The organism is Herbaspirillum sp. WKF16, assembly GCF_028993615.1.
In the GTDB taxonomy this organism is placed as follows: domain Bacteria; phylum Pseudomonadota; class Gammaproteobacteria; order Burkholderiales; family Burkholderiaceae_D; genus Herbaspirillum.
In genome coordinates this window covers 1,133,909-1,191,579 of the sequence record NZ_CP118632.1, presented here as the reverse complement: position 1 = coordinate 1,191,579, position 57,671 = coordinate 1,133,909, and the positions used below count along the sequence as shown (strand labels likewise).

39 protein-coding genes are annotated in these 57,671 nt (G+C 66.0%); 12 read left to right on the top strand and 27 right to left on the bottom strand.

Features of this window, described 5'->3' with window-relative positions; translation table 11 throughout:
* Positions 1–285: 285 nt before the first annotated feature.
* The 3 genes from Herbaro_RS05325 (at position 286) to Herbaro_RS05315 (ending at position 3,512) form a co-directional block, all read left to right on the top strand.
* Entirely contained in the window at positions 286–1,131 is an 846-nt protein-coding gene (locus tag Herbaro_RS05325) for an ureidoglycolate lyase (protein WP_275012793.1), read from the top strand.
* A gap of 93 nt (positions 1,132–1,224) precedes the next feature.
* Positions 1,225–1,977 (top strand): SDR family NAD(P)-dependent oxidoreductase, encoded by a 753-nt coding sequence (locus Herbaro_RS05320; RefSeq protein WP_275012792.1) that lies wholly within the window; start codon positions 1,225–1,227, stop codon positions 1,975–1,977.
* A gap of 215 nt (positions 1,978–2,192) precedes the next feature.
* A complete protein-coding gene (locus tag Herbaro_RS05315) occupies positions 2,193–3,512 on the top strand; it encodes an MFS transporter (RefSeq protein ID WP_275012791.1) in 1,320 nt (439 codons plus the stop codon).
* Positions 3,513–4,505: 993 nt separating this feature from the next.
* Here the strand turns inward: Herbaro_RS05315 and bcsZ are convergent.
* The 12 genes from bcsZ to pstS all read right to left on the bottom strand — a co-directional run bounded on the left by bcsZ (position 4,506) and on the right by pstS (position 22,465).
* The gene (gene bcsZ / locus Herbaro_RS05310) at positions 4,506–5,639 is read right to left on the bottom strand and encodes a cellulose synthase complex periplasmic endoglucanase BcsZ (protein WP_275012790.1); all 1,134 of its coding nucleotides are present in this window, start codon (positions 5,637–5,639) and stop codon (positions 4,506–4,508) included.
* A 56-nt stretch (positions 5,640–5,695) separates the two neighbouring features.
* Positions 5,696–8,455, bottom strand: coding sequence for a cellulose synthase subunit BcsC-related outer membrane protein (locus Herbaro_RS05305; RefSeq protein ID WP_275012789.1), 2,760 nt, complete (start codon positions 8,453–8,455; stop codon positions 5,696–5,698).
* Positions 8,456–8,466: 11 nt separating this feature from the next.
* The gene (locus tag Herbaro_RS05300) at positions 8,467–10,752 is read right to left on the bottom strand and encodes a cellulose biosynthesis cyclic di-GMP-binding regulatory protein BcsB (protein WP_275012788.1); all 2,286 of its coding nucleotides are present in this window, start codon (positions 10,750–10,752) and stop codon (positions 8,467–8,469) included.
* Positions 10,753–10,766: 14 nt separating this feature from the next.
* Complete coding sequence (gene bcsA, locus Herbaro_RS05295; protein WP_275012787.1) at positions 10,767–13,199, bottom strand: UDP-forming cellulose synthase catalytic subunit; 2,433 nt, start codon at positions 13,197–13,199, stop codon at positions 10,767–10,769.
* A 276-nt stretch (positions 13,200–13,475) separates the two neighbouring features.
* Complete coding sequence (locus tag Herbaro_RS05290; protein ID WP_275012786.1) at positions 13,476–15,131, bottom strand: methyl-accepting chemotaxis protein; 1,656 nt, start codon at positions 15,129–15,131, stop codon at positions 13,476–13,478.
* Positions 15,132–15,408: 277 nt separating this feature from the next.
* Positions 15,409–16,719 (bottom strand): phosphate regulon sensor histidine kinase PhoR, encoded by a 1,311-nt coding sequence (gene phoR / locus Herbaro_RS05285; RefSeq protein ID WP_275012785.1) that lies wholly within the window; start codon positions 16,717–16,719, stop codon positions 15,409–15,411.
* A 76-nt stretch (positions 16,720–16,795) separates the two neighbouring features.
* Positions 16,796–17,473, bottom strand: coding sequence for a response regulator (locus Herbaro_RS05280; RefSeq protein ID WP_275012784.1), 678 nt, complete (start codon positions 17,471–17,473; stop codon positions 16,796–16,798).
* 120 nt (positions 17,474–17,593) lie between these two features.
* Complete coding sequence (gene phoU, locus Herbaro_RS05275) at positions 17,594–18,304, bottom strand: phosphate signaling complex protein PhoU (RefSeq protein WP_275012783.1); 711 nt, start codon at positions 18,302–18,304, stop codon at positions 17,594–17,596.
* 185 nt (positions 18,305–18,489) lie between these two features.
* On the bottom strand, positions 18,490–19,290 hold the full coding sequence (pstB, locus tag Herbaro_RS05270) for a phosphate ABC transporter ATP-binding protein PstB (protein ID WP_275013964.1): 801 nt from the start codon (positions 19,288–19,290) through the stop codon (positions 18,490–18,492).
* A 33-nt stretch (positions 19,291–19,323) separates the two neighbouring features.
* The gene (gene pstA / locus Herbaro_RS05265; protein WP_275012782.1) at positions 19,324–20,217 is read right to left on the bottom strand and encodes a phosphate ABC transporter permease PstA; all 894 of its coding nucleotides are present in this window, start codon (positions 20,215–20,217) and stop codon (positions 19,324–19,326) included.
* Positions 20,217–21,227 carry a phosphate ABC transporter permease subunit PstC gene (gene pstC, locus Herbaro_RS05260; RefSeq protein ID WP_275013963.1) on the bottom strand — a complete coding sequence of 337 codons (1,011 nt, stop codon included), beginning with the start codon at positions 21,225–21,227 and terminating at the stop codon, positions 20,217–20,219. Before pstC ends, pstA begins: the two co-directional genes overlap by 1 nt.
* A gap of 188 nt (positions 21,228–21,415) precedes the next feature.
* Entirely contained in the window at positions 21,416–22,465 is a 1,050-nt protein-coding gene (gene pstS / locus Herbaro_RS05255) for a phosphate ABC transporter substrate-binding protein PstS (protein WP_275012781.1), read from the bottom strand.
* A gap of 410 nt (positions 22,466–22,875) precedes the next feature.
* Between pstS and ppk1 the strand changes: the two genes are divergently transcribed.
* Both ppk1 and Herbaro_RS05245 read left to right on the top strand, forming a co-directional pair.
* On the top strand, positions 22,876–24,984 hold the full coding sequence (gene ppk1 / locus Herbaro_RS05250; protein ID WP_275012780.1) for a polyphosphate kinase 1: 2,109 nt from the start codon (positions 22,876–22,878) through the stop codon (positions 24,982–24,984).
* Positions 24,985–25,029: 45 nt separating this feature from the next.
* On the top strand, positions 25,030–25,509 hold the full coding sequence (locus Herbaro_RS05245; RefSeq protein ID WP_275012779.1) for a SixA phosphatase family protein: 480 nt from the start codon (positions 25,030–25,032) through the stop codon (positions 25,507–25,509).
* A gap of 69 nt (positions 25,510–25,578) precedes the next feature.
* On the opposite strand, the gene Herbaro_RS05240 is transcribed toward Herbaro_RS05245, so the two are convergent.
* The 6 genes from Herbaro_RS05240 to Herbaro_RS05215 form a co-directional block, all read right to left on the bottom strand.
* Positions 25,579–27,330, bottom strand: a complete 1,752-nt coding sequence (locus tag Herbaro_RS05240) for a methyl-accepting chemotaxis protein (RefSeq protein WP_275012778.1) — start codon at positions 27,328–27,330, stop codon at positions 25,579–25,581.
* Positions 27,331–27,663: 333 nt separating this feature from the next.
* Positions 27,664–29,388, bottom strand: coding sequence for a methyl-accepting chemotaxis protein (locus Herbaro_RS05235; protein WP_275012777.1), 1,725 nt, complete (start codon positions 29,386–29,388; stop codon positions 27,664–27,666).
* Between the two features lie 327 nt (positions 29,389–29,715).
* Positions 29,716–31,680, bottom strand: a complete 1,965-nt coding sequence (locus Herbaro_RS05230; RefSeq protein ID WP_275012776.1) for a methyl-accepting chemotaxis protein — start codon at positions 31,678–31,680, stop codon at positions 29,716–29,718.
* Positions 31,681–32,046: 366 nt separating this feature from the next.
* Complete coding sequence (locus Herbaro_RS05225) at positions 32,047–33,096, bottom strand: glycosyltransferase family 4 protein (protein ID WP_275012775.1); 1,050 nt, start codon at positions 33,094–33,096, stop codon at positions 32,047–32,049.
* A 25-nt stretch (positions 33,097–33,121) separates the two neighbouring features.
* Positions 33,122–34,012 carry a UDP-2,3-diacylglucosamine diphosphatase gene (locus Herbaro_RS05220; protein ID WP_275012774.1) on the bottom strand — a complete coding sequence of 297 codons (891 nt, stop codon included), beginning with the start codon at positions 34,010–34,012 and terminating at the stop codon, positions 33,122–33,124.
* Positions 34,009–34,776, bottom strand: a complete 768-nt coding sequence (locus Herbaro_RS05215; protein WP_275012773.1) for a GNAT family N-acetyltransferase — start codon at positions 34,774–34,776, stop codon at positions 34,009–34,011. The genes Herbaro_RS05220 and Herbaro_RS05215 overlap by 4 nt, the downstream gene beginning before the upstream one ends.
* Positions 34,777–35,236: 460 nt before the next feature.
* Here Herbaro_RS05215 and Herbaro_RS05210 point away from each other — a divergent pair, with 460 nt between their 5' ends.
* Together Herbaro_RS05210 and Herbaro_RS05205 are read left to right on the top strand one after the other, a co-directional pair.
* Positions 35,237–36,019, top strand: a complete 783-nt coding sequence (locus Herbaro_RS05210; RefSeq protein ID WP_275012772.1) for a 3-hydroxybutyrate dehydrogenase — start codon at positions 35,237–35,239, stop codon at positions 36,017–36,019.
* Positions 36,020–36,144: 125 nt separating this feature from the next.
* Entirely contained in the window at positions 36,145–36,915 is a 771-nt protein-coding gene (locus Herbaro_RS05205; RefSeq protein WP_275012771.1) for a helix-turn-helix transcriptional regulator, read from the top strand.
* Positions 36,916–36,925: 10 nt separating this feature from the next.
* Here the strand turns inward: Herbaro_RS05205 and Herbaro_RS05200 are convergent, their stop codons facing one another.
* A complete protein-coding gene (locus Herbaro_RS05200) occupies positions 36,926–37,483 on the bottom strand; it encodes a phosphonate degradation HD-domain oxygenase (protein ID WP_275012770.1) in 558 nt (185 codons plus the stop codon).
* Between the two features lie 186 nt (positions 37,484–37,669).
* Positions 37,670–39,916, bottom strand: a complete 2,247-nt coding sequence (gene katG, locus Herbaro_RS05195; protein ID WP_275012769.1) for a catalase/peroxidase HPI — start codon at positions 39,914–39,916, stop codon at positions 37,670–37,672.
* A gap of 578 nt (positions 39,917–40,494) precedes the next feature.
* On the opposite strand from katG, the gene Herbaro_RS05190 reads away from it, so the two are divergent.
* Together Herbaro_RS05190 and Herbaro_RS05185 are read left to right on the top strand one after the other, a co-directional pair.
* Complete coding sequence (locus tag Herbaro_RS05190; RefSeq protein ID WP_275012768.1) at positions 40,495–41,052, top strand: DUF4337 domain-containing protein; 558 nt, start codon at positions 40,495–40,497, stop codon at positions 41,050–41,052.
* A 165-nt stretch (positions 41,053–41,217) separates the two neighbouring features.
* Positions 41,218–42,162, top strand: coding sequence for a DMT family transporter (locus Herbaro_RS05185; RefSeq protein ID WP_275012767.1), 945 nt, complete (start codon positions 41,218–41,220; stop codon positions 42,160–42,162).
* A gap of 2,279 nt (positions 42,163–44,441) precedes the next feature.
* Here Herbaro_RS05185 and Herbaro_RS05180 read toward each other — a convergent pair.
* The 4 genes from Herbaro_RS05180 to yajC form a co-directional block, all read right to left on the bottom strand.
* Positions 44,442–45,341, bottom strand: coding sequence for a tRNA threonylcarbamoyladenosine dehydratase (locus tag Herbaro_RS05180; RefSeq protein ID WP_275012766.1), 900 nt, complete (start codon positions 45,339–45,341; stop codon positions 44,442–44,444).
* Between the two features lie 164 nt (positions 45,342–45,505).
* Entirely contained in the window at positions 45,506–46,450 is a 945-nt protein-coding gene (gene secF / locus Herbaro_RS05175; RefSeq protein ID WP_275012765.1) for a protein translocase subunit SecF, read from the bottom strand.
* Between the two features lie 88 nt (positions 46,451–46,538).
* On the bottom strand, positions 46,539–48,443 hold the full coding sequence (secD, locus tag Herbaro_RS05170) for a protein translocase subunit SecD (protein ID WP_275012764.1): 1,905 nt from the start codon (positions 48,441–48,443) through the stop codon (positions 46,539–46,541).
* Positions 48,444–48,553: 110 nt separating this feature from the next.
* Positions 48,554–48,835, bottom strand: a complete 282-nt coding sequence (yajC, locus tag Herbaro_RS05165; protein ID WP_275013962.1) for a preprotein translocase subunit YajC — start codon at positions 48,833–48,835, stop codon at positions 48,554–48,556.
* Between the two features lie 310 nt (positions 48,836–49,145).
* Between yajC and Herbaro_RS05160 the strand changes: the two genes are divergently transcribed.
* Entirely contained in the window at positions 49,146–50,789 is a 1,644-nt protein-coding gene (locus Herbaro_RS05160; protein WP_275012763.1) for an acyl-CoA synthetase, read from the top strand.
* Positions 50,790–51,046: 257 nt separating this feature from the next.
* Here the strand turns inward: Herbaro_RS05160 and tgt are convergent, their stop codons facing one another.
* Positions 51,047–52,174 (bottom strand): tRNA guanosine(34) transglycosylase Tgt, encoded by a 1,128-nt coding sequence (gene tgt / locus Herbaro_RS05155; RefSeq protein WP_275012762.1) that lies wholly within the window; start codon positions 52,172–52,174, stop codon positions 51,047–51,049.
* 12 nt (positions 52,175–52,186) lie between these two features.
* Positions 52,187–53,209 (bottom strand): tRNA preQ1(34) S-adenosylmethionine ribosyltransferase-isomerase QueA, encoded by a 1,023-nt coding sequence (gene queA, locus Herbaro_RS05150; protein WP_275012761.1) that lies wholly within the window; start codon positions 53,207–53,209, stop codon positions 52,187–52,189.
* A gap of 140 nt (positions 53,210–53,349) precedes the next feature.
* Here queA and Herbaro_RS05145 point away from each other — a divergent pair, with 140 nt between their 5' ends.
* Positions 53,350–55,182: a DUF4153 domain-containing protein gene (locus Herbaro_RS05145; RefSeq protein ID WP_275012760.1), complete on the top strand. Its 1,833-nt coding sequence runs from the start codon at positions 53,350–53,352 to the stop codon at positions 55,180–55,182.
* A 109-nt stretch (positions 55,183–55,291) separates the two neighbouring features.
* Positions 55,292–57,412 carry an ATP-dependent DNA helicase RecG gene (gene recG / locus Herbaro_RS05140; RefSeq protein WP_275012759.1) on the top strand — a complete coding sequence of 707 codons (2,121 nt, stop codon included), beginning with the start codon at positions 55,292–55,294 and terminating at the stop codon, positions 57,410–57,412.
* Positions 57,413–57,431: 19 nt separating this feature from the next.
* Here the strand turns inward: recG and Herbaro_RS05135 are convergent, their stop codons facing one another.
* Positions 57,432–57,644: an oxidoreductase-like domain-containing protein gene (locus Herbaro_RS05135; RefSeq protein ID WP_275012758.1), complete on the bottom strand. Its 213-nt coding sequence runs from the start codon at positions 57,642–57,644 to the stop codon at positions 57,432–57,434.
* Positions 57,645–57,671 lie beyond the last annotated feature (27 nt).

Here is a 57,671-nt window from a genome sequence, read left to right as displayed (position 1 = left end):
CCTGGCCCAGGTCACGCAGCACTCCGCAAAAAATGCCCGCGCGATTGCGGGCATTTTTCTTGGCGGAACAGGAAGGCGCTGCGCACACTGCCTGCGCCGACGGCGGGCGCAATGCCGGCGGTCGGGAATCAGCAGATAACCAAAACTTATCCCCCTCGATCTATTGGTCTTACCAATAAACTGGTATTATCCAATCCGCAAAACGATAAGGTCCACAGTGCGCCCGGATAGCCGCGGCGCGCCGCCGGCGCCGATTTGAGACAACCTATCTATTGAGGAATCACGATGAAATTACTCCGCTACGGCCCGGTTGGGCAAGAAAAGCCCGGCATCCTGGACCAGGCCGGCAAGATCCGCGATCTGTCCGCCCATATCAAGGACGTCAACGGCGCCGCACTGGACGATGCGACCCTGGCCAAGATCCGCGCGCTGGACATCAACAGCCTGCCCGTGGTGGACGGCAATCCGCGCATCGGCGCCTGCGTCGGCAACATCGGCAAATTCATCTGCATCGGCCTGAACTACGCCGATCACGCCGCCGAATCGAACCTGCCCATCCCGGCCGAGCCAGTGGTGTTCAACAAGTGGACCTCCGCCGTGGTCGGCCCCAATGACGACGTAAAGATCCCGCGCGGCTCCAAGAAGACCGACTGGGAAGTCGAGCTGGGCGTGGTGATCGGCAAGGGCGGCGCCTACATCGACGAGAAGGATGCCCTCTCGCACGTGGCCGGCTATTGCGTGGTCAACGACGTTTCCGAGCGCGAATACCAGATCGAGCGCGGCGGCACCTGGGACAAGGGCAAGGGCTGCGACACCTTCGGCCCGATCGGCCCGTGGCTGGTCACCCGCGACGAAGTCGCCGACCCGCAGAAGCTGGGCATGTGGCTGGAAGTGGACGGCAAGCGCTACCAGAACGGCAACACCAGCACCATGATCTTCGGCGTGGCGCACGTGATCGCCTACCTCTCCAAGTTCATGAGCCTGCAGCCGGGCGACGTCATCTCCACCGGCACGCCGCCGGGCGTGGGCATGGGCGTCAAGCCGGAAGCCGTGTACCTGTGCGCCGGCCAGGTCATGCGCCTGGGCATCGACGGCCTGGGCGAGCAGCAGCAGAAGACCGTCAACGCCTAAGCGCGGCGCGTCTGCCACTCCAAGAATAAGAACAATGCGCGGGCCCCTGCGGCCCGCGCCGACCAACCTCAGAATCACGAGAAGGAGCACACAATGAATCAATACGATTTCCAGGGCCGCAGCGCCATCATCACCGGCGGCGCGCAAGGCTTCGGCTACGCGGTTGCAGAGCGCCTGCTGCAGGGCCGCGCCAAGGTCGTGCTGTGGGACATGGACGAGAAGGCCCTGGCCGAAGCGCGCTCCAAGCTGGAAGCGCTGGGCAACGTCGAGACCATCAAGGTCGACATTTCCAGTGAAGCCGACGTCAAGAAGGCCATTGAAGCCACCGAGAAGGTGACCCAGTCGATCGACATCCTGGTGCACAGCGCCGGCATCGCCGGCCAGAACAATCCGGTGGCCGATTACTCGCCGGAAGAATGGCGCCGCGTGATCGACATCGACCTGAACGGCACCTTCTACGTGAACCAGGTGGTGGTCCAGCGCATGATCGCGCAGAACTACGGCCGCATCGTCAACGTCGCCTCGATCGCCGGCAAGGAAGGCAATCCGACCGCCTCGGCCTACAGCGCCGCCAAGGCCGGCCTGATCGCCCTGACCAAGAGCCTGGGCAAGGAAACCGCGACCAAGAACATCGCCGTCAATGCGATCACCCCGGCCGCCGCGCAAACCCGCATCCTGGAGCAGTGCACCCAGGCGCACATCGACTACATGCTGTCGAAGATCCCGCGCGCGCGTTTCCTGAAGGTGGAAGAGCTGGCCGCGATGGTGGCCTGGCTGGTGTCGGAAGAAAACTCCTTCACCACCGCCTCGGTGTTCGACCTCTCGGGCGGCCGCGCGACCTACTGATCACGCGATCCGGCAACGCCGGCCGGCCGCACGGGGACACGCCGCGGCCAGGCAAGCAGCGCAATAACAAGTATTAGAAAGCAGCATCCGGCGGACGGAGTCCTTCCGTCCGCCACCCCCTAAAAACATAACAACATCGGTTCCTCCGCGAACATCGCGGCGGTGGACTTTTGCGCCTTCCGGTTTTAACAAGACCTTTCAAGGAGAGACATACCATGGCAGCAGTACCCTACCCGGCCACCGCGTCGGAACTACAAGAATCCAGCCTGTACCGCAGGATCACATTGCGCTTCGTGCCGCTGCTGATGATCTGCTTCGTGTTCGCTTACCTCGACCGCGTCAACATCAGCTTCGCCAAACTGCAGATGCAGACCGACCTCGGCTTCTCCGACGCGGTCTACGGCCTGGGCGCCAGCATCTTCTTCGTCGGCTACTTCCTGTTCGAGGTGCCGAGCAACATGATCCTGCACCGCGTCGGCCCCAAGCGCTGGATCGCGCGCATCATGGTCACCTGGGGCATCGCCTCGGCGGCGATGATGTTCGTCAGCAATGAGGCCAGCTTCTATGTGCTGCGCTTCCTGATCGGTCTCTTGGAAGCCGGCTTCGTGCCGGGCGCGCTGTACTTCTTCACCAACTGGTTCCCTTCGGTGCGCCGCGGCCGCATCAACTCGCTGTTCATGGCGGCCATCGCCGTGTGCGGCATCATCGGCGGCCCGCTCTCCGGCGGCATCATGAAGTGGACCCACGGCATGGCCGGCATGCATGGCTGGCAGTGGCTGTTCGTGCTGGAAGGCATCCCCTCGATCCTGCTGGGCGTGGTGTGCTTCCTGGTGATCGACGACAAGATCGAAGATGCCCGCTGGCTCAAGCCTGAAGAAAAGAAGCTGCTGATCGACCGCCTCGCTGCCGAGCCCAAGAGCGAAGCCGTGCATTCCTTCGGCGCCGCGCTGAAGCAGCCGACCACCATCGTCATGTCCTTGATCTACCTGGTGCTGGCTTCCGGCATCTATGGCCTGGTGTTCTGGATGCCGCAGCTGATCAAGAGCGCCGGCACCGACGACACCTTCATCATCGGCCTGATCTCGATGCTGCCCTACATCTGCGCCGGCCTGGGCATGATCTTCATCGGCCGCAGTTCCGACCGCACCGGCGAACGCCGCTGGCACCTGGCCTGCTGCGCGCTGCTGGGCGGCGTCGGCTACGCCGCCGCGGCCTACTTCGGCAGCAACACGCTGATCCTGGTGATCGCGCTGTCGGCGGCCGCCACCGGCATCATCGCCGGCATCGGCCTGTTCTGGATCCTGCCCCCGCGCGTGCTCTCGGGCGCGGCAGCGGCGGCCGGCATCGCGCTGATCAACTCGGTGGGACAGCTGGGCGGCATCATCACGCCCTACATGGTCGGCAAGATCCGCGACATCACCGGCAGCCCCGCCATCGGCCTGTACGTGGTCGCGCTGGAGTGCGCGGTGGGCGCCGCCCTGCTGCTGTGGGCACTGCCGCGCCGGATCTACTTCCGCGAGCCGGCGCAGAAATGAGGCTTTGCTTCCTGTAGCGCTGCAATGACGAAACCCGCCTGATGGCGGGTTTTGTCTTTGGGACGACGGGAAAGCAGGGAACGTATATCGCCAGCGGGTTGAATCACCTCACCCCCTGTCGTTCCTGCGAAAGCAGGAACCCAGTGCCGTTCGGTGCGCTTCCTCCATCCTCCGTTCGGGCTGAGTAGCCGTGATACGGCGTATCGAAGCCAATGTATTTGCGGTTGAAATTCGACAGGATCAGGACAGGCTTCGATACGCCGCTGCGCGGCTACTCAGCCCGAACGGATTTCTTTGGTGTGCGACGAACGTCGCTGGATCCCCGCTTTCGCGGGGACGACAGGCAGGAGAGCGCTTATATCGCCGGCGGGTGGAATCACCTCACACCCTGTCGTTCCTGCGAAAGGAGGGACCCAGTGCCGTTCGGTGCGCGTCATCCATCTTCCGTTCGGGCTGCGTAGCCGTGAAACGGCGTATCGAAGTCGATGTATTGGCGGTTGAAATTCGACGGGATCAGGACAGGCTTCGATACGCCGCTGCGCGGCTACTCAGCCCGAACGGGGTTCTTTGGTGTGCGACGAACGTCAATGGGTCTCCGCTTTCGCGGGGGACGACAGGCAGGAGAGCGCTTATATCGCCAGCGGGTGGAATCACCTCACACCCTGTCGTTCCTGCGAAAGCAGGAACCCAGTGTCGTTCGGTGCGCGTCATCCATCTTCCGTTCGGGCTGAGTAGCCGTGAAACGGCGTATCGAAGCCGATGTATTTGCGGTTGAAATTCGACGGGATCAGAACAGGCTTCGATACGCCGCTGCGCGGCTACTCAGCCCGAACGGGGTTCTTTAGTGTGCGACGAACGTCAATGGGTCTCCGCTTTCGCGGGGGACGACAGGCAGGAGAGCGCTTATATCGCCAGCGGGTGGAATCACCTCACACCCTGTCGTTCCTGCGAAAGCAGGAACCCGGTGCCGTTCTGGTGTGCGCCAACCGGCACTCAGGCCGCGCAAGCCCAAGCCGGCGTCACCTGCCCCGCCGCGTCGAAACGATACTGCCCCTGCAGCCAACCCCAGCCGAACAAGCTCAGCACGCTGTTGTAGTAGTTGAACTCGCCGTCGCCCGCAGCGCCCGCGGGATGCGCCGCGCGCGACCAGGTCTGCCATTTTTCACGCACCAGCGCCTCTTGCGCGGCCAGCGCGTCCGCCGCGCCGGTGGCCTTCAGCCAGGGCAGCAAGGCGGCGGAAAAACCGATCGGGCCACGCCCTTCCGGCGCGCCGGTGACGGTGTTGATCTTTTCCGGCGGGGCCGCGTAGCTGACCACGGCGCGCGTCATCGGCGCCAGCGCGTTGCGCACGGCAGCCACCAGCGGATCGCCGTCGTTGGTCACGCCGGCCCAGAGATACACGCGGATGGCGTCGTAGCTGCCGAGCACGGAACGCTCGCTGTCGGGCTGGAAGCCCTTGCCTGCGTCATAGATCACCCAGTCCGGCGCGAAGCCCTGCGGCGCCGATTGCGTCGCCAGCCTGGCCGCGCCCTGGACCATCGCCGTCCACGGGCCGGACGGATCGACCGCGGCGAAACGGCGCAGCAGCGGCAAGGGCAGATAGCTGGGATTGAGGCGCCAGCGTTCGCGGCCAGCCTCGAAGCCGACCGGCCCCGGCAACAGCATCGGCCCCAGATCGCCCATCACCCGCACCTCCTGCGCCTTGACCTGGCCCAGCAGCGCCATGCCGGCCTTCAGGTAGTCGGGCATCTGCCACAGGCGGGCCGCCTCCAGCAGCGCATAGGCGAACCAGAGGTCGGCGTCGGACGCGGCGTTGGGATCGATCACGCCGAAGCTGCCGCCCTCGCGCCGGCCCCATTGCCAGGCCGGCAGCTTGTCGGAACCGGCACCGAGGTTGTCGCGGCTCCAGCGCCAGATCGCGGCGAAGCGCGCGCGGTCGTTGGCGGCCAGCGCGAAGAACATGCCGTAGGACTGGCTCTCGGAGGTGCTCTGCTGCTCGGGGACCGAGAAGTCGACAACGCGGCCGTCGGCCTGCACGTGGCGTCGCGCGAACGCATCCCACTGCGGCCAGCCGGCCGGGCAGGCCTGCGCGGCCGCGTCAGCGGCCAGGCCGGGCCAGAGGGTCACGAGCGCCGCAGCGGCGCCCGCTTGCAGCAGGAGCCGCCGTTTGAATGAATAAGGTGTCATCGTCCATCGTCCAGCTGTCCGGCGAAATCGCGCGTGGTCTTCGGCAGGTCGCGGCTGAAGACGGCGGCGCGATCCTCGAAGAAGTAACGGACAAACAGCATGGCCGCGTATTGCCGGTCGCGTCCGGGCGTGAGGTTGAGGTCGCCCAGCACGCCCAGTTGCCAGCGCGGCGCCAGTTGCCTGACCGCGGCCAGCTGCACATGCGCGTAGATGCCGCTGTCGCTGCTGCCAGCATAACCGCAATTGACCGCGGACGCCGCCACCGAACGGAACGGCACGGGCAGGCAGGAAGCGGCGGACTCCGCGGCGCTGTTCCAGCCCAGCTCCAGGTTGCCCGAGAGCTGCGACTGCCGACCCTCCGGCGTCATGAACTGCGAGGCGATGCCGGCGCTGACCGAACGCTGCGGGCTGTAGTAGCCGCCCAGGCCCCAGCCGTACTGGTTCTGGTTATTGTCGTAGCGCAGGTAATGCAGCGCCGGGCCGAGGTTGAAGTAATCGAAGCCGGCCAGCCTGAGGTCGTAACCCAGACCGAGGTCCAATGCCAGCGCGCTGTTGCCTTGCACGTTGTGGCCGCCGAAGGCGGCCAGCTCGGCATTGGCCGCGGCGCTCCAGCGCGGCGCCAGTTGCGCCAGCGTCCTGGCGCCCAGCGCGTTGCGCCGCACGTCGCCCCACCATTGCCCGGTGCCGGGCAAGGCCATGCCGCGCCAGGAGAGCAGCGAGTCGCGCACCGGATTGCTGCCGGCATACACCGACCAGTTGCCCCACTGCGCCTGCTGTCCGATCGCGGCCTGCCCGTGCAGCTCGGTTCCGCCGGCGCCGCCATCGGTGACGCCGGCGGCCGCCTGCCAGGCCAGGCGACCGGCATCGGTCAGCCAGACGCTGTCTTGCGCGCCGAACCACAGCTCGCGCACGTTGACGAAACCGGACTGCGTCGCCGCGGCCGGCACGCCCAGCGCGCGCGCCACGCCGTCGGGCGAGGCCTGCCCGGCATCCAGGCGCAGGCCGCGCAAGCGCAGGTCGTATTGGCGGGCGCCATCGGCGCCGCCGAACCATTGTGCGCGCAGCGCGGGCGCGGTGGTTTCCAGATGGCCCTGGCCGTCCGCGCCGGCGTGGTTGGAGTAGCTCACGCCGGCCGTGACCGAGGCCGCGCGCACGCCTTGCAGATTGTCCGGCAAGTAGGCCTGTACGCCCTCGCGCAGCTGCATCGCATCCGCCTCGGGCTGGGCCGCGATGTCGTCCTCGGTGCGTTGGCGCAGGCTGTCGGCTTCGACGAATTGCTTGCGGTAATAGAGCTGCTGGCTCTGCAGCGCAGAGACATAAACCGACAACGGCGCCTGCCGCGCCTCCGGCGTGGCGGCCAGCAGCGCCAGGCGGCCGCGCGCGTTCTCGGCCAGCGCCCAACCCTCGGCCATGCGCGGATCGCGCGCGGCGCGGTATTCGGAAGAAAAGATCTGCGCCGCCGCCTCATAGCGTTCGCCGCCATACAGGTTCCAGCCACGCAGGGAGGCAGTCTGGCGCTTGCTCGCCCCCAGCCGCTCGGCCTCGTCCAATGCGGCCAGGCTGGCGGCGTAATCCTTGTTCTGGTTGTAACGGTCGGCGCGCAGCAATTGCAGGCGCGCGCGTTGCGCCTTGGCGCGCGGGTCGGCCGCCAGCGCCGGCTCGGCCAGCAGCCTGTCGGCGCCGGCGATGTCGCCGGCCTGCAGGCGGATCTGCAGCAAGCCGAGCTGCGCATCCACGTTGCCCGGCTGCCATTGGCGCGCGCGGTTGAACCACACCGCGCCCTCGGCCAGGTCGTTGTGGGCCAGCATGATCCAGCCGGCCAGCGTGGCCGCCGGCGCATCCAGGTAGCCGCGGATGGCGTCCGACAAGACCGGCACCAGCATCAGGGCGTCGGCGCCGGCCGGGTCGAGCGCTGCCACGCGGGTGAGCTGGCGGTCGTAGAGCAGGCGCTGGAATTTGGCCTCGCTCTCGTCGTCGCGCCGGCCGCCCGCTTCGGCCGCCAGCAGTTGCGCCAGCATCTCGCTGTCGGCGCCCAGCGCCTGCTGCGCCATGTAGAGCGTGGCGATGCGGTTGGCCGCCGGGCTGCAATCGGGGAAGACGGAACGGTAAAGCGCGAAGGCGGCGTCCTTGCGGCCAGCGCGCGCGAAGATCTCGGCGGCGCCCCACAGGCGGTCGATGCGCGCGCAGGAGAAATCCTGCGGATGCGCCGCGACCAGCGCCTGCAGCTGCGATGCGCTCAGCGGGCCGACCGGGCCGGTCCTGGCATAGGCGAACAGGCGCTCGATCTCGCCCTCTTTCTGCAGCCGCGCACGTTCCGCCGGCAAGCTCGCCGGCGCCGTCCAGGCGGGATGGGCCGCGCGCGCGCGTGCCAGCTGGCGGTCGAAGCCGGCCAGATCGCGGCGCTTCAACAAGTCCCACAAGGGGCGTTCATCGACGCTGCTCTCGGATGACGATGGGGACGCTCCGCCGATTGGGGGCGGCGGCAGCAGGGCCTGCTGCTCGCGCCGGCGCGTCTCGGCCAGGTCGCGCCGGGTCTGCTCGGCGCGCAGCTTCAACTCCTGCTGCACGCTGCGGGCGGCGCGCGTGCCCTCGCCTTGCGTGACCTTGGCCTCGCCCTGCCCGCGCGTGGCGTCGAGCTGCTGCGCCTGGCGCTGCACATTGCTCACGTTGCTCTGCTGCTGCGCCAGCGCGTGCTGCCACGGCAGGCCGGCGGCGGCCATGCCGAGCAGCCAGACGGGATGCTTGATCAGCTTCATGCGCCGCCCGTTCAGATGTCGACGTTGCGCTTGCCCTGGCGGCGGCGCAGGTGCGCGCGCAGCTGGCGCCAGCACAGCCATGCCAGCACCAGCAGCGCCAGCATCACCACGCCGTACCAGGTCCAGGGGTACTTGGAGGCAATGTAGCCCAGGTACTCGGCCTTGCCGATCGATCCCTCGTCATAGGTGGCGCCGATGCGCTGGGTGGCCACCTCGGGCTTGCCCAGCGACAGCAGCGAGACGTCGCCGGCCAGGTTGTTCCACCAGGCCGGCGCTACCAGCTGCGCCATGCCCTGTTGCAGCTGTTCCGGCGTGGCCGCGGCGAACACGGTGGCGGTCTTGTCGTCCAGCGCCCTGGAACGGAACTGCATCACCAGCAGCTGCTGGTTCAACTTGGCGTCGCCCGAGACGCTGGTATTGAGATAGCTGGAATCCGCGCTGCTGCGGTTGGCGCCGGCGATGGTCTGGAACTGCTGGCGGAACCAGTTGGACTCGGTGCTCGGCACGGCAATCGGGATCGAGGCGCCGGCGAAGCTCAGGTTCTGCTCCAGCGTCCATGGCGCGTCCTTGAGCAGCTCGGGCGGCAGGCTGCCGACCGCGCCCACCACCAGCGCGTGGCGGTTCACCGTCGGCTTGCCGAAGGTGACCTGGGCCGCGCCCAGCGGCACCGTCTGCTTTTGCGCGACCTTGGCCAGCAAGGTCCAGGCGGCGCCGATGGTGGCGCTGTCGCGGCCGGCCACGACCATCGCCAGGCGGCTGCCGTCGCTCTGCGTCACGTAGGGGAAGGCGCTACTGGAGAAGCGCGAGAGGTCCGGCAACTGGGCGAAGCGGTAGATATAAGGCACCTTCACCGTCGAGTCGTCGAACAGGCTCATGTTGAGCGGGCCGGTCTGGTCGCACTGGCGGTTGGGCATGATGATCGGACGGAACGACAGCACGTTGTTGCCCGGCTTGAAATTGCGCAGCGGCAGCACCAGCCGGTAGTTGTCGTAGAAGCCGCCCTGGCGGTCCTCCACCGAGATGGTGCGCTGGAACACGTCGTTGAGGTACAGGTTGAGGACGATGCTGGAGTTCACCATCGCGCCTTGCGAGAAGTTCAGGCGGAACTCCGCCTGGCTGTCTTCCTGCGCGTAGACGTCAGGCGGCAGGTTCAGGTTGATCTCGGCCGGCGCCACCGAGGTGATCGGCGAGGTGCTGAAACCGAGCTGCTTGAAACTGTAGATGCCCTGGGTCGAGACGTTCGATTGCGGCAGGTAATTGGGCAGCTCCGGCGGCGTGAAATCGGCGATGTTCCATTGCGCCTGCTGCGGGAACTCCAGGTGCTGCCAGGCAAACACCTCGGCCGCGCGGCGCACCTCGCGCTGGTCCTTGCCGGAGACGATCAGCAGCACGTGCTGGCCGTCCGGCATCGGGTAGACGCCCAGGAAGCTGCCCTTGATCTGCGCCGCCACCTTGGGATCGAGGAAGGGCTTCAATTCATCCAGCGTCCCCACCAGGACGTTGTCGGCATTGGCCAGGCCGGCCAGCTGCAGGCCGGGCACCGGACCCGCGCCGCTGCCCGCCTGCGCATCCACCTGGGCGATGGCCGGCAGCGTGTAGCGCAGCTTGAGACCGATGCCCTGGGCCACCATGCCGCCGGCCGACAGCGCGTCGTCCGAGCCAGGGTGCGCGGCGGTGACGATGTTGAACTTCTGCGGCGCGTGCTGCTTGGGATCGAACAGGTCGTTCAGGTCCGCCAGCAGCGGCGCGACCGTCCGCAGTTCGGACTGCAGGCGCAGCGTCGACTGGGTGGTGTCGATCTCGGTCCACAGCTCGGGCGCGTTGGGATCTTCGCACTGGGTGTCCTGGCTGTGCTGCGCCACGCGGAAGATCAGCTGGTTGTAGCCCGGCTTGAGCAGCTCCACCGGGAGGCGGATGTCGGCCGTGATTTCCGGCTGGCGCGCGGACAGCTGCAGTTGGGCGATGCTGTGCCCGTTCAGGCGCACCACCAGTTGCGAACGGCTGTTCAGGGCGATCGAGTTGGTCGAGACCAGGTGCAGCGCCGCCGACTTGATGTTCTCCCGGCGCGCAATGGGAATGCTCAGCTGCGCCGCGCCATCCAGGCGGGTCAGGCGCAGCGGCCCCGGACGGCCGCCCAGGTCGGCCAGGCGAATTTCGCGGGACTGGCCGACGGCCGGGGCTGCCGCCGCGCTACTCGGGGCCGCGGCCTGCTGCGCCTGCGCCGGCAGTTGCAGGCCGGCGATCAGCAGCGCGACAAGGAAGGAAAAGCGCCGGGTCAGGCTCTTGGACGAAGTCATGGTTGGCTCCGGGTTCACTGGATGAGATAACGATAGAAACGCTTCAGCCGGTAAGGCAGCAAAGCGACGAAACGGGTGGCCAGCACCGGCGCGATCGCGCGCCGGTACAGGTAGGCCGCCAGGCCCTTGCAGAACAGGTAGTACTGGTGACTGGCGTGCACCGTGCCCAGGCGGACCAGCAGCGCGATGCCGCCGAGGATGCCCAGGCGCTGGTTGCGGCTGGCGCGGTAGGCGGTCCAGCGTTCGCTGTCGCCCGAGGACAGCGAAACCGTCTCGGACAAACCGGCCACGCTGGTGTCGGTGAAGCGCACGCCGACGGTCAGCCGGGTCTTGTCGGGCGAGGTGTGGCTGCTGCGCACTTCGATGGGCAGCAGGCTCTCGTGGCCCATCGCCCTGTTGTAGATGCGCAGGTGGTTCATCCTCGGCGGGTCCGACTGCACTGCCGCGATGTCGAACTGCAATTGCGCGCCGCCGGCCGAGATGTCGATCACGCGGCACGGCAGCGGCTCATGCCAGACCGCCTCGGCGGCGACCTTGACCGCGCCGTCCAGCTGCATGGTCGCGCCCTCCCCGATGGCCTGCGCCAGCGCCTTCGGCGTGGCCGGGGAGACGGTGATTTCCATGGCCTCGGCGAACAGGTTCACCGGCACCCGCGGCGAGGCACGCCGCTGCTTGCGCTCGTACAGCACGCCAATGCAGGCGTTGAGGATGATCAGGTTCAACAGGTCCCAGCCCAGCGCCGAGATGATCACATCCTGGTGCTCATGGGCGTGGAACAGCTTCCACAAGCCGACCAGCATGGTCAGCACCACCGCCGCGTAGACGAAGTAGAACGGGCCGGCCAGTTGGGACACCGTGTCGTGCTCCAGGTGCTCGCCCTTGGGCGTGACGTTGAAGCTGGGCGCACGCGGGTTGCGGATCACCATGAAGATGGCCTGCAGCGAGAACAGCGACTGCAGCATTTCATAGAGCTCGGAAATCAGGGTCCAGCGATAGCGGCCGAACAGGTAGTCCGAGGTCAGGATGGCGCCGACCATGGCCGGCAGCCCGTAGGCGAAGAACTCGGCGATGCTGGCGTTGTAGAAACGCAGGCCCAGCACCAGGTAGGCCATCGGCGCCAGCAGCAGCATCACGCGCGCGTAGCTGAAGAACCAGTAGAAGGTGTTGGAGAAGTAGCACAGCTTCTGCGGGATGCTGAGTCCCTTCATGGCGAACACATTGCGCAGCAGGAACAGCTGCACCATGCCCTGCGCCCAGCGCAGGCGCTGCACGATGAAGCTGGAGAAGGTCTCGGGCTGCAGGCCCGAGATCAGCGGCTCGTTGAGGTAGGCGCTGCGGTAGCCCTTGGCGTGCAGCTTCATGGCGGTCTCGGCGTCCTCGGTGATGGAGACCCCGCCGATGCCGCCGACCTCGTCCAGGTGCGAGCGCCGGATCACCGCGGCCGAGCCGCAGAAGTAGGCGCCGTCCCAGAAGTCCAGCCCGCGCTGGATCACGGCGTAGAACATCTCGTTCTCGGGCGGCATGCGGCCGAACATGTCGAGGTTCTTTTCCACCGGATCCGGGTTGATGAAGAAGTGCGGCGTCTGCACCAGGTAAAGCTTGTCGTCCTGCTGGAAGAAGCCCACGGTCTTCTCCAGGAAATCGACGGTGGGTACGTGGTCGGCGTCGAGGATCAGCACCAGGTCGCCGGAGCAATGCGCCAGCGCCTCGTTGACGTTGCCGGCCTTGGCGTTCTGGTTCTTTTCGCGCGTGATGTAATGGCCGCCGTGGCGCGCCGCCAGCGCCTGCAATTCGACGTGCCGCTGCTGCGCCTCGGCCGCCTTGGCCGGCGAGGCCTGGGTACGCTTTTGCACGGTGCCGCCGTCGTCGAGCAGGTAGACGCGCAGGTGGCTGGCCGGGTAGCGCATGTCCAGCGCGGCGCGCAGCGTGACCTCCAGCAGTTCGGTGGGTTCGTTGTAGGTGGGGATCAGCACATCCACCGTGGGCAGCTTGCCGGGCGTGAAGTCGAGCGGCACGGAGTCGCGCTTGAGCGGGTGGATATTGACGAAGAAGCTCAGCAGCGCGATCGATACGCCATACACCTCGGCGATGTACAGCGCCAGCATGAAGAGGAAATCGAAGAAGTTGTCGTAGGCCAGGGTATTGAAGGTGCGCCACCACAGGTAGCGCAGCAACAGGAAACTGGAGACCAGCAGGAAGAACACGCGGAAGCGCCGCACGTAGCCCAGCGAGCGCATCAGCAGCATCAGGCCGACGGCGCCGCCGGCCATGACGTATTGCGCGGCCAGGTCGACCCGCGCCGAGATCGCCGCCAGCAGCACCAGCATGACCGCGCCCCACAGCGCCAGCATGCCGGCCCGGGATGCCAGGCGCCCGCCGCGCGCTGCTGCGCCGGCGGGTGGCGACGATGTCGAAGGCTGGGATGGTGCGCGCTCCGGTGTGGCCATGGTTGCCTGTTCTTGTTTCTTGTCAGGAGTTTTTTCCCGATGCATTGCGCCAGGATAACTTTTCAGCGATTCCTAAAGCTATCCAATAAATGACAGGAATTCAAGTCTCATCGGTTGGAATAGCACCTGCGGGAGATTGGCAAAAATACAAAATCCCGCACAGCCCGATTTTGCCGGCCGGCATGCCGTCCTTCCATCGGGGATTTCCTGAAGGGGATAAAAAAATGCCGGGCGCGTTGCGGCGCCCGGCATCCATGGATGAGCTTGCCCGCGGGCTCAGCGCTGCAGCGCCGGCCGCGCCGGAGTGATGTCCACCACGGCGGCTGTCGCCAGGGCCGCCGCCGGGGCCTGGTCGCTCCACGCGGCCTGGTCGCGCCCGGCCAGGCGGAACTGGCTGACCACCTCGGACAGGCGCGCGGCCTGCTCCTGCATCGCCTCGGCCGCAGCCGCGGCCTGTTCGACCAGGGCGGCGTTCTGTTGCGTGGTCTGGTCCATCTCGGTGATGGCCAGGTTGACCTGGCTGATACCGTCGCTCTGCTCGCCGCTGGCGGCGGTGATCTCACCCACGATATCGGCCACGTGGCGCACGCTGGCCACCACTTCCTGCATGGTGGCGCCGGCGCGGCCCACCAGCTCGCTGCCGGTGCCGACCTTGGCCACCGAGTCGTCGATCAGGCCCTTGATCTCCTTGGCGGCAGAGGCCGAGCGCTGGGCCAGGGAGCGCACTTCGGACGCCACCACGGCAAAGCCGCGGCCCTGCTCACCGGCGCGCGCGGCTTCCACCGCCGCGTTCAAGGCCAGGATGTTGGTCTGGAAGGCGATGCCGTCGATCACGCTGATGATGTCGACGATCTTGCGCGAGGACTCGTTGATCGATCCCATGGTGGTCACCACCTGCGACACCACCTCGCCCCCCTGCTGCGCCACCGACGAGGCCGACGCGGCCAGCTGGTTGGCCTGGCGCGCGTTGTCGGCGTTCTGGTGCACGGTGGAGGTCAGCTCCTCCATGGCCGATGCGGTCTCCTCCAGCGAGCCGGCCTGCCGTTCGGTGCGGGCCGAGAGGTCGAGGTTGCCGCCGGCGATTTCACGCGAAGCGGTGGCGATGGCGTCGGTGCCGCTGCGCACCTGCCCCACGATGCCGGCCAGGTTGGCGGTCATGGCTTGCAGCGCGTGCAGCAGCTTGCCGGTTTCGTCGCGGCGCGCGGCCTGCGCGGCGTCGATGCGCACGGTCAGGTCGCCGTCGGCCACCGATTCGGCCACGCTCACCGCGCGTTCCAGCGGACGCGTGATGCTCACCGCCAGGCGCCAGGCGAACAAGCAGCCCAGCGCCACCAGCAAGGCCGCCAGCGCCAGCATCAGGTTGCGGCTTTGCTCATAGATTCCCTGGATCTCGCCGGCGATGCCGTCGATGCCGGCGCGCTGCACGTTGAGCAGCTGCTGCAGCAGGTCGAGGTAGCCCTTGGCGGCGACGTCATAGGGGCCGGCCAGGATCTTCGCCGCCTCCCCGGTCTGGCCTTCGGCCTTGGCCTTGGAGATGGCGTCGCGGTATTTGATGTAGTCCTTGCGCACCGCGGAGAGCTTGGTGAAGACCTCTTTCTCGCTGTCCGAGCTCAGCAGCGCCTCGATGGCCTTCTGCTGCTCGGTGGACTGGCGCGTGGCGGTCGCCGCGTCGTCGGCGAAGAACGCCGCCAGGCTGGGATCCGAGCTCTTGGCGATGGCCGTGGTGCGGCGCACGCTGGTGTGGATGGTGCGGTACCAGTCCGACACCAGGCGCTCCTTCAGCAGCGGTTTTTCCATCATCGATTCGGTAGCCATGGCGATGCCGTGCAGGCGCCAGATGGACAGTGCAACCACTACGCTGGCGGCGATGAGGATGAAGGCGAAGCCCAGCGCCAGGCGCCGGCCAATCTTCATGTTGGCGAAGTAATTCATTTTTTCCCTCTGCGGAAAATTGTTGGTTGGTTCTGGGAGCCAGGAAACTTGCGGGCGGGCGGATCTTGTGGTCGCGCCCCCGTCGTGGACCGGGGGCATTCTGGTTTCCGCCGCGCGGACCGGCGGCCGCGGCCATTCCCGCGCGGTGGTATTGTGGCCAAAAAGGCCGTGGTGCAGATATTCGTATTTCTACCTAGGAATTCTGGCAACATTCCCGGCGGCGCCCGGCCTGGACGCGGCCAATAAAAAAGGATGCCGCGGCATCCTTTTTCCCTTGTCACTTGAACCCCACGAAATCCCCGATGGTCTGGGTCGCCGGGAAATATACCGTGAAGGTGCTGCCATGATCCGGCACCGACTGGATGTCCAGCGTGGCGTGATGGCGCAGCAGCACGTGACGCACGATCGCCAGGCCCAGGCCGGTGCCCTGGGTCTCGCGCGAGCGGCTCTTGTCGACCCGGTAGAAGCGCTCGGTCAGGCGCGAGATGTGCTCAGGGCTGATGCCGATGCCGGTGTCCTGCACCGAGAAATGCGCGCCGCGCTCGTCGCTCTCCCAACGCAGCATGATGCGTCCATCCGCCGGGGTATAGCGCACCGCGTTGGTGACCAGGTTGGTGAAGGCGCTGCGCAGCTCGTCGACGTTGCCCTTGAGGTCCGGCCCGCTCACGGCCAGCGTGATCTCGTGCTTGCCGGCCGAGAGCGCGCGCGCCTCTCCGGCGATGCCTTCCAGCAGCGCCTGCACCCGCACCACCTCGGAACGCAGCGGGTAATCGATCGATTCCAGGCGGGTCAGCGTGAGCATGTCGTCGATCAGGTTCTGCATGCGCTGGCCCTGCTCGGTCATCAGGGTCAGGTGCGCGGTGCGGGTCTGCTCGTCCAGCCTGGGCTGGGCCAGGGCGATCTCCAGGAAACCGTTGATCACCGTCAGCGGCGTGCGCAGCTCGTGCGAGGCATTGGCCACGAAGTCGCGGCGCATCATGTCGATGCGTTCGGATTCGGTGACGTCGTGCGTGACCAGGATCTGGCGGCGGTTCTCGAAGGGGATGATCTGCACGATCAGCTTGCGCTCATGCAGCGCCAGCGTCAGCGGCTGCTCGTAGCGGCCCAGGATGATGTAGTCGATGAAGGCCGGGTTGCGGATCAGGTTGGTCACCCGCATGCCCTTGTCGCGGTCCAGCTTCAAGCCCAGGTGCTGCTGCGCGGCCGGATTGCACCACTCCAGGAACAGCACGTCGTCCATGATCACCACGCCGTCCGGCAGCAGGCTCATGGCCTGGCGGAAGCGCGCCAGCCACTCGGCAAGCTCGGTCTGGTTCTTTTCGTCGTCGCGGCGCATGCGGTACAGGCGGGCATAGACGTCGGTCCATGCGCCCCAGCCGTCGGGCAGGCGCGACTGGCCTGAATCGTCCAGCCAGCTGGAGAGCCGGAACAGGTAATGCAGGTGGGTCACCATCATCGCGCCCACGCCCAGCACGGCGGCCGCCAGGCCCGGCACCAGGCCGAAGAAGAACGCTATGACTCCCGCTCCCGCCAGGCACAGCACCAGGCGCAGGACGGCGGGAATCCAGAACAGCAGTTGTGGACTCATTGAGATCGCAAGAAAAATCGTGGGGAGCGCGCGGCGGGTTGCCGGGCGCAACAGGCCCTATTGTCGCCCAAGAGGCTTATTTGGTCGACAGCATGTAACCGACGCTGCGCACGGTCTTGATGAGGAACTCGGCATCGCGCAGGGCCTTGCGCAGGCGCAGCACGTGCACGTCCACCGTGCGTTCCTCGATCACCACATGGTCGCCCCAGACCCGGTCCAGCAGCTGGCTGCGCGAAAACACGCGATCCGGATGCGCCAGGAAGAACTTCAGCAGCTTGTACTCGGCGTGGCCGATGTCGATCTTGTCGCCCGACAGGGTGACCGAGCAGCTCGCCGGATCGAGCGTGATGGGGCCGGCCGACATGATCTCCTGCGCGTGCTCGGGACTCTTGCGGCGCAGCAGCGCCTTGATGCGCGCGGTCAGCTCGCGCGGGGAAAACGGCTTGGTGATGTAGTCGTCGGCGCCGTTGTCGAGGCCGGCGATCTTGTCCTCTTCCATGCTCTTGGCGGTGAGCATGATGACCGACAGCTGCTGCAGCTGGCGATCGGCGCGGATGCGCGAGAGCAGGTGCAGGCCGCTGCGGTCGGGCAGCATCCAGTCCAGCAGGACCAGCTGCGGCGCGCGATGCTGGACGAAGTCCCAGGCGGCGGCGGCATTGTTGACGACAAAGCTGGACCAGCCGGCTTCCTTGAGCGTGAACGCAATCAGTTCGGCAATCGACGGCTCGTCTTCGACGATCAGGATAGTGGTCATTTATTCAACTTCTTATGAAATTCGCGGGTCTCCCTCCGCCATGCCGGATACCGCGCGTGTCGGCAGCTCGTAGAAGCCGGCCGCCGTCTTGTTTTCCGCGCGGATCCCGTTGCAGCCGGTTCAGTCCTCGTCTTCCTCGACCACCTTGGCCGAGCCGAAGTCGGTATGGCGGATGTCCTTGCCGCCCACCACGTACACCACGTACTCCGCGATGTTCTTGGCATGGTCGCCGATGCGCTCGATCGCCTTGGCAACCCACAGGGTGTCGATGGAGCCGGAGATGGTGCGCGGGTCTTCCATCATGAAAGTGATCAGGCTGCGGGTGATCGAACGGAAGCCGTGGTCGATGCTGGCGTCGGCCTTGATCAGTTCCAGCGCCTGCTTGTCGTCCAGGCGGGCGAAGGCATCCAGCGCGCTGCGCAGCAGGTCGCCGGCTTGCTCGGCGATCAGGCTGACGGTCTCGTAGTGCGACACCAGGCCGATGCCGCGCTTGTGCAGGTGAACCGAGATACGCGCGATCTTGGTGGCCTCGTCGCCCACGCGTTCCAGGTCGGTGATGATCTTGATGGTGGCCATCACGGTGCGCAGGTCGTTGGCGGTCGGCTGGCGGCGCACGATCAGGTGGCTGCAGGCGTCGTCGAGTTCGACTTCAAGGCGGTTCACCGCCTCGTCATCCTTCATCACGCGCTTGGCCACATCCAGGTTGCCGGTGCGGAAAGCCGCAATCGCGTCCTGAAACTGATGTTCCACCATGCCGCCCATGGCGAGCACCTTGGAACGGATTTCTTCCAGATCTTGGTCGTACTGCTTGGAGGAGTGATCGCCGGTCATGTGACGTCCCTAATTAATTGAATTCTGTAAAAATGAATGTCTGAAAACATTGCCCAGACTACGCATCGAGGTGCGGCATGGGCGTCGCGAGCAACCCCGCGGCCTGCAGGAGAAGCGCAGCCGTACTGGAGTACGGCGAGCATCGCAGTGCTGGCCCCGGGGTGCGCAGTAGCCTAGGCCGCGCCTTATCCAAAACGGCCTGTGATGTAGTCTTGGGTTTCCTTGCGCACCGGATTCATGAAGATCTGGTCGGTCTCGCCGAACTCCACCAGCTCGCCCAGGTACATGTAGGCGGTGTAGTCCGAGCAACGGGCCGCCTGCTGCATGTTGTGGGTCACGATGGCGATGGTGTAGTCGTTCTTGAGTTCGCCGATCAGCTCTTCCACCTTGGCCGTCGAGATCGGGTCCAGCGCCGAGGTCGGCTCGTCCAGCAGCAGCACCTCAGGCTTGACCGCCACGCCGCGCGCGATGCACAGGCGCTGTTGCTGGCCGCCGGAGAGCGACAGGCCGCTCTTGTGCAGCTTGTCCTTGACTTCGCCCCACAACGCCGCCTTGTTCAGCGCCCATTCGACGCGCTCGTCCATTTCGCCCTTGGGCAGGTTTTCGTACAGGCGGATGCCGAAGGCGATGTTGTCGTAGACCGACATCGGGAACGGGGTCGGCTTCTGGAACACCATGCCGACCTTGGCGCGCAGCATGTTCAGATCCTGGCCCGGCTCCAGGATGTTGTTGCCGGCGTAGATGATCTTGCCCTCGGCGCGCTGGCCGGGGTACAGGTCGTACATGCGGTTGAAGGTGCGCAGCAGGGTCGACTTGCCGCAACCCGACGGACCGATGAAGGCGGTGACCTTGCCTTCATAGATGTTGAGGTTGATGTTCTTCAGGCCCTGGAAACCGCCGTAGTAGAAATTGAGGTTCGCGATTTCGATCGTGGACTTCTTGGGCGCGGCCGCGTTGGCCGGTGCATTCGGTGCCTGGTTTGCCATTTGAGCAGTAGTCATGTCGGTCACTTGGATAAATTAGCCGGGGATCTGTTGCTTGAACAGGGTACGGGACAGCACGTTGAGCAGCAGCACGCTGAAGGTGATCAGCAGCGCCCCGCCCCATGCCAGCGAGACCCAGTTGTCATACGGGCTCATGGCGAACTGGTTGATCACCACCGGCAGGTTGGCGATCGGACGGTTCATGTTGGTGCTGAAGAACTGGTTGTTCAGCGCGGTGAACAGCAGCGGCGCGGTTTCGCCCGAGATGCGGGCCACCGCCAGCAGCACGCCGGTCACGACGCCGGCCTTGACCGCGCGCAGGCGCACGATCATGGCTACCTTCCAGCGCGGCGCGCCGAGCGCGAAGGCTGCTTCGCGCAGGCCGTTGGGCACCAGCTTCAACATGTTGTCGGTGGTGCGCACCACCACCGGAATGGCGATCAGCGAGATCGCGAAGGTGCCGGCCCAACCGGAGAAGTGGCCGACGTTGGCGACGTAGATCGCGTAGATGAACAGGCCGATCACGATCGAGGGCGCCGACAGCATGATGTCGGTGACGAAGCGGGTCACCTGCGCCAGCTTGCTCTCCTCGCCGTATTCGGCCAGGTAGACGCCGGCCAGGATGCCGATCGGAGTGCTGATCAGGGTGCTCAGGCCAACCATCATCAGGCTGCCGACGATGGGGTTGAGCAGGCCGCCGCCCTCGCCGCCGGGACCCGGGGTGTTTTCGGTCAGCAGGCCCATGTTCAGCGCGGCCACACCCTTGAACACCAGGGTCAGCAGGATCCAGGCCAGCACGAACAGGCCCAGGCCCATCGCCACGAACGAGAACAGCATGCCGAGGCGGTGCTGCAGCAGGCGCTTGCGGTAGACCGGGTTCATGCCTTGCGGCTGTTCGGCCGCGACTGCGTTTTGGGTGGTTTGGCTCATTATTTGGCTCCTTCCTTGCGCGCCATGCCCATGAGCATGATCTTGGCGACAGACAGGACGATGAAGGTGATGACGAACAGGATCAGGCCCAGCGCGAACAGCGAGGAGACGTGCAGCTTGCTGGACGCTTCGGCGATTTCATTGGCCAGCGTGGAGGCGATCGAATTGCCCGCCGCGAACAGCGACCAGGACAGGCGGTGCGAGTTGCCGATCACGAAGGTGACCGCCATGGTTTCGCCCAGCGCGCGGCCGAGGCCCAGCATGACGCCGCCGACCACACCGGTCTTGGTGTACGGCAGCACCACCTTGCGCACCACTTCCCAGCGGGTGCAGCCCAGGCCGTAGGCCGATTCCTTGAGCACCGCGGGCACCACCTCGAAGACATCGCGCATCACCGAGGAGATGAAGGGGATGATCATCACGGCCAGGATCAGGCCGGCCGTCAGGATGCCGATGCCCATGGTCGGGCCGGAGAACAGCACGCCGATGCCGGGGATCTGGCCCAGGGTCGCCTTGAGGAAGGGCTGGCCGTATTCGGAGAACAGCGGCGCGAACACGAACAGGCCCCACATGCCGTAGATGATGGAGGGCACGCCGGCCAGCAGCTCGACACAGGTGCCCAACGGGCGGCGCAGCTTGGCCGGGCAGATCTCGGTGAGGAACAGCGCGATGCCGAAGCTGACCGGGAACGCGATCAGCAGCGCGATGATCGAGGTCGACAGCGTGCCGACGATGGCGATCATGGCGCCGAACTGTTCATTGGTGGGATCCCATTCGACGCGCGTGATGAAGCCCGGGCCGAAGGCCTGGAAGGCCGGCGCCGCGTTGATGAACAGGGAAACGATGATGCCGCCCAGCATCAACAGCACGGACAGTGCGAAGGTGAGCGTCAACTTGTGGAAAAAGAAATCTTGCAGTCGCTGCCTGCGCATGACGGCCATCAACTGCTGGTGCGCGGCTTGCGCACTTTCAGTGTCTGTCGCGGATTTTTTTACTTCGGGATTCGACATAGCCGTGGTGGAGTAATTTGCGCTCATTTGAGTTCACCATTAAAACGGGCCATCGCCGCGAATGCTCTGTCTCTCAGAGTTGCTCGTTTTCGCTTCGATGGCCCGCGTGCTTCGTTGGAGGAAGCCTGCTTCAGCCTTGCTGGGAAAGGCGCCTCAGGACGCCCTCCCAGGATTGCATGGCTTGACGATTACCAGATCGCCTTGCCGCTGCCGTCCTTGACGTTCGCCTTCCAGGAGTCTTCCACCAGCTTGGTGACGGTAGCCGGCAGCGGGACGTAGTCCAGTTCGGCAGCGGACTTGCCGCCGTTCTTGTAGGCCCAGTCGAAGAACTTCAGGACTTCCTTGCCCTTGGCGCCGTCGCCAGCCTGCTCCTTGTGCAGCAGGATGAAGGTGGCGCTGGAGATCGGCCACGAAGCCTTGCCTGCCGCGTCGGTGAAGTCGACGGCGAAGCCCGGGGTCTTGGCCCAGTCGCCGGCGGCGGTAGCGGCCTTGAAGGACTCGTCGTCAGGCGACACGAAAGCGCCGTCCTTGTTCTTCAGTTGGGTGAAGTTCAGCTTGTTCTTCTTCACGTAGGCGTACTCGACGTAGCCGATCGCGCCCTTGACCTTCTGCACGTTGGCGGCGACGCCTTCGTTACCCTTGCCGCCCACGCCGGTCGGCCACTTGACCGCGGTGCCGGCGCCGATCTTGCTCTTGAAGTCGGCGTTGGCCTTGGCCAGGTAGGAGGTGAACACGTAGGAGGTGCCCGAAGCATCCGAACGGTAGACGACGGTGATGTCGTCGGCCGGCAGCTTCACGCCCGGGTTCAGGGCGACGATTTCAGCAGCGTTCCACTTGGTGATCTTGCCGGCGTAGATGTCGCCCAGCACTTGGCCGGACAGCTTCACCTGGCCCGGGGTCACGCCGTCCAGGTTCACGACCGGAACCACGCCGCCGACCACTGCCGGGAATTGGGTCAGGCCGGCTTCGGTCAGTTCTTGCTGGGTCAGGGGAGCGTCGGAAGCGCCGAAGTCGACGGTCTTGGCCTTGATCTGCTTGATGCCGCCGCCCGAGCCGATCGATTGGTAGTTCAGGCTGTTGCCGGTGGCGGTCTTGTACAGCTCGGCCCACTTGGCGTAGACCGGATACGGGAAGGAAGCGCCGGCGCCGGTGATTTCTGCTGCATGAGCCGCGCCGCCGAAGGCGAAAGCGCCGGCCACTGCGACTGCAACAGACTTAATCAGTTGGTTGAAACCCATTTCTGATACTCCTATGTTTTTGAACGGATTGAGCGTCACTGAGACATCACGGTTGGTGGGATGCACTTCTTGGACAGGGCGAACTTTAACGAGCTAATGTGACGAGTTTATGACGGGGCCTTGTCGGTTTGCTTCCGACGGACAATTGCTCGCGCCCACCCGGAGCGTTGTCGAAGCGACAATCCGGGCGCGCACCGGCTGCTGCGGCCGACCGGGAACAAACCCGCCAGCCGCGCGCGATTGCAGCCGATCGGCCGCGTCGGATTTCCACCGGGGAAATATTGTTAAATAATTAAACGATGGAAACGTTTCCATGAAAGAAATATGACAAAGGCTTATTTGTTCTGTCATAAACTTGTCATACCTCCTTAATACACTCCCGGCAAAACAGGATGGACAGGGACCATTGAATGACCAGAAAAGCAAAACCGGAAAACGATCTCCAACCGGAGCTGCCCGCCAATACGATCTACCTCAACCGCGAACTCTCGCAGCTGGCGTTCAACCGGCGAGTGCTGGCCCAGGCCGAAGACCGCAGCGTTCCCTTGCTGGAACGCCTGCGCTATCTGTGCATCTGCAGCAGCAACCTGGATGAATTCTTCGAGGTGCGCATCGCCAGCCTGCTGGCCAACCGCATCGAAGGCGAGAACGTCGATCCGCCCGAGCTGCGCGCCGCGCTGGAGCGCACCAGCGCCGAATGCCACCGCATCGTGTCGCGCCAGTACCAGCTGCTCAACGACGAGATCCTGCCGCAGCTGGCCACCAACGGCATCCACCTGCTGCGCCACGAAGACCGCAACGAAGCGCAGCGCGCCTGGGTCAAGGGCTACTTCGAGCAGCACGTGCGCCCGCTGTTGACGCCGATCGGCCTGGACCCGGCCCACCCCTTCCCGCAGGTGGTCAACAAGAGCCTGAACTTCATCATCGAGCTCTCCGGCAAGGACGCCTTCGGTCGCGGCACCGGCATCGTCATCGTCAAGGCGCCGCGCGTGCTGCCGCGCGTGATCAAGCTGCCCGACCATCTCTCGGCCAAGGGCTCGTCGTCGTTCTGCCTGCTGTCCTCGGTGATCCATGCGCATATCGCCGAACTGTTCCCGGGCCGCGAAATCACCGCCTATTCGCAGTTCCGCGTCACCCGCAACAGCGACCTGTGGGTCGATGAAGAGGAAGTGAAGAACCTGCGCCAGGCGCTGGAAACCGAATTGCAAAGCCGCCAGTTCGGCGTGGCGGTGCGGCTGGAAGTGGCCAGCAACTGTCCCGAGCACCTGGCGCAGTTCCTGCTGAACCAGTTCAACATCGACCGCAACCGCCTGTATGCGGTGGAAGGGCCGGTGAACATGGTGCGCCTGTCCGAGATCGTCAACCTGGTGGCGCAGCCGGAGCTGCGCTTCCCGCCGTTCTCCCCCACCCTGCCGCACCAGCTCATCAGCGAGAACATCTTCAGCGTGCTGGACAAGAAGGACGTGCTGCTGCACCACCCCTTCCAGTCGTTCCAGCCGGTGGTCGATTTCATCCGCAGCGCGGCGCACGATCCGCACGTGGTGGCGTTGAAGCAGACCATCTACCGCACCGGCATGAACTCCGACCTGATGGAGGCGCTGATCTACGCCGCCCAGCACGGCAAGGAAGTGACCGTGATCGTGGAGCTGATGGCGCGCTTCGACGAGGAAGCCAACATCAACTGGGCGGTCAAGCTGGAACAGGCCGGCGCCCAGGTGGTGTACGGCGTGGTCGGCCTCAAGACGCACGCCAAGCTGGCGCTGGTGATCCGCCGCGAAGACGAGCGCCTGCGCTTCTACGCCCACCTCGGCACCGGCAACTATCACCCCAACACCACCAAGTTCTATACCGATTTCGGCCTGCTGACGTCCAACCAGGAACTCACCGCCGAAGTCAACGAGGTGTTCATCCACCTGACCAGCCTGAGCAAGCCGCGCAACCTGAACCACCTGTGGCTGGCGCCGTTCACGCTGCAGAAGGAGACCATCCGCGCCATCCGCAACGAGGCGCAGATCGCGCGCGAAGGACGGCCGGCGCGCATCATCGCCAAGATGAACGCGCTGCTGGACGAGTCGGTGATACGCGCGCTGTACGCGGCCTCGGCCGACGGCGTGAAGATCGACCTGATCGTGCGCGGCGCCTGCGCGCTGCGCCCGGGCGTGCCGGGGCTGTCCGAGAACATCCGGGTGCGCTCCATCATCGGCCGCTACCTGGAGCACTCGCGCATCTATTACTTCCGCAACGACCTGGCGCACGACGTCTACCTGGCCAGCGCCGACTGGATGAACCGGAACCTCTTCCGCCGTATCGAGGTCGGATTCCCGGTGCTGGACAAGGCCTTGAAGAAACGCGTCATCACCGAAGGCCTGAACCCTTACCTGAAGGACAACACGAACTCCTGGCATCTCGATGCCAACGGCGTCTACACCCTGAAGAAGGCGCGCAGCAAGCAGCAGACTTTCAGCGCCCAGCAGCACCTGATGACGACACTAGGCATTCCGGCGTTGCCGGAAGAATGAGGATGCCGCCAGCCCTATATCCGGAAATCATTACAGGAGCGTGAGATGGATCTGATTTTGTGGCGGCACGCGGAAGCGGAGCTGGGCGAACCCGACGAGGGACGCGCCCTGACCCCGAAAGGACACAAGCAGGCCGCCAAGATGGCCGAATGGCTGGATCGCAACCTGCCGGAAAGCTGCCGCATCCTGGTCAGCCCGGCGACCCGCACGCTGCAGACGGTGGAGGCGCTGGGCCGCAAGTACAAGGTGCACCCGGAGCTGGCGCCGGACAAGAGCGCGGAGGACCTGCTGCGCGCGGCCAACTGGCCCGACAACCGCGAACCGGTGCTGATCGTGGGCCACCAGCCGACGCTGGGCCTGGTGGCGGCGCAACTGATCGCGGGCCTGCCGCAGGAATGGTCGCTGCGCAAGGCCAACGTGTGGTGGATCGCCCAGCGTGAACGCGGCGACGTCACCACCAACTACCTGAAAGCGGTGATCGCGCCGGAGCTGCTGGCCACCTCCGGCAAGCACCATTCGCGCTGACAGCTGGCGCGCAGGCGAAAGAAAAACGCCGCCCGATGGGCGGCGTTTTCATTGGCGGCGTCGCCTGGATCAGAAGGTTTCCCAGTCGCCGTCATCGCCGGACGGCGGCGTATTGCGCGCCGCTGCCTTGCCCGGCGCGGCAGGCTTGGCCAGCGCGGGGGCGGGGGACGGCGCGGCTGCCGGACGCGGCGCAGGGCGCACCGGCTTGGCCGCGGCCCTGTTGTGCGCGACGATCGGAGCCGCCGCCGGGGCCGCCTGGAAACGCGCGCCGCCGGCGCCTTCGACCAGGCGGAACGCCGAGACTTCCTGCATCAGGCTTTGCGCCTGCTGCTCCAGTGCCTTGGCGGCGGCGCTGGCCTGCTCCACCAGCGCGGCGTTCTGCTGGGTGGCTTCATCCATCTGCGACACCGCGCGCGACACCTGGTCGATGCCGGCGCTCTGTTCGCTGGAAGCCGACGAGATTTCGCCCATGATGTCGGTCACGCGCTGCACGGCGTTGATGACGTCGCTCATGGTGGCGCCGGCCTGGCCCACCAGTTCGGAACCGGCCTGCACGCGATCCACCGACAGCATGATCAGGTCCTTGATTTCCTTGGCGGCGCTGGAGGAGCGCTGCGCCAGCGCGCGCACTTCCGACGCGACCACCGCGAAGCCGCGGCCCTGCTCGCCGGCGCGCGCCGCTTCCACCGCGGCGTTCAAGGCCAGGATGTTGGTCTGGAAGGCGATACCGTCGATGATGCTGACGATATCGGTGATCTTGGCCGAACTGGCGCGGATTTCTTCCATGGTCTGCACCACGCGGCCGACCACGGCGTTGCCGTCGGCGGCGATGGTGGAAGCGTTGACCGCCAGCGTGGTGGCCTGGCGCGCGTTGTCGGCGTTGTGCTTCACGGTGGAAGTCAGTTCTTCCATGCTGGAGGCAGTCTCCTCGAGCGACGCGGCCTGCTGCTCGGTGCGCGAGGACAGGTCGAGGTTGCCCGAGGAAATCTCGCGGGTGGCGGTGGCGATGGCGTCGCTGCCGGTGCGCACCGCGCGCACGGTGCGCGTGAGGCTCTCCTGCATGTGCGCCAGGCCGGCCAGCAGCTGGCCCATTTCATTCTTGGAGTGCACATGCACGTGCTGGGTCAGGTCGCCCGCCGAGATCGCCTCGAAGTGGTTCAGGGCGCGGCCCATCGGCTCGCCGATCGCGCGGCGCAGCGACAGCCAGCTGTACAGCGCCAGCAGCAGGCCGACCACGATGGCCACGCTGGAGAACATGCGAGAGGCCTCATAACGACGGGTGGAGGCGGCCAGGCTGTGCTCGGCCTGCTCGCTCTCATACTTGCTCAGCGCCTGGCCGTCGGCCTGCATCGCGGTGTAGATGGTGCCCACCACGCGCGCCTGGTCGCCGATGGCCTTGCGGTCGCCGGTCTTGATGGCTTCGGCAAACTTGACCAGCGCCTGTTCGGTCTTCTCGAGGCCCTCCGACACCTTCTTCACCAGCACCTTGCCCTCTTCGGTCTGCGGCAGTTCGGTGTACTTGGCCCACCATTGCAGCGCTTCCTTGCGGGCGTTGGCATCCATGCCGGCCATGCGCTCGGCCCAGGCCGGGTCGTCGGTCAGCGCGGCCTGGTCCAGCGAGGTGCGCTGGCGGCCGATCCAGATCAGCACGTTGTCGGCGGCGACGGTCTTGGGAATGCGCTCTTCGGTCAGCTCGCGGTTGATGCTGACGGCGGCCGACATGCCCAGCAGGCCGGAGGCGCCGATGGCGACCAGCAGGCAGGAAAGGATGAGGATGGCGATGGCGAGCTGCGCCTTGATGGAGATGTTCTTGAAAGACATGGATGATGTGTTCCGGTGGATGAAGGGGAAACGCGGCAGACCGCGCCACAGCCTCCAAGGCCGCGTGTACTTCCGCGGCGGCGTCCTTCGGTTCCCTGCGGAACATGGCGCTCTCTCACTTGGCTGGCGCGGCCCGGCGTCGCGCCCCCGCGCGACATGCCAGACCAAGCCTCGGCTGTTCTAGCTTATCGGCAATATTCTGAAAATCTTCAGTCCTCATCGCTGTATCCGTCACGATAGCGGCACAGCAAAAGAAAAAGCGCCGCAGCTTGAGGCTGCGGCGCTTCCACCGAAACTTGACGCTTAGTCAATATGGCGCAAGCCACCCCCGACTCAGAACTCCTCGAACTCGTCGTCGCGCGCCGAGGGCGCCGGCTTCCTGGCCGGCGCGGCGGCCGGCAAGCGGCCGGCCGGGTTCACCGTGCGCGCCTGCACCTCGATGGTAGCGGATGGGTTGATGGCGCGCGCCGGCGCGGCGGCGACCGGGGCCACGGCAAGCGCCGCAGCCGGCGCGGCCATCTTCAGGCGGAAGATCGAGACCGCGTGGGCCAGCACGTCGGACTGCTCCTGCAGGCTCTCGGCGGCGGCCGCGGCCTGCTCCACCAGCGCGGCGTTCTGCTGGGTGATCTCGTCGATCTGCGCAATCGCGTTGTTGACCTCGGCGATGCCGGCGCTCTGCTCCTGGCTGGCGGCGGTGATCTCACCCATGATGTCGGCCACGTGCTTGACCGAGGTGACGATCTCGCTCATGGTGGCGCCGGCTTCATCGACCAGCTTGCCGCCGGCGTCGACCTTGTCCACCGAGTCGCTGATGAGCTGCTTGATTTCCTTGGCCGCGGTGGCGCTGCGCTGGGCCAGCGAACGCACTTCCGAGGCCACCACCGCGAAGCCGCGTCCCTGCTCGCCGGCGCGCGCCGCTTCCACCGCCGCATTCAACGCCAGGATGTTGGTCTGGAAGGCGATGCCGTCGATCACGCCGATGATGTCGACGATCTTGCGCGAGCTTTCCTTGATCGAGCCCATGGTGTCCACCACGTCGCCCACCACGCGGCCGCCCTTGGTGGCGTAGTCGGAGGCCGAGACCACCAACTGGTTGGCCTGGCGCGCATTCTCGGCGTTCTGCTGCACGGTGGAGGTGAGCTGCTCCATCGAGCTGGCGGTTTCTTCCAGGCTCGACGCCTGCGATTCGGTGCGGTTGGAAAGGTCCAGGTTGCCGCGCGCGATCTCGTGCGAGGCGATGGCGATGACGGCCGCGCTTTCCTTGACCTCATTCAAGGTCGCGGCGAGGTTGGCTTGCATGGAGCCCAGCGCGTTGACCAGGGTGGCGGCCTCGTCGCGGCCGCGATCCTCGAAGTCCTGCGTCAGGTCGCCGCTGGAAATGGCAGCGGCGATGCCGCCGGCGCGCTTCAACGGGTTGACGATGGAACGGGTGATCACGAAGGTGAAGAACAGCCCCAGGCCCAGCGTCAGCACGCCGATCACCAGCATGCCGACCTGCGCCTTGCGGTAGCTGTCCTTGGCGTCGGCGTGGGCCGCCTTCATGTCGTCCTGCTGGAACACCGCCAGCGCGCCCACGCTGGCCATCCATTTTTCATGGGCCGGCAGGAAGTCGCTCTTGAGCAGCTGGGCGGCGTCGAAGTAATTGTTGCTGGCCACCTGCTGGCGAATGTTCTCCACAATGGGGAAGAGCTTCTTGCTTTCGGCGCTGGCCGCGCCCAGCAGCTCCTTGCCGCGGCCGCCATCGGACAGCGCGGCGATCTGCTTTTCGAATTCGGCATAGGCCTTCAGGATCTTGCCGAGGTGCTCGTCCTCGGCCTTGCCTTCGGCGGCATCGGTGGGCGTGACCACCTTGCGCAGGGCCAGCGCCAGTTCGCTGCCGGCCTCGCGCATGTTCATCGCGAAGGTCATGGCGGCGACCTTCTTGTCGATCACGTATTCGCTGGAGGATTCCAGCTCCGCCATGCGCCACAGGCCGATGGCCAGCAGCGCCACGGCGCACAGCAGGATGAGGCAAAAGCCGAAGGCCAGGCGGGTGCCGATCTTGAGATGTTGGATCATGAATGTGCTCTTTCCGTAAGAACGACGATGTATTTCAGACATCAAACCGGCGCGGCGCCGGGACGCGCTGGCCGTTTGCCCATGCCGTGGAGCGGCATCTTAGAAGATGCGCCTCGGCGCAAGCCAATGCTTTGTCAGCATGTGCTCATGTGCGTTTTGCATAGTTTTCCAAAGCGGGGCGCACGCCCCGAATCAGGGCGCGCGCGGCCTGCGCAGCCGCCCCGCGACGCCCCGCCGGAGTGCGTTCGCGGGGCGGCTCCGCCGGCCGACATTGTCATTCCCGCAAGACATCGGCGATGACGAAACGACAAGCGCACGCCACAGCGTTCAGTGCGCATGCAAGCGCGGCGCATCGTCGCCGTCCGCGGTCCTGAACACGCTCACCGTATTCCATAACAACTCGGCCTGCTTCTGCAAGCTTTCGGCCGCGGCCGCCGCCTCCTCCACCAGGGCCGCGTTCTGCTGGGTGATCGCCTCCATCTGCGCGATCGTATCGTTGACCTGCGCGATGCCGATGCTCTGCTCGTGGCTGGCCGAGGTGATCTCGCTCATGATGCCGGCCACCCGGCGCACCGAGCCGACGATCTCGCCCATGGTGGCGCCGGCCTCGTCGACCAGCTTGCCGCCGGCATCGACCTTCTGCACCGAGTCGCCGATCAGCTCCTTGATCTCGCGCGCGGCGGTGGCGCTGCGCTGGGCCAGCGAACGCACCTCGGAGGCCACCACCGCAAACCCCCTGCCCTGCTCGCCGGCGCGCGCCGCCTCCACCGCGGCGTTGAGCGCCAGGATATTGGTCTGGAAGGCGATGCCGTCGATCACGCTGATGATGTCGACGATGCGGGCCGAACTGTCCTTGATCTCGCCCATGGTCTGCACCACGCCGCCAACCACCTCGCCGCCGCGCGCGGCCAGCTTGGAGGCGGCGTCGGCCAGCTGGTTGGCTTGGCGCGCGTTGTCGGCGTTCTGCTGCACGGTGGAGGTCAGCTCTTCCATCGCACTGGCGGTTTCCTCCAGGCTGGCGGCCTGCGACTCGGTGCGGCGCGACAGGTCGGCGTTGCCGGTGGCGATCTCGCGCGAAGCCACCTGGATCACGTCGATGCTGTCGCGCACGTTGCCGACGATGCCGCCCAGGCTGCCGGTCATCTCGTTGAGCGAACCCAGCAATTGCGCCGTCTCGTCGCGGCCGCGCGCATGGATGCGCACGGTCAGGTCGCAGGCGGCCACCTGCCTGGCCATGTGCATGGAGTGCAGCACGGGACCGGTCACCGAGCGGGTGATCAGCACGCCCAGCCAGGCCGCCACCGCGGCCAGCAGGAAGATCGCCGCCAGCACCATCATCTGATTGCGGCGCAGCACCTGGTTCTGTTCATCCAGTTGCGCCGCCAGCACCTCGGTCATGCGGCCGATGGCCTTGAACTGCTCGTCGATGGCGCCCGTGAATGCCTTGAAATAGACGTCCGACGCGTAGCCCAGCTCCTGCGGCAGCAGCACCTGCTCGCGCGCCAGCGCGATGGCGCCTTCGCCGGCCCGGCCCGCGCCGGCAAAGGCCTCGCCCAGCTTGTCCTTGAGCGCGGGATTGGCCTCCGCCGCCTTGCCGAAGGCCTTTTGCGCGGCATCCAGGCGGTCGCGCGCGCGCTCCAGCATGGCGGCCAGTTCAAGCCGGTCTTCGGTCCTGATCTCCTTCTTGACCAGCAGGCCGGCGCCGCGCGCGCGGGAACGGCCCAGGTCTTCGGTCAGGGACGGCATGGCGACGAAGGCGGCGTTGATCAGCTGCGTGCTGTCGAAGTCCGGGTCGATGGTGTACCGGAAGTAATCCTGCAGGCGGCTGTTGATCTCGAACATGCCCGCCACCACCGCGCTGTGCCCGGCAAAGCTGGCCGGCCCGGCAATGCGCTTGGCCGCCACCGCGTCGCGCACCTGGATCCAGGCATCCTTCTGCGCGCGCAGCGCCTGCGCCACCCTGGGTTCATCCTTCTGCACCGCGGCCAGCCCCTCGTCCAGCGCCTGCAGGGCCTGGTCGACTTCGCCGGCCTTGGCCTGGCGCGCCGCCGCCACGCTCTCGTCGCCGCTCAGCAGGACCGCCGACATGCCGCGGTGCTGCTGGATCAGCTGCACGCTGCGCAGCAGTCGCCGTACCGGCTCGACGCCGGCGATCTCCAGTTTCTTGGAAGTGATCACCGCTTCGGTGCCGCTGACGAACAGGGCCGTAGGCACCCCGAACAGGATCACGCCCAGCAGGCCCAGCAAGGCGAATTTCTGCCAGAGCATCATGTTGGCAAGCAAGCGTTTCATTACATCCCCCTATCTACTGCAAAAGTGAAGCCGTCCGTGCGGAGGAAATGTTCCTTGCCTTCCGCCCGATTGTTTCCGGAGCGAAAGTAATTCAAAAGCCCGAATAAACGTTTGCGATTGAGCAAATTCCGTTCCAAAGTCCAGCCGATCAGGCGCAAAGGCTCGTTGCTGAGGGATGGGCGAGGCCCGGGCAAAAGCCGGAATTGCACAACGGGGAGAAAAGATGCCGCGTGGCAAAAATGCTGCACGGGCCTTGCGGGAGGATGAAGCGGCGATGCCGGCCCGATGATCGGGGGCGCGGAGATGCTCCGGCGACGATGGGGACGCCGCCGGGCCAGGCAAGCGGGCGGCGAAGGCCGCCCGCCTTCAGCGCGACTCGCGCGCCGGCTTGATGCCGGCGACCTTCTCCTGCCCCGGGCGTCGCGCCAGGTGCAGGTGCTGCAGGAACTGCTGCGTGGCCGATTCCCAGGAGCGGCGTTCGGCGTGGGAGCGCACTACCTCCTTGTCCAGGCGCAGGGCTTGCAGGCAGGCCTGCTTGAGGTCGTGCTTCAACACGCCGGAGACGCCGTTGTCGACCACGTCGATCGGGCCCTCGACCGGATAGGCGGCGACCGGGATGCCGCAGGCCATGGCTTCCAGCAGCACCAGCCCGAAGGTGTCGGTCTTGCTGGGGAAGACGAACACGTCGGCGCAGTTGTAGTAGGCCGGCAGCTCGTCGTGGCCCTTGGCGCCGAGGAAGCGCACCTTGGGATAGCGCTGCATCAGTTCTTCCGCCTGCGGCCCGTCGCCCACGACCCATTTGGTGCCGGGCAGGTCCAGCTTGAGGAAGGCCTCGATGTTCTTTTCCACCGCCACGCGGCCCACGTACAGGTACAGCGGGCGCTCGATGCAGGCATGGTCCTCCACCGCCGGGCGGAAGTGCGCGGTGTCGACGCCGCGGCCCCACAGCACGACGTTGCGGAAGCCCTCTTCCTCCAGCGCCAGCTTCATCGCCGGCGTGGGCACCATGACCGCTTGCGAGCGCCCATGGAACCAGCGCAGCAGGCGATAGGTGATGGCCTTGGGCAGCAGCTTGCGCGCGGCCAGGTACTCCGGGAAGCGGGTGTGATACGCGGTGGAGAAATTGAGCTTGCGGCGCACGCAGTAGCGTCGCGCGGCCAGGCCCATCGGGCCTTCGGTGGCGATGTGGATGCAGTCCGGCTGGAAGTTCTCGAGCGCCTGCGCGATACGCGCGTAGGGCTGGTAGGCCAGGCGGATTTCCGGATAGGTCGGGCAGGCGAAGGTGCGGAAGTCGCGCGGCGTGAGCATCAGGACTTCATGCCCGGCCGCGCGCAGGCAACGCACCGTGGAGCGCAAGGTATTCACGACTCCGTTGACTTGCGGTTCTCCCGCGTCGCTGATGATGGCAATACGCATAAAACTTGAACTTGAGGGGCTGAGGTCAGGCAAGGACCAGATCCTTGGCCGCGGCCTTGGCTTCTTTTCCCGCCTTCTTGAGTTGCATGATTTCCTGCCAGGTGACCAGGCGCAGCTCGCCGCCGGGCTCTTCGATCAGGGCGGTGAGGCTCTCCACCCAGTCGCCGTCGTTGCAATAGACGACGCCGCCGATGTCGCGGATCTCGGCCTTGTGGATGTGGCCGCAGATGACGCCGTCCAGCCCGCGCTTCTTGGCTTCGTCGGCCAGCGCGTCCTCGAACGAGGTGATGTAGCTGACCGCGTTCTTGACCTTGGACTTGAGGTATTGCGACAGCGACCAGTACGGCAGTCCGGCGCGCGCGCGCCAGCTGTTGAACCACTGGTTGAACTTGAGGATCATGGTGTAGAGCGAGTCGCCGACATAGGCCAGCCACTTGGCGCAGGCGATGACGCCGTCGAAGCGGTCGCCGTGCAGCACCAGCATGCGACGGCCGTCGGCGGTGACGTGCACCAGCTCATCGCGGATCTTGATGCCGCCGAAGTCGAGGTCGATGAACTGGCGGATCACTTCATCATGGTTGCCCGGGACGAACACCACGTTGGTGCCCTTCTTGGCTTTCTTGAGCACGGTCTGCACCACGTTGTTGTGCGACTGGTCCCAGTACCAGCGGCGCTTCAACTGCCAGCCGTCGATGATGTCGCCCACCAGGTACAGGGTCTCGGACTCGGTGGCGCGCAGGAACTCCAGCAGGCGCTCGGCCTGGCAGCCGGTGGTGCCGAGGTGGATGTCGGAAATCCAGATGGTGCGGAAGCGCAGCGGATCGCGCTTGCTGTCGTCATCCGCGTGCTCGTTGTTGTTGCCCGGGTCGGCGAACAGACCCTGGGCATTTTCCATGAACTGTTCGCGTGGTTTCATGCGGCCCTCGTGTCCTTGAGATAGTGACGGGCGTAGCGGCTGTCGAGCTTGGAGAGCGGCAGCAGCAGGAAGAAGTCGGCCGAGTGGAAATCGGGATCCCAGGCCGGTTCGCCGCACACCCATGCGCCGCTGCGCAGGTAGCCGCGCAGCAGCGGCGGGATCTGCGGCTCGTGGCCGGCTTCGCGGTCGTCGATCGGGAAGGGCAGCTTGGGGGCGACGCGGTAATCCGGCGGCGCCAGGTTCTTTTCCTTGAAGGCGTGGTACAGGGCGGCGGCGTTGTGGCCGCCGTCGGCCAGGCTCACGCTGGCGCAGCCCATCAGGTATTCGCAGCGCTCCTTGCGCATGTAGGCGGCAAGGCCGGCCCACAGCATCATGATCACGCCGCCGCTGCGGTAGTCGGGGTGGATGCAGGCGCGGCCGGCCTCGGCGATCACGCCGCGGATGTTGTCCAGGCGCGAGAGGTCGAACTCCTGTTCCGAGTAGAACTTGCCCATGCGGCGCGCGCCGTGCGGGCTCAGCACGCGATAGGTGCCGACCACGCTCAGGGTCTTGCTGTCGCGCACGATCAGGTGATCGCAATAATCGTCGAACTCGTCCTTGTCGAGGCCTTCGGCGTTGGCGAGCGCCGAGAGGTTCATGGCTTCGATGAAGACTTTGTAACGCAAGCGCTGCACTTCACGCACTTCTTCCGGGGTGCTCGCGAGGCTCAAGCTCAGCTTGGAAAAACTCGGATTGGCATCGGCAGGAATGGTAAGCAGTCTCATGCATCGTCCTTTATGGTTCATGGGATAACGATGCACAGACTAACGATGGATTGTTTCAGGCACATGACCGGGCTGCGAATAAAACAACAGTCCCCTGCAATCATGCGGGCATACCTCCGGGCCCGCAGCCAGAAAGACTTTGCGGACGATCGATGCCACTTCGCGCGCGGCGTTTTACGCCCCTTGAGGCAACGCAGGGCAAGCCTGGCCGGCAGGGTTACAATGACGGCGGAGAAACAATTCCGGGCTCGGGGAAAGCCATGCTGCAAGCGATCCCGCGGGAGATGCGAGCCCCTGAACTTCGGCACGGCGGCTTCATCGAAGCGGCATGGCGCGCGGCGGCGCGGATCGGCAAAGGCTTGCCGGCCGCACCATTGGCCGGACGCCCCGACATGCTTGTCAGCCCGTCGTCAGCATCGTTTTTGCAATGTCCATCAACTCAAACCAATAAAGGAAACATATGCTACTCAAGGATAAAGTCGCCCTGATCACCGGCTCGGCCAGCGGCATCGGCAAGGAGATCGCCGTCGAATACGCGAAGCAAGGCGCCAAGGTCGTGATCGCCGACCTCGCACTGGAGGCCGCCAAGGCCACCGCCGATGAGATCGTCAAGGACGGCGGCACCGCCATGGCCGTGGCCATGAACGTGACCGACGAAGCCCAGGTCGACAAGGGTGTGGCCGACGCCGTGAACACCTACGGCGGCCTGGACATCATGATCAGCAACGCCGGCATCCAGATCATCAGCCCGGTGGCCGAGCTGTCGCTGGAGAACTGGCGCAAGATGCTGGCGATCCACCTGGACGGCGCCTTCCTGACCACGCGCGCGGCGATGAAGGCGATGATCAAGCAAGGCCGCGGCGGCTCCATCATCTATATGGGTTCGGTGCACTCGCACCTGGCCTCGCCGCTCAAGGCGCCCTACGTCACCGCCAAGCACGGCCTGCTGGGCCTGGCCAAGACGGTGGCCAAGGAAGGCGCCAAGGACAAGATCCGCACCAACGTCATCTGCCCCGGCTTCGTGCGCACCCCGCTGGTGGAAAAGCAGATCCCCGAGCAAGCCAAGGAGTTCGGCATCAGCGAGGAAGACGTGATCAAGAAGGTGATGCTCAAGGACACCGTGGACGGCGAATTCACCACCACCCAGGACGTGGCCCAGACCGCGGTGTTCCTGGCGGCCTTCCCGACCAATGCGCTGACCGGCCAGTCGGTCGTGGTCAGCCACGGCTGGCACATGCAGTAAGGCGCGCCGGCCTTCGCAACAAGGCCGCCCGCGGGCGGCCTTGTCTTTTCCGTCGTCCGCGCCGGGCTCCCCGTCCCGGCCATCGGCTATCATGGCGGCATCCCAATCGCATCGCCGTCATTGCCATGGCAAGCCAAGCCTCCCCCTCCCCTCACGCTCCCGCGGACATCCACCTGCGCAGCTATGGCGATGAATCGCCGGCCCACCGCCACGACTTCCCGCAGCTGGTGCTGCCGCTGTCCGGGCGGCTGGAGCTGGACGTCGCCGGACGCCAGGGCGTAGCCGACGCCTCCACCGGTGTGTTCGTCGAACCCGGCGCCGATCACGCGACCAGCGCCGCCGGCGCCAACCGCTCGCTGGTGCTGGACCTGGCGCCGGCCATGGCGAGCGCGGCGCTGCTGGAGCAGCTGGCGGCGCGCCCCTTCATGCCGCTCTCGCAGGCGGCCGGCAAGCTGGTGGATTTCATGGCGCTGATGCTGGAACAGCAGCAGAAGATGGCGCTGGCGCAGCTGCAGCACTGGGTGCCGCTGCTGCTCGATACGCTGGCCATGGCGGCGCCGCGTCCGCAATCGCGGCTGCACCTGCTGATGGCGAAGATGGAAGCGCAACCGGCCTTGCCATGGTCGGTGCCGGACATGGCGGTCGCCGCGGCGATCAGCCCCAGCCGCCTGCATGAATGGTTCCAGCGCGAGACCGGCGCCACGCCGCGCGCGTGGCTGGCCGAGCTGCGCGTGAAGCAGGCCTGCGAACTGCTGCGCGGCAGCGCCCTGCCCTTGTCCGAGATCGCCCTGCGTTGCGGCTACGCCGACCAGAGCGCGCTGTCGAACGCGATGCGCAAGCTGCGCGCCACCACGCCGGCGGCCTACCGGCGCGCGCTGCCTGCCGGCCGCGATTGAACCGCGCCGCTCAGGCGCGCAGGCATTGCGCGTAGTAGCGCGAGAAATGCCGGTAGTCCGGCGTCGCCAGCCCTTCCCGCTTGGCCAGGTCATCCCAGCGCCGCAACCGCACGGCATCGGCCGCATGCGGCCTGGCGATGAAGTCGGCCGCCTGCCGTTCATCGAAGATCCCGCCCTGCAGCCTGAGGCTGCGCACCGAATCCTCCGACAGCATCGAGAAATACGCCGCATCGGTGGCGCACAGGTAGCGCTTGGCGTCGACATGCATGGCGATCGGCGCCAGCACCTCGTCGCCGAACAGCGGCCGCAGGAAAGGCAGGATGCGGTACTGGTGCAGATCGTCGATGCCGGCCATGGTGGGCGTGTCATGCGGCTCGCCGTGGGTCTCCAGCATGTGGCCGAGGTCGTGCAGCAGGCTGGCCACGATCAGGGCCGGCGCCGCGCCCTCCCGCTCGGCCAGCATCGCCGACTGCAGCGCGTGCTCCAGCTGCGTGACCGGCTCGCCGGTGTATTGGGTATGGCCGTGCCGGGCGAACAGCAGGCCGATGTCGTCCAGGGTCAGGGCCATGGCGCGCCTCGCATCGGGTAATCGTGAAAGCGGCCACTATAGCCGCGCCGGGTGTCGGCTTGATGACAGGCGTGTGACAGGCCGGATGAAAAACGCGACATCGAAAACGCCGCGCAAAAGCAAAGACGGCGGACCTTGCGATCCGCCGTCTTGCGCTGCTTCACATCATCGATGCGACCAGGCCGCTTACTTCAGGTCGAAGCGGTCTAGCTCCATCACCTTGGTCCAGGCGGCCACGAAATCGCGGACGAACTTTTCCTTGGCGTCGGCGCTGGCATACACCTCGGCCAGCGAACGCAGCACGGCGTTGGAGCCGAACACCAGGTCGACGCGCGTGCCGCTCCACTTGACGGCGCCGGTCTTGCGGTCGCGGCCTTCGAACTCCTCGGCGGCCGGCGACTTGGCCTTCCACTCGGTGCCCATGTCCAGCAGGTTGACGAAGAAGTCGTTGCTCAGTTGGCCTTCGCGCTGGGTAAATACGCCGTGCTTGCTGCCGCCGGCATTGGCGCCCAGCACGCGCAGGCCGCCGACCAGCACGGTCATTTCCGGCGCGGTCAGGGTCAGCAACTGCGCCTTGTCGATCAGCAGGTCTTCCGCGCGCACCGCATAGCGCTCCTTCTGGAAGTTGCGGAAACCGTCGGCCAGCGGCTCCAGCGGCACGAAGGAGTCGACGTCGGTCTGCGCCTGCGAAGCATCGGTGCGGCCCGGCTTGAACGGCGCCTCGATCGCCACGCCGGCATCCTTGGCGGCCTTCTCGACCGCCGCGCTGCCGGCCAGCACGATCAGGTCGGCCAGCGAAACCGTCTTGCCGCCCTGGTTGAAGCCGGCCTGGATGCCTTCCAGCGTCTTCAATACGGTGGCCAGCTGCGCCGGCTGGTTGGCGGCCCAGTCCTTCTGCGGCGCCAGGCGGATGCGCGCGCCGTTGGCGCCGCCGCGCTTGTCGCCGCCGCGGAAGGTCGAGGCCGACGCCCAGGCGGTGGAGACCAGCTGGGCCACGGAGAGGCCGGAGGCCAGCACCTTGGCCTTGAGCTCGGCGATGTCCTTGGCGTCGATCTGCGGGCCGTCGGCCTTGGGCACCGGATCCTGCCAGATCAGTTCCTCTGCCGGGACTTCCGGCCCCAGGTAACGGGCGCGCGGGCCGAGGTCGCGGTGGGTCAGCTTGAACCAGGCGCGGGCGAAGGCGTCGGCGAACTGCTCGGGATTCTGCAGGAAACGGCGCGAGATCTTTTCATAGGCCGGATCGAAGCGCAGCGACAGGTCGGTGGTCAGCATGGTCGGCAAACGCTTGCCGTTGCCCTGCGGATCGGGGATCACCGCCTGCGCGTCCTTGGCCACCCACTGGTGGGCGCCGGCCGGGCTCTTGGTCAGTTCCCACTCGTAGTTGAACAGGTTCTCGAAGAAGAAATTGCTCCATTGCGCCGGGGTCTGGGTCCAGGTGACTTCCAGGCCGCTGGTGATGGCGTCCGCGCCGGCGCCGCTGCCGAAGCTGCTCTTCCAGCCCAGGCCCTGGTGCTCCAGGTCCGAGCCTTCCGGCTCGCGGCCGACGTGCTTGGCGTCGCCGGCGCCGTGGGTCTTGCCGAAGGTGTGGCCGCCGGCGATCAGGGCCACGGTCTCTTCATCGTCCATCGCCATGCGGGCGAAGGTCTCGCGGATGTCATGCGCGGCGGCCAGCGGGTCGGGCTTGCCTTCCGGGCCTTCCGGGTTGACGTAGATCAGGCCCATCTGCACCGCGGCCAGCGGATTTTCCAGGTTGCGGCCGGCCGGTTCGGTGCGGTCCTGCTCGCTGCCGTGGCGGTCGGCGTCGGCGGTGATCTCGCCGGTGGTGCTGCCGTTCTTGCCCTTGCCGTAGCGGTCGTCGCCGCCCAGCCAGGTGGTTTCGGTGCCCCAGTAGACATCCAGGTCCGGCTCCCACACGTCCTGGCGGCCGCCGGCGAAGCCGAAGGTCTTGAAGCCCATGGTTTCCAGGGCGACGTTGCCGGTCAGGATGATCAGGTCGGCCCAGGATATCTTGTTGCCGTATTTTTGCTTGATCGGCCACAGCAGGCGGCGCGCCTTGTCCAGGCTGACGTTGTCGGGCCAGCTGTTCAACGGCGCGAAGCGCTGCTGGCCGCGCCCGGCGCCGCCGCGGCCGTCGCCGATGCGGTAGGTGCCGGCGCTGTGCCAGGACATGCGGATGAACAGAGGACCATAGTGGCCGAAGTCGGCCGGCCACCAGTCCTGGGAGTCGGTCATCAGCTTGGCGAGGTCGGCCTTCACCGCCGCCAGGTCCAGGCTCTTGAAGGCCTCGGCGTAGTTGAAATCCTCTCCCATCGGGTTGGACTTGGAGGAGTGCTGGGCCAGCAGGTCCACACGGAGCTGCTTGGGCCACCAGTCACGGCTGCTGGTGCCGCCCCCGGCGGTGTGGTTGAAAGGGCATTTGGCTTCGTTCGTCATTGCAATCTTCTCCTTATTCATCGACCCAACGAGTCATCACGCCCGGACCGGGAACGGGCATGTTCTTGTGGCCGCGCCGCGCAACGGAGGGTCGCTGCGCGCGGCCGGCGTGTTAGACGAAATGCTGGCTGCGTAATACGACGACGTCAGGACGCCCCGATTCCGTTGCCGGCATTCGCATCCCGGTCAATCAAACAGATCATTAATGTAATGCATCGAAACCATGATCATGATTGTCTTTTTGTATAATTGCTTTTGGGATTTTCAATCTCCCTGCAGGCGACGTGTGATTGCCAGTGTAGTGCGCGCGGCCTGCGTTGCGGCAAATCCGTTTCGTCGATGAGGAGGGTATTTCGTTCCTCTTGGCCGACGCGCGGCTTTCTCCGAAACGCGAACAGCCGCTTGGGTTGCGCTCTTGCCGGCGCCATGCCACAAGGGGCGTGCTTGCCGCACGGGAAAATACGAGCCGATAACCGTCGCAGGTCAACCGTAAGGCGTCTGGATCGTTGTGGGAAACGCTGCCCGCGAATCAAGGGGAATCGCGGCGGCGACAATTCATCTCCACACATCACGCCACCATGACGGAAGCTACTGAAAACCTGGAACACGCCGAGCATGCCCATGCCTCGGGCAACAAGAAACTGGCCCTGCTGATCGCGATCCTCGCGCTGGTGCTGGCAGTGACCGAAACCATGTCCAAGTCCTACCAGACCGAGGTCATCCTGAAGCACCAGGAAGCGGCCAACCTGTGGGCCTTCTTCCAGGCCAAGTCGATCCGCGGCAACTCGGCGCAGCTGGCCAAGACCCAGCTGACGCTGCTGGGCAATCCCAAGGATGAGCGCGTCGGCGCCGCCATCGCCAAGCTGGACGAGGCCATCGCCCTCTACGACAGCAACGAGAAGACCGGCGAAGGCAAGAAGGAGCTCTCGCACAAGGCGCGCGAAGCCGAACATGAGGCGCACGGCTTCATGGAGAAATACGAGAAAATGGAAATGGCGGCCGGCATGCTGCAGGTCGCCATCGTGCTGGCCTCGGCCACCATCATCACCGGCGTGGCCGTGCTGGCCTATCTGTCGATGGGCATCGGCGTGGTGGCGCTGGCCTTCATCGGCGCCGGCCTGTTCACCACCGTATAAGGCGGCGCTCAACGCCGCCTTCGCGCCGCCCGCCTGCGCGGGCGGTGCGCCTTTCGTGGCGTCCGTGCGCGACGATTCCACAAAAACTCCGTAGTCCGCGCCAAGCCGGCGCGCGCATCTGCATGCATACTGCGAGCCTTGCAGTCTTCATGGCAATGATTCCCGATGCGTTCCAATACGATCCTGCGCGGCATCCTCTACGGCGCGCTGACCGGCGCGGCCTGGGGCCTGGTGTTCCTGGCGCCCGAACTGACCCGCGACTTCTCGCCCTGGCAACTGGCCGCCGGGCGCTACCTGGCCTACGGCCTGTTCGCCGCGGTGCTGGCGGCGCCGCGCCTGCGCACGCTGCTGCCGCACCTGGGCGCGGCCGAATGGCGCGCGCTGGTGTGGCTGAGCCTGCTGGGCAATGTGGTGTACTACGTGTTCCTGGCCAGTGCGGTGCAGATGGGCGGCATGGCCATGACGTCGCTGGTGATCGGTTTCCTGCCGGTGGCGGTCACCATCATCGGCAGCCGCGGCAAGGGCGCGGTTCCGCTCGGCAAGCTGGCGCCCTCGCTGGCACTGGGCCTGGCCGGCATCGCCTGCGTGGCGTGGCAGTCGCTGGGTCGCAGCCGCTCGGGCGCGACGGGTTCGCAGGACGTCATCGGTTTCTTCTGCGCGCTGGGCGCGCTGGTCTCATGGACCACCTATGCGGTGGGCAACAGCCGCTGGCTGGCGCGCTTGCATGCCATCTCGGCGCACGACTGGAGCCTCTTGACCGGACTGGTCACGGGAGTGCTGTCGCTGTTCATCGCCATCCCCGCCTTCACGGTGCTGCTGGAGCCGCGCACCGGTTCGCAATGGCTGGGCTTTGCCGGCGTGTGCGCCGGCGTGGCGATCTTCGCCTCCATCCTGGGCAACGCCTGCTGGAACAAGGCCAGCCGGCTGCTGCCGCTGACCATGATCGGACAGATGATCCTGTTCGAGACCTTGTTCGCGTTGCTGTACGGGTTCCTGTGGGAGCAGCGCCTGCCAACCTTGCCGGAGGCCGCCGCGATGGTGCTGGTGACGGCCAGCGTGCTGCTGTGCGTGTCGGCGCATCGGGTGGTGGATGAAGGTGGGGGGCATTAAACGGAGGACCCCAGCGTCGTTTGTCGCACGTCACCCACTCCTTGTTCGGACTGAGCCTTCGATAAACCCAGACAAGCTCAGGACAGGCCCTTCGACAGGCTCAGGACAGGCCCTTCGACAAGCTCAAGACAGGCTTCGATACGCCGTTTCACGGCTACTCAGCCCGAACGGAATCCGAGGAGCGCAACGAAAGTCACTGGGTCCCCGCTTTCGCGGGGATGACGGAGAAAGCACGAGAGCGAGCCAATGCATCGAAGCGCCAGCGAGCAGCAAGCAAGACAAAGCCGCAGGCGAGTCGGAGACCATGCGAGGCCGCAGGCGAGCCGGACACGCTTTCCCCTTGTGGGCCAGCCGTCGGAGCGGCGCAAAAAGTGGATCAGGGCGTCAGTCGGAGCGCAGCGACTCTGACGACCCCACTTTTTGCGACGCTCCGACGGGTACCCCGAAGGGGCTGGCACTTAGGGGCCGCCTTCTTTTGCTTACTTTTCTTGGCGGAGCAAGAAAAGTGAGCGGCTGCCGGGCCGCCCCGGCGCTCACCTCCGACCGGAGAAAGATAAATCTAAAGCCGGTACATCTGCATGCAGCAAGACCTGACTACTCAAACAACGACGGCATCCACGCCGACTTCGATACACCGCAAAAGCGGCTACTCAGTCCGAACGGAATTCAAGGAAGCGCAACGAACGACACTGGGTCCCGGCCTGCGCCGGGATGACGGATTAAAAAGACAGTGAGCCAATGCATCAAAGCCGAAGGCGAGGCGCAAGCAAGACAAAGCCGCAGGCGAGTCGGAGACAGCGCGAGGCCGCAGGCGAGTCGGAGACAGCGCGAGGCCGCAGGCGAGCCGGACACGCTTTCCCCTTGTGGGCCAGCCGTCGGAGCGGCGCAAAAAGTGGATCAGGGCGTCAGTCGGAGCGCAGCGACTCTGACGACCCCACTTTTTGCGACGCTCCGACGGGCACCCCGAAGGGGCTGGCACTTAGGGGCCGGTTTCTTTGCTTACTTTCTTTGGCGGGCCAAAGAAAGTGAGCGGCTGCCGGGCCGCCCCCGGCGCTCCCTTCCGACCGGAGAAAGATAAGTCTTGAGCCGGTACATCTGCACGCGGCAAGACCAGACTACCCAAACAACGACGGCCCCCACGCTGACTTCGATACGCCGCCAAAGCGGCTACTCAGCCCGAACGGAGTCCAAGGAGCGCAACGAAAGTCACTGGGTCCCCGCTTTCGCGGGGATGACGGAGAAAGCTCGAGAGCGAGCCAATGCATCGAAGCGCCAGCGAGCAGCAAGCAAGACAAAGCCGCAGGCGAGTCGGAGACCACGCGAGGCCGCAGGCGAGCCGGATACGCTTTCCCCTTGTGGGCCAGCCGTCGGAGCGGCGCAAAAAGTGGATCAGGGCGTCAGTCGGAGCGCAGCGACTCTGACGACCCCACTTTTTGCGCCGCTCCGACGGGCACCCCGAAGGGGCTGGCACTTAGGGGCCGTTTTCTTTGCTTACTTTCTTTGGCGGGCCAAAGAAAGTGAGCGGCTGCCGGGCCGCCCCCGGCGCTCCCTTCCGACCGGAGAAAGATAAGTCTTGAGCCGGTACATCTGCACGCGGCAAGACCAGACTACCCAAACAACGACGGCCCCCACGCTGACTTCGATACGCCGCCAAAGCGGCTACTCAGCCCGAACGGAGTCCAAGGAGCGCAACGAAAGTCACTGGGTCCCCGCTTTCGCGGGGATGACGGAGAAAGCACGAGAGCGAGCCAATGCATCGAAGCGCCAGCGAGCAGCAAGCAAGACAAAGCCGCAGGCGAGTCGGAGACCACGCGAGGCCGCAGGCGAGTCGGATACTCTTTCCCCTTGTGGGCCAGCCGTCGGCGCGACGCAAAAAGTGGATCAGGGCGTCAGCCGGAGCGCAGCGACTCTGACGACCCCACTTTTTGCGCCGCTCCGACGGGTACCTCGAAGGGGCTGGCACTTAGGGGCCGCCTTCTTTTGCTTACTTTTCTTGGCGGAGCAAGAAAAGTGAGCGGCTGCCGGGCCGCCCCCGGCGCTCCGTCTCGACCGGAGAAAGATAAGACTAAAGCCGGTACATCTGCATGCAGCAAGACCAGACTACCCAAACAACAACGACTGCATCCACGCCGACTTCGATACGCCGCCAAAGCGGCTACTCAGCCCGAACGGAATCCAAGGAACGCAACGAAAGACGCTGGATCCCGGCTTTCACCGGGACGACACCGTGGAGGAGCAGTGATACGGCGGAGATGAAAGCACGCGACGACAGAGGCTCCTCACCCCATCGCCGCCAGCTTCTTCAACACATGCGACGCGGCCACCAGTCCGAAGGAAGCCGTCACCACCATCGCCGAGCCGAAGCCGGCGCAGTTCAAACCAGTCACCCCACCCTGCGCGACATCTTCGGCCGCCGCCACGTCGGCCGCATCGCCGCCGATGTCCATGTCCTCGCCGCCGGCCATGGCCGGATCGATCGCGCAGGCCTCGCCCTCGCCGATATCGGGAAAGCGCAGCGGTTCGGTGGAGAACACCGCATCGATGTGGAATTTGTTCTTGGTGCCGCGCGGGAAGCCGTGCTGCGAACGCAGGCGCTTGCGCACCTTGGCCAGGAGCGGCTCCTGCTCGGTGCGGCAAAGGTCGCGGATCTCGATCATGGTGGGATCGATCTGGCCGCCGGCGCTGCCGATGGTGACCAGCGGCATGCCGTTCTGGCGGCACCAGGCGATCATCGCCACCTTGGCGGGAACGTTGTCGATGGCGTCGACCACATAGTCGAACTTCCCGCCGCCCAGCATCTGCGGCACGTTCTCCGGATCGACGAAGTCTTCCACCTCGGTCACCACGCAGGTCGGGTTGATCTGCATGATGCGCTCGCGCAGCGCCGTCACCTTGGCCTGGCCCAGGGTCTCGGACAAGGCGTGGATCTGGCGGTTGACGTTGGACTCGGCCAGGTTGTCCAGGTCGATCATGGTGATGTGACCGATGGCGCTGCGCGCCAGCGCTTCCACGATCCACGAGCCGACGCCGCCCACCCCCACCACGCACACGCGCGCGCGGCCGAAGCGCTCCAGCGCCTCTTTGCCGTACAGGCGGGCCACGCCGCCGAAGCGGCGTTCGTAATCGATGTCGTGCTGGAGGGCGCCGGCCGGCGCGCTGCTGTCTGCGGTAGCGCTCATGGAACTGATGTGAATGACAAGGTTGCCGGAATCGGCGGATGCCGCATTATCCCGTGTTTGCCGCGGGCTTGCCGAAGCAGCGCGCGCGGCCTTTCATAAAGACAACGGGCCGCGATGGCGGCCCGTTGTTCGATGCTCGATGCTGAAACAGCCGGCGCTTACGCTTACACCACCGCGCCGCCGTTCTCGTCCTTGACCTTGACCGGCTTGATCAGGTCTTCGCGCTTCACGCCCAGCCACATGGCCAGCGCGGCGGCGACAAACACCGACGAGTAGATGCCGAACAGGATGCCGATGGTCAGCGCCAGCGCGAAGTAGTGCAGCGTCGGACCGCCGAAGATGAACATCGCCAGCACCATCATTTCGGTGCTGCCGTGGGTGATGATGGTGCGCGACATGGTGCTGGTGATCGCGTGGTTCAGCACCTCCGGCGCGGACAGCTTGCCGAAGCGGCGGTCGCGGAAGGCTTCGCGCACCCGGTCGAACACCACCACCGACTCGTTGACCGAGTAGCCCAGCACCGCCAGGATCGCCGCCAGCACCGTGAGCGAGAACTCCCACTGGAAGAAGGCGAAGAAGCCCAGGATGATGATCACATCGTGCAGGTTGGCGATCACCGCCGCCACCGCGAACTTCCATTCGAAGCGGAAGGCCAGGTAGATCACGATGCCCACCACCACCATGGCCAGCGCCATCAGGCCGTCGTGCGCCAGTTCGTCGCCGACCTGCGGGCCGACGAATTCCACCCGCTGCAGGCGCACTTCAGGGTCGTCGGCCTTGAGGGCCTCGGTCACCTTGGTGCTTTGCTCGGTGGCGTTCACGCCGGGCTGCGCCGGCAGGCGGATCATCACGTCCTGGGCGGTGCCGAAGCTTTGCACCAGGGTGTCGCGGTAACCCAGGCCTTCCACCGACTTGCGGATCTTCTCCAGGTCGGCCGGCTTGCTGTAGGCCATTTCCATGACCGTGCCGCCGGTGAACTCGATCGAGAAGTGCAGGCCCTTGGTCAGCAGGAAGAACACCGCGGCCACAAAGGTCAGCGCCGAGATCGCGTTGAAGATCAACGCGTGGCGCATGAAGGGAATGTCTTTTTTGATGCGGAAAAATTCCATCGCTATCCTTTCGTGCAGGCCGCGCTCGCATTGGCGCGGCCCTGCTCAATTCGTCGGCGCCCGTGCCGGCGCGCCGTATCGTTCTGCCTTACTTCGCCTCGCGCTTGGCCGAAGCCTTGCCGGAGGTGGTCAGCACATCGCCGGACGGCTTCCAGATCTGGCCGATGGCCAGGCCGGAGAGCTTCTTCTTGCGGCCGTACCAGAGGTTGACCACGCCGCGCGAGAAGAACACGGCCGAGAACATCGAGGTCAGGATGCCCAGGCAGTGCACCACGGCGAAGCCGCGGATGGCGCCCGAACCGAAGATCAGCAGCGCCAGGCCGGCGATCAGGGTGGTGACGTTGGAGTCGAGGATGGTCGCCCAGGCGCGGTCGAAGCCGGCCGCGATCGCCGCCTGCGGCGAATTGCCGGCGCGCAGCTCTTCACGGATGCGCTCGTTGATCAGCACGTTGGAGTCGATCGCCATACCCAGCGCCAGCGCGATCGCGGCGATGCCGGGCAGGGTCAGCGTGACCTGCAGCGTGGACAGCAGCGCCACCAGCAGCAGCACGTTGATCGACAGCGCCAGCGCGCTGAAGAAGCCGAACAGCTGGTAGTAGATCATCATGAAGACAGCCATCGCGGCGAAGCCGTACAGCACCGAGTTGAAGCCCTTGCTGATGTTGTCGGCGCCAAGCTGCGGGCCGATGGTGCGCTCTTCGATGATGTCCATCGGCGCGGCCAGGGAGCCCGCGCGCAGCAGCAGCGCCAGGTCGCCGGCGGCTTCGGGCGAACCCATGCCGGTGATCTGGAAGCGCGAGCCCAGTTCGGAGCGGATGGTCGCCACCGTCAGGACTTCGCCCTTGCCCTTTTCGAACAGCACGATGGCCATGGCCTTGCCGACGCGCTCGCGGGTGGCTTCGCGCATCTTGCGGCCTCCGTCGCCGTTGAGGTCGATGCTGACCGCGGCCTGGTGGTTCTCGTCGAAGCTGGCCGAGGCGTTGGCGATGTAGTCGCCGGTGAGCACCGGTTCCTTGTTGAGCACCACCGGCGCGCCCTTGCCGATCTTGAACAGCTCGGAGCCGAACGGGATGGCGGTGGTTTCCTCGGTGCCGCGCACCACGCTCTCGTCGACCATACGCACTTCCAGGGTGGCGGTGCGGCCGATGATGTCCTTGGCGCGCGAGACGTCCTGCACGCCCGGCAGCTCGACCACGATGCGGTCGGCGCCCTGGCGCTGGATCAGCGGCTCGGCCACGCCCAGCTCGTTGACGCGCTTGGACAGGGTGGAGATGTTCTGCTTGACGCCGTCTTCCTGGGTCTGCTTCAAGGCCTCGGGGCGCAGCGTGGCGACCAGCTTGAGGTCGTCGCCGGCGCCGGCGTCGGCCAGCACCAGTTCCTGCAGCTCGCCGAGGACCGAACGCGCCTTGCTGCGGGTGTCGGCGTCGCGGAAGGAAATCTCGATGGCGTCGCCGCTGCGGCTGATACCCGACTGGCGGATGTTCTTGTCGCGCAGCAGGCTGCGCACGCTGGACTGCAGGCCTTGCAGCCGTTTGTTCAACACCGCCTTGATGTCAACCTGCATCAGGAAGTGCACGCCGCCGCGCAAGTCCAGGCCCAGGTACATCGGGAAGGCGTGCAGGCTTTGCAGCCATTGCGGGGTGTTGGGCAGCAGGTTGAAGGCGACGATGTAGGTCGGATCGCTGGGATCGGTATTGAGTTGCTGCTCCAGCAAGGCCTTGGCCTTGAACTGGATGTCGGTGGTGGCGAAGCGCGCGCGCACCGACGGCTGGGCGCCGCTGTTGTCGAACGCCACGCTCTCTGCGGGCAGCTTGCCTTGTTTCAGGATCTCGTCGACGCGGCCGGCCACGCTGGCCTCGACCTTCAGGGTCGACTTGGCGCTGCTGATCTGCACGGCGGGAGACTCGCCGAAGAAGTTCGGGACGGTGTAGATCACGCCGAACAGCAGGGCGACGACGATCAGTACGTATTTCCAGAGAGAGTAACGATTCATGGTCTTGTGCTTCTTGCTTCCAGAATGGGCGGCAGTGGCCTGCCGCCTTGTTCAGAACCCTAAAAACATGGGCGCATCAGCGATGCGCCCATGGGTTCCGCGCGGCCGGATTACAGGCCCTTGATGGTGCCCTTGGGCAGCAGGGTGGTGACGGCGCCCTTCTGCACGACGATCTCGTTGCCTTCCGACACTTCGATCGTGATGTAGGCATCGGCCACCTTGGTGATCTTGCCCAGGATGCCGCCGGAGGTGACGACTTCGTCGCCCTTGGCCAGCGCGTCCATCATCGACTTCTGTTCTTTCTGACGCTTCATCTGCGGGCGGATCATCAGGAAGTACAGCACGACGAACATCAGGATGATCGGCAGGAAGCTGGTCAGGTTGCCCAGCATGCCGCCGGGGGCTGCTGCTGCCGTTTGCGCGTAGGCGTCGGAAATAAACACGTAAGGCTCCAAAGGTTGATTGAAAAATAGCCCTGCATTCTAGCACTGCGCAGGCGCTATACCGGCAAATCGGGACGGCTTGCCGGAGATCAAGATCCATTTATGGATTTTCGGCGCGATTTGCCGGCGGTTTGCGCGCGTTCGGCCCGCTTTGCCCGCCGACGCCCGCGCGGCGTTATCAAAACGGCATCGCCGGCGGCAGGCAAAACTTGTACAGTGGCAAACAAAACCAACAAGACCGGCAACCAGGAGACCACGCATGCTGCCCACCGCGCCGCAAAGCTACGAGGCGATCGCCTCGGGCTTTCGCTGGAACATTCCCGAACACTACAACATCGGCGTCGACGTCTGCGACAAGTGGGCCGAGCGCGAGCCCGACCGGCTGGCGCTGATCCACATTGCGCGCGACGGCGGCGTGCGCCATTACAGCTTCGGCCAGATGCGCGCGCTCTCCAACCGCATGGCCAACCTGCTGCGCGCGCACGGCGCGCAGCGCGGCGAGCGCATCGGCATCCTGCTGCCGCAGGCGCCGGAAACCGCCTTCTCGCACGTGGCCGCCTACAAGAGCGGCTGCATCGCCATCCCCCTGTTCGCCCTGTTCGGGGTCGAGGCGCTGCAATACCGCCTGCACGACAGCGGCGCAAAGATCGTGGTGACCAATGCCGAGGGCGCGGCCAAGCTGGCCGGCATCCGCGGCCAGCTGCCCGCGCTCAGGACAGTATTCACCATCGACGGCCCCCAGCCCGGCGCGGTGGACCTGCACGCAGCGCTGGCCGAACAGGGCGAAGCGTTCACGCCGGTCGCCACCCGCGCCGACGACCCGGCGGTGATCATCTACACCTCCGGCACCACCGGCCAGCCCAAGGGCGCGCTGCATGCGCACCGGGTGCTGCTGGGCCACCTGCCGGGCGTGGAGATGTCGCACAACCTCTTCCCGCTGGACGGCGACCGCATCTGGACGCCGGCCGACTGGGCCTGGATCGGCGGCTTGCTGGACGTGCTGCTGCCGGCCTGGCACCACGGCGTGGCGGTAGTGGCGCACCGCTTCGAGAAGTTCACCGGCGAGGCCGCCTTCGGGCTGCTGCAGGATCACGGCGTGCGCAATTGCTTCTTGCCGCCGACAGCGCTGAAGATGATGCGCACCGTGGCCGATCCGGAGCAACGCTGGAAGCTGGCGCTGCGCTCGGTGGCCAGCGGCGGCGAGTCGCTCGGGGCCGAACTGCTGGACTGGGGCCGCAAGACCTTCGGCCTGACCATCAACGAGTTCTACGGCCAGACCGAATGCAACATGACGGTGTCGTCCAATGCCGCGGTGATGCCCTGCCGTCCCGGCAGCATCGGCCGCGCCGCGCCCGGCCATCGGGTGGAGATCGTGGACGACCGGGGCGCGCCGCTGCCGGCCGGCGCGCAGGGCAACATCGCCGTGCTGCGCCCCGACCCGGTGATGTTCCTGCAGTACTGGAACAAACCCGAAGCCACCGCCGCCAAGTTCGCCGGCGACTGGCTGCTCACCGGCGATACCGGCGCCAAGGACGAGGACGGCTACATCCGCTTCGTCGGCCGCGACGACGATGTGATCACCTCGGCCGGCTACCGCATCGGCCCCGGCGAGATCGAGGACAACCTGCTGCAGCACACGGCGGTGAAGATGGCGGCGGTGGTGGGCGCGCCGGATGCGGAGCGCACCGAGATCGTGGTGGCCATCGTGGTGTTGAACGCCGGCTTCGACGGCGACGACGCCATGAAGCGCGCGCTGCAGCAGCACGTCAAGACGCGGCTGGCGGCGCATGAATATCCGCGCGAGGTGTACTTCGTGGAGGAGCTGCCGATGACGACCACCGGCAAGGTGATCCGGCGGCAGTTGCGGGACATGGTGACGGGCTGGCGAGCTGGCCGCGCCTGATCGCGTGCAGGCAAGAGACCGACCATTTAGCTCCGTCATCCCGGCGAATGCCGGGATCCAGCGACATCAGTCATGCCGCGACGACCGCTGAACGACGCTGGGTCCTGACCTGCGTCAGGACGACGGGCAAGAAAGAACTTAGTCCTCTAGCCGTACGAGCCCCACCTTCTCGTCGTTCCGGCGAAGGCCGGAACCCAGTGGCGTTTGTCATGCCGCGCCGACGGCGGCACAACGAATCACGCCCATTGCGACAACACTCAAACCCCGCGCGCCCGGTCTTCCTTGAACTTGGCGACGAAGGCCTGGAAGCTGCCGGCATCGATGGCGTCGCGCATCTCCTGCATCAGTTCCAGGTAGTAGTGCAGGTTATGCACGGTGTTCATGCGCGCGCCGAGGATTTCGCCGGCGCGGTGCAGGTGGTGCAGGTAGGCGCGCGAGAAGTTCTTGCAGGCGTAGCACTCGCAGGTCTCGTCGTAGGGACGCTCGTCGTCCTTGTACTTGGCGTTCTTGATCTTGACGTCGCCGTAGCGGGTGAAGATCCAGCCGTTGCGCGCGTTGCGGGTGGGCATGACGCAGTCGAACATGTCCACGCCGTTGGCCACGCCTTCCACCAGGTCTTCCGGCGTGCCCACGCCCATCAGGTAGTGCGGCTTGTCGGCCGGCAGGCGCGGGCCGACGTGCTCCAGCACGCGCATCATGTCTTCCTTGGGCTCGCCCACCGACAGCCCGCCGATGGCGAAACCGTCGAAACCCAGTTCCTGCAGGCCGGCCAGCGACTCGTCGCGCAGGTCCTCGAACATGCCGCCCTGCACGATGCCGAACAGCGCGTTGGGATTTTCTCCTTGATCGAACTCGTCCTTGGAGCGCTTGGCCCAGCGCAGCGACATGCGCATGGACTTGCCGGCTTCCTCGCGGGTGGCGGGACGGCCGTCGATCTCGTAGGGCGTGCATTCGTCGAACTGCATGACGATGTCGGAGTTCAGCACGCGCTGGATCTGCATCGAGATCTCGGGCGAGAGGAACAGGCGGTCGCCGTTGATGGGCGAGGCGAAGTGCACGCCCTCCTCGGTGATCTTGCGCATCTCGCCCAGGGAGAACACCTGGAAGCCGCCGGAGTCGGTCAGGATGGGCTTGTCCCAGCCGATGAACTTGTGCAGCCCGCCGAACTTGGAAACCACCTCCAGCCCCGGGCGCAGCCACAGGTGGAAGGTGTTGCCGAGGATGATCTGGGCGTCGATCTCATTCAATTCCAGCGGCGACATGGCCTTGACCGAGCCGTAGGTGCCGACCGGCATGAAGATCGGCGTCTCAACGGTGCCGTGGTTCAGTTTGACGCGGCCGCGGCGGGCACGGCCGTCGGTCTTTAAGAGGGTGAATTCCAGCATGTCGGGTCCCGGTTATGCTCGGTTGCAGGTGAGCAGCATGGCGTCGCCATAGCTGAAGAAACGGTATTTCTGCGCGATCGCGTGCGCATAGGCGGCGCGGATGTGCTCGTAGCCGGCGAAGGCCGAGACCAGCATCAGCAGCGTCGACTTGGGCAGGTGGAAATTGGTCACCAGCCGGTCCACGGTCTTGAAGGTATAGCCGGGCGTGATGAACAGGCGGGTGTCGGCGCTGCCGGCCTCCAGCTGTCCGCCCTGCGAGCCGGATTCCAGCGCGCGCATGCTGGTGGTGCCGACCGCGATCACACGCCCGCCGCCGGCCTTGGCGGCGCGCACCGCATCCACCGTGGCTTGCGGGATGGTGTACCACTCGCTGTGCATCTGGTGCTGCGACAGGTCTTCCACCCGCACCGGCTGGAAGGTGCCGGCGCCCACGTGCAGCGTGACGAAGGCCTGCCCCACGCCGCGCGCGGCCAGTTGCTCCAGCAGGGCCTGGTCGAAGTGCAGGCCGGCGGTGGGCGCGGCGACCGCGCCGGGCGCCTTGGCGTAGACGGTCTGGTAGCGGGTCTCGTCGTAGGAATCGGCCTCGTGCTCGATGTAGGGCGGCAGCGGCAGGCTGCCGTATTGCTCCAGCAATTCGAAGACGTCGGACGGGAAATGCAGCGTGAAGAACTCGCCGAAGCGCTCGCCCACGGTCACCTCGAAGGCGTCGGCCAGGCGGATCCTGGTGCCCGGCGGCGGCGACTTGGAGGCGCGCACCTGGGCATGCACGGTGCGGGGATCGAGCACGCGCTCGACCAGCGCCTCGATCCTGCCGCCGGTTTCCTTGACGCCGAAGAAGCGCGCCTTGAGCACGCGGGTGTCGTTGAAGACCAGCAGGTCGCCGGGGTTGAGCAGGCCGACGATGTCGGCGAAACGGCGGTCGGTCAGTTGCGCGCCGTCCACCTGCAGCAGGCGCGAGGCGCTGCGCTCGGCCAGCGGGGTCTGCGCGATCAGCTCGGGCGGCAGTTCGAAATCGAAATCGGAGAGGGAATACATGGATGACAACCTGCAAAAACGGGGAGCGCGGCGTCAAAAACGCGCGTCAAACCTGCTATTTTACGCTCTCCTTGCGCGCTGCCAACGTTTTCACCCTAGCCTGAGCGGCTTACCGCCCTGCGGCCACTGAGAGATTGCCCATGCAAACACCCCCACCCCAATCCGCCGCCGCCATGCTCCCCGAAGAGGCCAGCGACGCGCAACCGGCCGTGCCGCCGGGAACCGGCATGCGGCGCATGGCGATCGGCCTGGCCCAGGGCCTGGCGCTCTACTTCCTTTATCGCAGCCTGAGCGCCAGGACCTGGCCGGCGACTGACGCGCTGCTGTTCAAGCCGCTGTTGCTGCTCGTCGCGTTCGTGCCGCTGGCTGCGGTCTCGGGCATGGTTCACCTGCCCCGCCGCAAGCTGCTGCTGTGGGTGGCGGGGCTGGCCGTGCTGCTGACGGCGCTGGCCCTCTACGACGCCTGGCGCACCGACCTCAGCCAGTTGCTTGAAGGCGCCGCGCTGGCCGGCTGGCGCGGCGAGGACAAGACCAACCTGGCGCCTTCCCCGCTGCTGGGGGCGCTGCTGGCGATGGGCCTGTTCATCGCGCAATCCATGGTGCTGGCCGGCCACGCGGACGGCCGCCGTATCGCGCGCTACCAGAGCTACTTCTCGCTGGCCTGGAAGCTGGCGTTGCAGATCGCCTTCGCACTGCTGTTCACGCTGCTGCTGTGGCTGGTGCTGGAGATCGGGGCCGCGCTGTTCGCGCTGGTGCGCCTGGAGTTCCCGAGGCAACTGCTGCAGGAGAGCTGGTTCGCCATCCCGGTCACTACGCTGGCCTTTTGCAGCGCGCTGCACCTGACCGACGTCAGGCCGGGCATCATTTCGGGCGTGCGCCGGCTGTTGCTGACGGTGCTGTCCTGGCTGTTGCCGCTGGCGCTGCTGATCGTCGCCGGCTTCCTTGCGAGCCTGGCGGCGACCGGCCTGCAGCCGCTGTGGCAGACGCGCCGGGCATCGTCGGTGCTGCTGGGCGCGACGGCGCTGCTGGTGGTGCTGATCAACATGGTCTACCAGGACGGCGCCGCCCCGGTGGCGTCGAACCGCTTCATGGCGGCCTGCCTGCGCCTGTCCTGCCTGCTGCCGGCGCCGCTGGTGGCCCTGGCCATCTACGCGCTGGGCCTGCGCGTGGCGCAATACGGCTGGAGCGTGAGCCGCATCGGCGCCGCCCTGACCATGCTGGTCGCCGCCATCTATGCCACCGGCTACGCCTGGGCGGCGCTGCGCCGGCGACAGGCGCCGCCCCTGCTGGCGCCATTCAACATCGCCGCCAGCCTGGCGATCCTGGCCGTATTCGTGGCCGTGCTGTCGCCGCTGGCCGATCCTGCCAGGATCGCGGTGAACAGCCAGATGGCGCGCCTGCTGCAGGGCCGCACACCAACGGCGGAGTTCGATTTCCGGTTCCTGCGTTTCGAGAGCGCGCGCTTCGGCCTGCAGGCCTTGCACCAGCTGAGCCGGGGCGCCGCCGGCGAACAGGCGCGGCTGGCGCTGCAGCAGCCCGAGCGCTGGTCAAGCAGGTCCAGTCCGCCGCCGCGACCGGACGTGTCCGCCAACGTGCGGGTCTATCCGGCCGGAAGCGTGCTGCCGCCGGACTTCATCGCAACGCAATGGGAGTCCGGCCAGTACATGCTGCCATCTTGCCTGCGCAATCATGGCGCACCCTGCGAAGCCTATCTGATCGGACAGCAGGGACAGCAACAGATCCTGATGTTCAGCGAACAGGATGAACCGTCCCTGTTTGCCGCCGCGGATGGCCGCTGGGAGATGCTGGGCCGCTTCGAGCTCGACGCCGATTGCCGCAACCGCCTGAAGAAAGCCGTCCAGGCCGGCCCGCTGCAGTGGCTGGCGCCGCGCCAGCGCGATATCGACCTCAACGGCACGCGGCTGGTCATGCGCGCGCCGTGGTCCAAGCCGGCGAGCTGCCCGGCGCCCTAGCGGGCGCAATGGGCGCGGCGAGTGCAACGGACAATTGATACTGTAATTAATCACAGTACAATAGCGCATTCTTTTCATCGTCCTGCGCCGTCGGACACCCGCTCTGCCCATGCCCGTCACCGCGAAAAAAACCACCGGCAAGACGCCGCCCCGGAAAACTGCCGCCAAAGGCAAGCCTGCGGCCAAGGAGAGCGCCAAGCCCGAAAACAAGCTCGCCAAGCTGGGCCTGCATAACGACATGGACCTGGCGCTGCACCTGCCCTTGCGCTACGAGGACGAGACCACGCTGATGACCATCGCCGAGGCCTCCATGCGCGGGCTGCAGATGGTGCAGGTGGAGGGCCTGGTCACCGCCTGCGAGGTGCAGTTCCGGCCGCGCCGCCAGCTGATTGTCACGGTCGGCGACGATACTGCGCAGCTGACCATGCGCTTCCTCAACTTCTACGGCAGCCAGCAGCGGCAACTGGCCGAGGGCACGCGGGTGCGCGTGCGCGGCGAGCTGCGCCACGGCTTCTTCGGCGCCGAGATGGTGCATCCCCAATACAAGGTGGTCAATGAAGGCGCGCCGCTGCCGGACGTGCTCACTCCCGTCTATCCGGCCGGCGAAGGGCTGTCGCAGGCTTACCTGCGCAAGGCCATTGCCGGCGCCGTCAGCCGGCTGGACTGGAGCGACACGCTGCCGGACTCGATGCGCGAGACCCTCAAGCTGGCGCCGTTCGAATCTTCCGTACGCTTGCTGCACAATCCCCCGCCAGACGTGGACGAACATGCCCTGGTGGAGCGCTCGCACCCGGCCTGGATCCGCATGAAGTTCGATGAGCTGCTTGCGCAGCAGCTGTCGCTCAAGCGCGCCCAGGCCGCGCGCCGCGCCAAGACCTCGCGCGCGCTGCCGGTGACCGGGCGCATCACCGAGGAACTGGTCAAGGTGCTGCCCTTCAAGCTGACCGGCGCGCAGGAGCGCGTGCTGGAAGAGATACGCGCCGACCTGCGCGAGTCCTTCCCCATGCAGCGCCTGCTGCAGGGCGACGTCGGCAGCGGCAAGACCGTGGTGGCGGCGCTGGCGGCGGCCCAGGCCATCGACAGCGGCTGCCAGGCGGTGCTGATGGCGCCTACCGAGATCCTGGCCGAACAGCATTTCCGCAAGATCGCCGCCTGGATGGAGCCGCTGGACGTAGGCGTGGCCTGGCTCTCCGGCAGCCAAAAGAAGAAAGAAAAGACCGAGGCCCTGGCCCACATCGAATCCGGCGCCGCGCGCCTGGTGGTGGGCACGCATGCGCTGATCCAGGACACGGTGCAGTTCGAGAACCTCGGGCTGGTGATCGTGGACGAGCAGCACCGCTTCGGCGTGGGACAGCGCCTGGCCCTGCGCAACAAGAGCTTCAATCCGGCCGACGCCGAAGCGACATCGGTGCCGCACCAGCTGATGATGTCGGCCACGCCGATCCCGCGCACGCTGGCGATGACCTATTACGCCGACCTCGAAGTGTCGGTGATCGACGAATTGCCGCCGGGCCGCTCGCCCATCGTCACCCGCGTGATCGACCAGAACCGGCGCGACGAAGTGGTCGAGCGCGTGCATGCGGCGGCGCTGGAGGGCAAGCAGATCTATTGGGTCTGCCCGCTGATCGAGGAGTCCGAGGCGCTGGAGCTGCAAACCGCCACCGACACCCATGCCGCGCTGTCGGCCGCCCTGCCCGGCCTGACCATCGGGCTGGTGCACGGACGCATGAAGCCGGTGGAAAAACAGATCGTGATGGAAGGGTTCAGCCGTGGCGCGGTGCATGTGCTGGTGGCGACCACGGTGATCGAAGTCGGTGTGGACGTGCCCAACGCCTCGCTGATGGTGATTGAGCATGCCGAGCGCTTCGGCCTGTCGCAGCTGCACCAGCTGCGCGGTCGCGTCGGCCGCGGCTCGGCCGCCAGCGTGTGCCTGCTGATGTACCAGGGGCCGCTGGGCGGCACCGCCAAGGAGCGGCTGGCCACCATGCGCGAGACTACCGACGGCTTCGAGATCGCGCGGCGCGACCTCGACATCCGCGGCCCCGGCGAATTCCTGGGCGCGCGCCAGTCCGGCGACGCCATGCTGCGTTTCGCCGACCTCGCCACCGACCAATGGCTGGTGGAAAAGGCGCGCGACACCGCGCAGGCGCTGCTGCAGCACGCGCCGGACATTGTCGACCGCCATCTGGCGCGCTGGCTGGGCGGACGCGAGGATTACCTGCGCGTCTAGGCCAGGCCCGCGCCGCGCCTCACCGGCGGGCGGAACGCTCCGCCTGGCGCGCGTTCCAGGCCGCCAGCGCCTCCCGGTAGCGCTCGCGCTCCCGTTCGTAGATATCGAAGATGCAGGACGCGCACCCGCTGCCGCAGCAGTCTTCCAGCGCCGGCTCCACCGGCGGCGTCGGCGCGGGATCGTCGGCGGGCGATGCGGAAGCGGCGGAGGGATGCGATCGGCGAGGGCTCATGGGCAAGGGTGCGCAACGTGAAAGCCG

Excerpts from the sequence above, each read along its gene's own strand:
- Herbaro_RS05325 (WP_275012793.1), top strand. The coding sequence starts at position 286 with ATGAAATTACTCCGCTACGGCCCGGTTGGGCAAGAAAAGCCCGGCATC.
- pstC (WP_275013963.1), bottom strand. The coding sequence starts at position 21,227 with ATGTCGAATCCCGAAGTAAAAAAATCCGCGACAGACACTGAAAGTGCG.
- Herbaro_RS05300 (WP_275012788.1), bottom strand. The coding sequence starts at position 10,752 with ATGACTTCGTCCAAGAGCCTGACCCGGCGCTTTTCCTTCCTTGTCGCG.
- phoU (WP_275012783.1), bottom strand. The coding sequence starts at position 18,304 with ATGACCGGCGATCACTCCTCCAAGCAGTACGACCAAGATCTGGAAGAA.
- Herbaro_RS05185 (WP_275012767.1), top strand. The coding sequence starts at position 41,218 with ATGCGTTCCAATACGATCCTGCGCGGCATCCTCTACGGCGCGCTGACC.
- Herbaro_RS05205 (WP_275012771.1), top strand. The coding sequence starts at position 36,145 with ATGGCAAGCCAAGCCTCCCCCTCCCCTCACGCTCCCGCGGACATCCAC.
- Herbaro_RS05305 (WP_275012789.1), bottom strand. The coding sequence starts at position 8,455 with ATGAAGCTGATCAAGCATCCCGTCTGGCTGCTCGGCATGGCCGCCGCC.
- Herbaro_RS05230 (WP_275012776.1), bottom strand. The coding sequence starts at position 31,680 with ATGAAACGCTTGCTTGCCAACATGATGCTCTGGCAGAAATTCGCCTTG.
- bcsA (WP_275012787.1), bottom strand. The coding sequence starts at position 13,199 with ATGGCCACACCGGAGCGCGCACCATCCCAGCCTTCGACATCGTCGCCA.
- Herbaro_RS05190 (WP_275012768.1), top strand. The coding sequence starts at position 40,495 with ATGACGGAAGCTACTGAAAACCTGGAACACGCCGAGCATGCCCATGCC.
- pstB (WP_275013964.1), bottom strand. The coding sequence starts at position 19,290 with ATGGCAAACCAGGCACCGAATGCACCGGCCAACGCGGCCGCGCCCAAG.
- Herbaro_RS05280 (WP_275012784.1), bottom strand. The coding sequence starts at position 17,473 with ATGACCACTATCCTGATCGTCGAAGACGAGCCGTCGATTGCCGAACTG.
- Herbaro_RS05145 (WP_275012760.1), top strand. The coding sequence starts at position 53,350 with ATGCAAACACCCCCACCCCAATCCGCCGCCGCCATGCTCCCCGAAGAG.
- Herbaro_RS05135 (WP_275012758.1), bottom strand. The coding sequence starts at position 57,644 with ATGAGCCCTCGCCGATCGCATCCCTCCGCCGCTTCCGCATCGCCCGCC.
- phoR (WP_275012785.1), bottom strand. The coding sequence starts at position 16,719 with ATGAGTCCACAACTGCTGTTCTGGATTCCCGCCGTCCTGCGCCTGGTG.
- secD (WP_275012764.1), bottom strand. The coding sequence starts at position 48,443 with ATGAATCGTTACTCTCTCTGGAAATACGTACTGATCGTCGTCGCCCTG.
- pstA (WP_275012782.1), bottom strand. The coding sequence starts at position 20,217 with ATGAGCCAAACCACCCAAAACGCAGTCGCGGCCGAACAGCCGCAAGGC.
- Herbaro_RS05245 (WP_275012779.1), top strand. The coding sequence starts at position 25,030 with ATGGATCTGATTTTGTGGCGGCACGCGGAAGCGGAGCTGGGCGAACCC.
- secF (WP_275012765.1), bottom strand. The coding sequence starts at position 46,450 with ATGGAATTTTTCCGCATCAAAAAAGACATTCCCTTCATGCGCCACGCG.
- katG (WP_275012769.1), bottom strand. The coding sequence starts at position 39,916 with ATGACGAACGAAGCCAAATGCCCTTTCAACCACACCGCCGGGGGCGGC.
- Herbaro_RS05160 (WP_275012763.1), top strand. The coding sequence starts at position 49,146 with ATGCTGCCCACCGCGCCGCAAAGCTACGAGGCGATCGCCTCGGGCTTT.
- Herbaro_RS05290 (WP_275012786.1), bottom strand. The coding sequence starts at position 15,131 with ATGAATTACTTCGCCAACATGAAGATTGGCCGGCGCCTGGCGCTGGGC.
- yajC (WP_275013962.1), bottom strand. The coding sequence starts at position 48,835 with ATGCTGGGCAACCTGACCAGCTTCCTGCCGATCATCCTGATGTTCGTC.
- Herbaro_RS05220 (WP_275012774.1), bottom strand. The coding sequence starts at position 34,012 with ATGAAACCACGCGAACAGTTCATGGAAAATGCCCAGGGTCTGTTCGCC.
- Herbaro_RS05225 (WP_275012775.1), bottom strand. The coding sequence starts at position 33,096 with ATGCGTATTGCCATCATCAGCGACGCGGGAGAACCGCAAGTCAACGGA.
- Herbaro_RS05235 (WP_275012777.1), bottom strand. The coding sequence starts at position 29,388 with ATGATCCAACATCTCAAGATCGGCACCCGCCTGGCCTTCGGCTTTTGC.
- Herbaro_RS05320 (WP_275012792.1), top strand. The coding sequence starts at position 1,225 with ATGAATCAATACGATTTCCAGGGCCGCAGCGCCATCATCACCGGCGGC.
- pstS (WP_275012781.1), bottom strand. The coding sequence starts at position 22,465 with ATGGGTTTCAACCAACTGATTAAGTCTGTTGCAGTCGCAGTGGCCGGC.
- ppk1 (WP_275012780.1), top strand. The coding sequence starts at position 22,876 with ATGACCAGAAAAGCAAAACCGGAAAACGATCTCCAACCGGAGCTGCCC.
- tgt (WP_275012762.1), bottom strand. The coding sequence starts at position 52,174 with ATGCTGGAATTCACCCTCTTAAAGACCGACGGCCGTGCCCGCCGCGGC.
- Herbaro_RS05240 (WP_275012778.1), bottom strand. The coding sequence starts at position 27,330 with ATGTCTTTCAAGAACATCTCCATCAAGGCGCAGCTCGCCATCGCCATC.
- queA (WP_275012761.1), bottom strand. The coding sequence starts at position 53,209 with ATGTATTCCCTCTCCGATTTCGATTTCGAACTGCCGCCCGAGCTGATC.
- Herbaro_RS05315 (WP_275012791.1), top strand. The coding sequence starts at position 2,193 with ATGGCAGCAGTACCCTACCCGGCCACCGCGTCGGAACTACAAGAATCC.
- Herbaro_RS05180 (WP_275012766.1), bottom strand. The coding sequence starts at position 45,341 with ATGAGCGCTACCGCAGACAGCAGCGCGCCGGCCGGCGCCCTCCAGCAC.
- Herbaro_RS05200 (WP_275012770.1), bottom strand. The coding sequence starts at position 37,483 with ATGGCCCTGACCCTGGACGACATCGGCCTGCTGTTCGCCCGGCACGGC.
- recG (WP_275012759.1), top strand. The coding sequence starts at position 55,292 with ATGCCCGTCACCGCGAAAAAAACCACCGGCAAGACGCCGCCCCGGAAA.
- Herbaro_RS05210 (WP_275012772.1), top strand. The coding sequence starts at position 35,237 with ATGCTACTCAAGGATAAAGTCGCCCTGATCACCGGCTCGGCCAGCGGC.
- Herbaro_RS05215 (WP_275012773.1), bottom strand. The coding sequence starts at position 34,776 with ATGAGACTGCTTACCATTCCTGCCGATGCCAATCCGAGTTTTTCCAAG.